This window comes from Pararhizobium polonicum, from assembly GCF_001687365.1.
Lineage (GTDB): Bacteria > Pseudomonadota > Alphaproteobacteria > Rhizobiales > Rhizobiaceae > Pararhizobium > Pararhizobium polonicum.
The window spans coordinates 168,191-221,245 of the sequence record NZ_LGLV01000015.1; the positions used below are offsets into that span (position 1 = coordinate 168,191).

General features: G+C 62.6%; 47 protein-coding genes and 1 pseudogene (1 of these 48 running past the window's edge). 30 read left to right on the forward strand and 18 right to left on the reverse strand.

Annotated elements, in window-relative coordinates:
• A protein-coding gene (locus ADU59_RS22845) for a glycosyltransferase family 2 protein (protein ID WP_068956862.1) crosses the window boundary here: on the forward strand, positions 1–297 show its final stretch. Its footprint begins 525 nt before the window's first position; the window shows 297 of its 822 coding nt (coding positions 526–822); its start codon lies beyond the left edge, outside the window; the stop codon is at positions 295–297.
• A 7-nt stretch (positions 298–304) separates the two neighbouring features.
• Positions 305–1,327, forward strand: a complete 1,023-nt coding sequence (locus tag ADU59_RS22850; protein WP_068956864.1) for a glycosyltransferase — start codon at positions 305–307, stop codon at positions 1,325–1,327.
• 194 nt (positions 1,328–1,521) lie between these two features.
• Here ADU59_RS22850 and ADU59_RS22855 read toward each other — a convergent pair whose 3' ends face one another.
• The 4 genes from ADU59_RS22855 to ADU59_RS22870 form a co-directional block, all read right to left on the reverse strand.
• Positions 1,522–2,592 (reverse strand): glycosyltransferase family 4 protein, encoded by a 1,071-nt coding sequence (locus ADU59_RS22855; RefSeq protein ID WP_068956866.1) that lies wholly within the window; start codon positions 2,590–2,592, stop codon positions 1,522–1,524.
• An 87-nt stretch (positions 2,593–2,679) separates the two neighbouring features.
• Positions 2,680–3,156 carry a transcription elongation factor GreA gene (gene greA, locus ADU59_RS22860; protein WP_037098620.1) on the reverse strand — a complete coding sequence of 159 codons (477 nt, stop codon included), beginning with the start codon at positions 3,154–3,156 and terminating at the stop codon, positions 2,680–2,682.
• Positions 3,157–3,490: 334 nt separating this feature from the next.
• Positions 3,491–4,471 (reverse strand): alpha/beta hydrolase family protein, encoded by a 981-nt coding sequence (locus tag ADU59_RS22865; RefSeq protein WP_068956867.1) that lies wholly within the window; start codon positions 4,469–4,471, stop codon positions 3,491–3,493.
• Between the two features lie 187 nt (positions 4,472–4,658).
• Positions 4,659–5,306 (reverse strand): TetR/AcrR family transcriptional regulator, encoded by a 648-nt coding sequence (locus ADU59_RS22870; RefSeq protein WP_068956869.1) that lies wholly within the window; start codon positions 5,304–5,306, stop codon positions 4,659–4,661.
• An 84-nt stretch (positions 5,307–5,390) separates the two neighbouring features.
• On the opposite strand from ADU59_RS22870, the gene ADU59_RS22875 reads away from it, so the two are divergent.
• Together ADU59_RS22875 and ADU59_RS22880 are read left to right on the forward strand one after the other, a co-directional pair.
• A complete protein-coding gene (locus tag ADU59_RS22875) occupies positions 5,391–6,011 on the forward strand; it encodes an NAD(P)H-dependent oxidoreductase (RefSeq protein ID WP_068956871.1) in 621 nt (206 codons plus the stop codon).
• 141 nt (positions 6,012–6,152) lie between these two features.
• Positions 6,153–7,568 carry an MFS transporter gene (locus ADU59_RS22880; RefSeq protein ID WP_068956982.1) on the forward strand — a complete coding sequence of 472 codons (1,416 nt, stop codon included), beginning with the start codon at positions 6,153–6,155 and terminating at the stop codon, positions 7,566–7,568.
• A gap of 173 nt (positions 7,569–7,741) precedes the next feature.
• Here the strand turns inward: ADU59_RS22880 and ADU59_RS22885 are convergent, their stop codons facing one another.
• A complete protein-coding gene (locus tag ADU59_RS22885) occupies positions 7,742–9,715 on the reverse strand; it encodes an acyltransferase family protein (protein ID WP_068956873.1) in 1,974 nt (657 codons plus the stop codon).
• 84 nt (positions 9,716–9,799) lie between these two features.
• On the reverse strand, positions 9,800–13,285 hold the full coding sequence (gene carB, locus ADU59_RS22890; protein ID WP_068956875.1) for a carbamoyl-phosphate synthase large subunit: 3,486 nt from the start codon (positions 13,283–13,285) through the stop codon (positions 9,800–9,802).
• 496 nt (positions 13,286–13,781) lie between these two features.
• On the opposite strand from carB, the gene ADU59_RS22895 reads away from it, so the two are divergent.
• Positions 13,782–14,855 (forward strand): sensor histidine kinase, encoded by a 1,074-nt coding sequence (locus tag ADU59_RS22895; RefSeq protein WP_068956878.1) that lies wholly within the window; start codon positions 13,782–13,784, stop codon positions 14,853–14,855.
• Positions 14,856–14,886: 31 nt separating this feature from the next.
• On the opposite strand, the gene ADU59_RS22900 is transcribed toward ADU59_RS22895, so the two are convergent.
• Together ADU59_RS22900 and ADU59_RS22905 are read right to left on the reverse strand one after the other, a co-directional pair.
• Entirely contained in the window at positions 14,887–15,345 is a 459-nt protein-coding gene (locus ADU59_RS22900; protein WP_068956880.1) for a pyridoxamine 5'-phosphate oxidase family protein, read from the reverse strand.
• A 115-nt stretch (positions 15,346–15,460) separates the two neighbouring features.
• Entirely contained in the window at positions 15,461–16,489 is a 1,029-nt protein-coding gene (locus ADU59_RS22905; protein WP_068956882.1) for a zinc-dependent alcohol dehydrogenase family protein, read from the reverse strand.
• 189 nt (positions 16,490–16,678) lie between these two features.
• Here ADU59_RS22905 and ypfJ point away from each other — a divergent pair, with 189 nt between their 5' ends.
• From ypfJ to ADU59_RS22920, 3 genes are all read left to right on the forward strand, one after another.
• Positions 16,679–17,611: a KPN_02809 family neutral zinc metallopeptidase gene (ypfJ, locus tag ADU59_RS22910; RefSeq protein ID WP_068956884.1), complete on the forward strand. Its 933-nt coding sequence runs from the start codon at positions 16,679–16,681 to the stop codon at positions 17,609–17,611.
• Positions 17,612–17,834: 223 nt separating this feature from the next.
• On the forward strand, positions 17,835–18,164 hold the full coding sequence (locus tag ADU59_RS22915) for a hypothetical protein (protein ID WP_068956886.1): 330 nt from the start codon (positions 17,835–17,837) through the stop codon (positions 18,162–18,164).
• Positions 18,165–18,228: 64 nt separating this feature from the next.
• Positions 18,229–18,570 carry a hypothetical protein gene (locus ADU59_RS22920; RefSeq protein WP_068956888.1) on the forward strand — a complete coding sequence of 114 codons (342 nt, stop codon included), beginning with the start codon at positions 18,229–18,231 and terminating at the stop codon, positions 18,568–18,570.
• A 233-nt stretch (positions 18,571–18,803) separates the two neighbouring features.
• Here ADU59_RS22920 and ADU59_RS22925 read toward each other — a convergent pair whose 3' ends face one another.
• Positions 18,804–19,799, reverse strand: a complete 996-nt coding sequence (locus ADU59_RS22925; protein WP_068956890.1) for an aldo/keto reductase — start codon at positions 19,797–19,799, stop codon at positions 18,804–18,806.
• A gap of 120 nt (positions 19,800–19,919) precedes the next feature.
• Here ADU59_RS22925 and ADU59_RS22930 point away from each other — a divergent pair, with 120 nt between their 5' ends.
• The 5 genes from ADU59_RS22930 (at position 19,920) to ADU59_RS22950 (ending at position 25,392) form a co-directional block, all read left to right on the forward strand.
• Positions 19,920–20,819: a LysR family transcriptional regulator gene (locus tag ADU59_RS22930; protein WP_068956892.1), complete on the forward strand. Its 900-nt coding sequence runs from the start codon at positions 19,920–19,922 to the stop codon at positions 20,817–20,819.
• Positions 20,820–20,973: 154 nt separating this feature from the next.
• Positions 20,974–22,230 (forward strand): TCR/Tet family MFS transporter, encoded by a 1,257-nt coding sequence (locus ADU59_RS22935; RefSeq protein WP_068956894.1) that lies wholly within the window; start codon positions 20,974–20,976, stop codon positions 22,228–22,230.
• Positions 22,231–22,402: 172 nt separating this feature from the next.
• Complete coding sequence (locus ADU59_RS22940; RefSeq protein WP_068956896.1) at positions 22,403–23,809, forward strand: MATE family efflux transporter; 1,407 nt, start codon at positions 22,403–22,405, stop codon at positions 23,807–23,809.
• A gap of 35 nt (positions 23,810–23,844) precedes the next feature.
• Positions 23,845–24,561, forward strand: coding sequence for a helix-turn-helix domain-containing protein (locus tag ADU59_RS22945; RefSeq protein ID WP_068956898.1), 717 nt, complete (start codon positions 23,845–23,847; stop codon positions 24,559–24,561).
• Between the two features lie 69 nt (positions 24,562–24,630).
• The gene (locus ADU59_RS22950; RefSeq protein WP_068956899.1) at positions 24,631–25,392 is read left to right on the forward strand and encodes a sulfite exporter TauE/SafE family protein; all 762 of its coding nucleotides are present in this window, start codon (positions 24,631–24,633) and stop codon (positions 25,390–25,392) included.
• Between the two features lie 59 nt (positions 25,393–25,451).
• Here the strand turns inward: ADU59_RS22950 and carA are convergent, their stop codons facing one another.
• Positions 25,452–26,657, reverse strand: coding sequence for a glutamine-hydrolyzing carbamoyl-phosphate synthase small subunit (gene carA, locus ADU59_RS22955; protein ID WP_068956901.1), 1,206 nt, complete (start codon positions 26,655–26,657; stop codon positions 25,452–25,454).
• Positions 26,658–26,940: 283 nt separating this feature from the next.
• Between carA and ADU59_RS22960 the strand changes: the two genes are divergently transcribed.
• Positions 26,941–27,399, forward strand: coding sequence for a GatB/YqeY domain-containing protein (locus ADU59_RS22960; protein WP_068956902.1), 459 nt, complete (start codon positions 26,941–26,943; stop codon positions 27,397–27,399).
• Here ADU59_RS22960 and ADU59_RS22965 read toward each other — a convergent pair.
• Positions 27,333–28,256, reverse strand: coding sequence for a hypothetical protein (locus ADU59_RS22965; protein ID WP_244506487.1), 924 nt, complete (start codon positions 28,254–28,256; stop codon positions 27,333–27,335). The genes ADU59_RS22960 and ADU59_RS22965 overlap by 67 nt on opposite strands.
• A gap of 223 nt (positions 28,257–28,479) precedes the next feature.
• Between ADU59_RS22965 and dnaG the strand changes: the two genes are divergently transcribed.
• The 5 genes from dnaG (at position 28,480) to recQ (ending at position 35,518) form a co-directional block, all read left to right on the forward strand.
• Positions 28,480–30,480, forward strand: coding sequence for a DNA primase (gene dnaG / locus ADU59_RS22970; protein WP_068956904.1), 2,001 nt, complete (start codon positions 28,480–28,482; stop codon positions 30,478–30,480).
• A gap of 130 nt (positions 30,481–30,610) precedes the next feature.
• On the forward strand, positions 30,611–31,246 hold the full coding sequence (locus tag ADU59_RS22975) for a LysE family translocator (RefSeq protein ID WP_068956906.1): 636 nt from the start codon (positions 30,611–30,613) through the stop codon (positions 31,244–31,246).
• Between the two features lie 136 nt (positions 31,247–31,382).
• Positions 31,383–32,978, forward strand: coding sequence for an EAL domain-containing protein (locus tag ADU59_RS22980; protein ID WP_068956984.1), 1,596 nt, complete (start codon positions 31,383–31,385; stop codon positions 32,976–32,978).
• A 313-nt stretch (positions 32,979–33,291) separates the two neighbouring features.
• Entirely contained in the window at positions 33,292–33,474 is a 183-nt protein-coding gene (locus ADU59_RS30735) for a hypothetical protein (protein ID WP_068956908.1), read from the forward strand.
• A gap of 187 nt (positions 33,475–33,661) precedes the next feature.
• On the forward strand, positions 33,662–35,518 hold the full coding sequence (gene recQ, locus ADU59_RS22990) for a DNA helicase RecQ (protein ID WP_068956910.1): 1,857 nt from the start codon (positions 33,662–33,664) through the stop codon (positions 35,516–35,518).
• 170 nt (positions 35,519–35,688) lie between these two features.
• Here the strand turns inward: recQ and ADU59_RS22995 are convergent, their stop codons facing one another.
• Entirely contained in the window at positions 35,689–36,459 is a 771-nt protein-coding gene (locus tag ADU59_RS22995; RefSeq protein WP_068956912.1) for an SDR family oxidoreductase, read from the reverse strand.
• A gap of 152 nt (positions 36,460–36,611) precedes the next feature.
• Between ADU59_RS22995 and ADU59_RS23000 the strand changes: the two genes are divergently transcribed.
• The 3 genes from ADU59_RS23000 to tdh all read left to right on the forward strand — a co-directional run bounded on the left by ADU59_RS23000 (position 36,612) and on the right by tdh (position 40,168).
• The gene (locus ADU59_RS23000) at positions 36,612–37,574 is read left to right on the forward strand and encodes a bile acid:sodium symporter family protein (RefSeq protein ID WP_068956914.1); all 963 of its coding nucleotides are present in this window, start codon (positions 36,612–36,614) and stop codon (positions 37,572–37,574) included.
• A 110-nt stretch (positions 37,575–37,684) separates the two neighbouring features.
• A complete protein-coding gene (locus ADU59_RS23005) occupies positions 37,685–38,872 on the forward strand; it encodes a glycine C-acetyltransferase (protein ID WP_068956916.1) in 1,188 nt (395 codons plus the stop codon).
• 261 nt (positions 38,873–39,133) lie between these two features.
• Positions 39,134–40,168 (forward strand): L-threonine 3-dehydrogenase, encoded by a 1,035-nt coding sequence (gene tdh, locus ADU59_RS23010; protein WP_068956918.1) that lies wholly within the window; start codon positions 39,134–39,136, stop codon positions 40,166–40,168.
• A 27-nt stretch (positions 40,169–40,195) separates the two neighbouring features.
• Here tdh and ADU59_RS23015 read toward each other — a convergent pair whose 3' ends face one another.
• Together ADU59_RS23015 and ADU59_RS23020 are read right to left on the reverse strand one after the other, a co-directional pair.
• Positions 40,196–40,762 carry an SH3 domain-containing protein gene (locus ADU59_RS23015; RefSeq protein WP_068956920.1) on the reverse strand — a complete coding sequence of 189 codons (567 nt, stop codon included), beginning with the start codon at positions 40,760–40,762 and terminating at the stop codon, positions 40,196–40,198.
• On the reverse strand, positions 40,759–41,253 hold the full coding sequence (locus ADU59_RS23020; protein ID WP_068956921.1) for an invasion associated locus B family protein: 495 nt from the start codon (positions 41,251–41,253) through the stop codon (positions 40,759–40,761). The genes ADU59_RS23015 and ADU59_RS23020 overlap by 4 nt, the downstream gene beginning before the upstream one ends.
• A 273-nt stretch (positions 41,254–41,526) precedes the next feature.
• Here ADU59_RS23020 and ADU59_RS23025 point away from each other — a divergent pair, with 273 nt between their 5' ends.
• From ADU59_RS23025 to ADU59_RS23040, 4 genes are all read left to right on the forward strand, one after another.
• Positions 41,527–42,225, forward strand: a complete 699-nt coding sequence (locus ADU59_RS23025) for a L,D-transpeptidase (RefSeq protein ID WP_244506489.1) — start codon at positions 41,527–41,529, stop codon at positions 42,223–42,225.
• A gap of 91 nt (positions 42,226–42,316) precedes the next feature.
• Complete coding sequence (locus ADU59_RS23030; protein ID WP_068956925.1) at positions 42,317–42,661, forward strand: GFA family protein; 345 nt, start codon at positions 42,317–42,319, stop codon at positions 42,659–42,661.
• A 466-nt stretch (positions 42,662–43,127) separates the two neighbouring features.
• Positions 43,128–45,179, forward strand: coding sequence for an RNA polymerase sigma factor RpoD (rpoD, locus tag ADU59_RS23035; protein WP_068956927.1), 2,052 nt, complete (start codon positions 43,128–43,130; stop codon positions 45,177–45,179).
• A gap of 265 nt (positions 45,180–45,444) precedes the next feature.
• Positions 45,445–46,644 carry a DUF930 domain-containing protein gene (locus ADU59_RS23040; RefSeq protein ID WP_158515759.1) on the forward strand — a complete coding sequence of 400 codons (1,200 nt, stop codon included), beginning with the start codon at positions 45,445–45,447 and terminating at the stop codon, positions 46,642–46,644.
• Positions 46,645–46,665: 21 nt separating this feature from the next.
• On the opposite strand, the gene ADU59_RS23045 is transcribed toward ADU59_RS23040, so the two are convergent.
• Positions 46,666–47,121 carry an SRPBCC family protein gene (locus ADU59_RS23045; RefSeq protein ID WP_068956931.1) on the reverse strand — a complete coding sequence of 152 codons (456 nt, stop codon included), beginning with the start codon at positions 47,119–47,121 and terminating at the stop codon, positions 46,666–46,668.
• 57 nt (positions 47,122–47,178) lie between these two features.
• On the opposite strand from ADU59_RS23045, the gene ADU59_RS23050 reads away from it, so the two are divergent.
• The 3 genes from ADU59_RS23050 (at position 47,179) to ADU59_RS23060 (ending at position 49,093) form a co-directional block, all read left to right on the forward strand.
• Positions 47,179–47,502, forward strand: a complete 324-nt coding sequence (locus ADU59_RS23050) for an ArsR/SmtB family transcription factor (protein WP_068956932.1) — start codon at positions 47,179–47,181, stop codon at positions 47,500–47,502.
• 141 nt (positions 47,503–47,643) lie between these two features.
• Positions 47,644–48,255, forward strand: a complete 612-nt coding sequence (locus tag ADU59_RS23055; protein WP_068956934.1) for a PadR family transcriptional regulator — start codon at positions 47,644–47,646, stop codon at positions 48,253–48,255.
• Positions 48,256–48,280: 25 nt separating this feature from the next.
• A complete protein-coding gene (locus tag ADU59_RS23060) occupies positions 48,281–49,093 on the forward strand; it encodes a siderophore-interacting protein (protein ID WP_068956936.1) in 813 nt (270 codons plus the stop codon).
• An 80-nt stretch (positions 49,094–49,173) separates the two neighbouring features.
• Here the strand turns inward: ADU59_RS23060 and mqo are convergent, their stop codons facing one another.
• Complete coding sequence (mqo, locus tag ADU59_RS23065) at positions 49,174–50,889, reverse strand: malate dehydrogenase (quinone) (protein ID WP_068956938.1); 1,716 nt, start codon at positions 50,887–50,889, stop codon at positions 49,174–49,176.
• A 199-nt stretch (positions 50,890–51,088) separates the two neighbouring features.
• On the opposite strand from mqo, the gene ADU59_RS23070 reads away from it, so the two are divergent.
• On the forward strand, positions 51,089–51,481 hold the full coding sequence (locus tag ADU59_RS23070; protein WP_068956940.1) for a GFA family protein: 393 nt from the start codon (positions 51,089–51,091) through the stop codon (positions 51,479–51,481).
• Between the two features lie 40 nt (positions 51,482–51,521).
• Here the strand turns inward: ADU59_RS23070 and ADU59_RS23075 are convergent.
• Both ADU59_RS23075 and ADU59_RS23080 read right to left on the reverse strand, forming a co-directional pair.
• A pseudogene (locus tag ADU59_RS23075) lies at positions 51,522–52,091 on the reverse strand (aminoglycoside phosphotransferase family protein); the annotation flags it as partial.
• Between the two features lie 259 nt (positions 52,092–52,350).
• On the reverse strand, positions 52,351–52,635 hold the full coding sequence (locus tag ADU59_RS23080) for a GIY-YIG nuclease family protein (protein ID WP_068956942.1): 285 nt from the start codon (positions 52,633–52,635) through the stop codon (positions 52,351–52,353).
• Positions 52,636–53,055: the final 420 nt, after the last annotated feature.

A 53,055-nucleotide genomic window follows, 5' to 3' on the forward strand; every position in this document is an offset into this window, starting at 1 on the left:
CCGCTGATCATCGACGAACAAATCCTCAAGGAAAACAAGTATTCGACCCTGAAGGCCGATCAACAGTTTGCGGCCGGCAAACCGCCGCGTCCCTGGAAGATGCTGTTCAGTCCGCCGCTTTATTTTTTCCGGCTCTATTTTCGCAATGGCCTGTGGCGCTGCGGCTTTCCCGGCTTCATCGAGGCTGCGACCGGCGGCGTCTACGCCTTCCTGACGGCGGCCAAGATCTATCAGCGGCACGCGCTGCAGCGGAAGCCGAATTTCGACGACATGGAACGCGATCGCCGCGGCAAATGAGGACGTCATGAAGGTCATGCACTATCACTTCGGCAAGGATGGCGGCGCCGAACGCTTCTTTGTCCATCTCGTCAACGCGCTGGGGCGGCGCGGCGTCGAGCAGACCGCCGTCATCCGTCCGGATCGTCTCTGGCGCAAGGACATCGAGCCGCATGCCCGGCTGATCGAAAGCAATTTTCGCAATCTTTCGCCGGATCGTATCCTACTGCCCTTGAAGGTCATGCAGATGGCGCGAACGGAAAAGCCGGATGCGCTGTTTTCCTGGGCGACGCGGGCAAGCCGGCTGATGCCGAACTACAAGGGCTGCATCAAGATTTCGCGGCTTGGCGATTACCCGACCAATCTCAGCTATTTCAAGAACACCGACGTGCTGGTCTGCAACACGCCGGGGATCGGCGAGCATGTGCGCAAGATCGGCTGGACGCGCGGCGTCGAGATCATCTCCAATTTCACCAATACCGAACGCGTCACACCCGCCGACCGGAAGAGCCTCGACACGCCGGCGGATGCGCCCGTCGTCATGTCGATGGGACGTTTCGTACCGCGCAAGGGCTTTGCGCTGCTGACCGAAGCCGTTGCAAAGCTGCCCGGCGTCTATCTCTGGCTTGCCGGCGACGGCGAGGAAATGGAGAACGTCCGCAAGCTGGCCGCCGATCTCGGCGTTACCGATCGCGTCCGCTTTCTCGGCTGGCAGAAAGATACGCGTCCTTACGTGGCGGCCGCCGACATCTTCGTCATGCCGTCGAGCCACGAGCCGCTTGGTAATGTCATCCTCGAAGCCTGGGCGCAGCAAAAGCCGGTCGTTTCCAGCCGCTCCGAAGGCCCGACCTGGTTCATGCGCGACGGTGAAAACGGATTGCTGGTGGATATCGGCGATACGGATGGTTTCAGCAGGGCGATCGAGCGGCTGATCAACGACAAGCAACTGGCGGATCGCGTCGCGCTGGGTGGCCACGAAACCCTGATGGGGCAATTTTCGGAGGATGCCGTGGCCAACGCCTATATCGAGTTGTTCAAGCGCAAGCCGTAGATTTTGTCGGCCTTTCCGTTGGGCAGATCGCGGATATTGCCCTCCGCCAACCCCTCACCCTAGCCCTCTCCCCGCAAGCGGGGAGAGGGAATTTGTCCGGAGTTCGCCGCTTGTTCCTTCTCCCCGTCATAACGGGGAGAAGGTGCCCAATAGGGCGGATGAGGGGGCGCTGGCGACAGATGTATAGTCGGCGATCAGGCGGAAATCGCCTCAGACAGCAGCGTCTCGTAGACGGCGCCGATACTCGACGCTTCGCCTTGAATGCTGAAGCTGGCCATGGCGCGCGCCAGACCGCGTTCGCCGGCCAGTTCCGTTCGCTCAGGATCGTCCATGAACAGGGAGGCGGCATCCGTCATGGCGGCCAGTTCGTTGGCGGGAATCAGAATGCCGGTCTCGTCCTGCCCCGTCACCAGCAGTTCGGAGAAGGCGCCGACATCGGTCGCCACCACCGGCACCTGTGTCGCCATCGCCTCGAGCGGGGTGAGGCCAAAGCCCTCCCAGCGCTGCGGCGCGATGAACAGGTCGAGTGCCCGGTACCAGTCGGGAATGTTGGTGTGTTCGCCGACGAACAGGATACGGTCGGCGAGGCCCGCCTGCTTGACCTTGTCCTTCAGCTCGTTTTCGAACGGAACATGGGCCGGCGTCGCGCGGCCGGCGACGATGGCGATCCAGTCCGGCCGTTGTGGCAGAAGGCTGATCATGCTGTCGACGAAGAGGTCGGTGCCCTTCTGGTGGCGCACGCGGCCGAAGCAGCCGGCGATCTGCCTGTCCGCCGGCAGGCCAAGTGCCGCCTTGGCGGCAGCCTTGTCTGTGGCCGGAAAGAAGCGCTGCGTATCGATCCCGTGCATGATCGTCGTGCTCGGCACCTCCAGATAGGCGGCCGTGCGGTTGCTGGTGGCGATCACTGCGTCCATCCGCCGGACAAGGAATTTGGTCCAGCCGGAATGCTTGCGCTGCGAGGCGGAGGTGAAGACGATCTTCAGTTTCATGCGCAGGATGTCGCGCAGAAAAATCGCCGGCAGCATCTCGATGTTGCGCCGCGCATGCCAGACACGAAGGCCACGGTTTTTCGGGCGGCTCCAGAGCTGCAGAAGTGCCGAATAACCGATATGGGGCAGGGTGTCGGGCAGGCCGGGGCCGAGGGTGGCCACCTTCTGGCCGAGCGCGCGCTGCACCGGAACAAGCTGGATGATGGTGGAGGTGACGCCGGAGAGGCGGCGCTTGAAATTCGGCGCGATGATCTCGACGTCGCTGATATCGTCCACGCTTGGCAATCCTTCTCGTCGTCTAACAGAAAAAGCCCGGAGGCAGCTTTGCGCGCCGTCCGGGCTTTTTAATGCACATGCCGGGGATCAGCCCCAGTTGATCGCGAGGATCTCGTAGGCCTTCGAGCCGCCGGGAGCGACGACTTCGATCGAATCGCCGACTTCCTTGCCGATCAGCGCGCGGGCGATCGGCGAGGAGATGGAGATGCGGCCTTGCTTCACGTCGGCTTCCTGGTCGCCGACGATCTGGTAGGTCTTGTTTTCTTCGGTGTCCTCGTCGATCAGCTTGACGGTGGCGCCGAACTTGATCTTCGAGCCCGACATCTTCGACAGGTCGATGACTTCGGCGCGGGCGACATAGTCCTCGACCTCGCCGATACGACCCTCGTTGTGGCTCTGGGCTTCCTTGGCCGCGTGATATTCCGCATTTTCAGAGAGATCGCCATGGGCGCGTGCTTCGGAAATTGCTTCGATGATCCGCGGGCGTTCTTCCTGCTGGCGCCAGCGCAGTTCTTCCTGCAGCTTGGCAAATCCGCTCTGAGTCATCGGTACTTTTTCGACCATTTCACTGTCCTTCATAGTCCATGCTTGGCCCGCTTCAGGCAGGCTTAGCACAAAAGAAAACGGTCACCGGAGCGTTAACCCCGGAACCGTGAGAAACATTTGAACGACGCTTATAGCAGAAAGCGGAGTGCAAAAGCCAGATTATTCGGAGACGGGTGCAAGCCGGGGGAAGCCCGTCCCCGGCCAAAACCAGCGGAAATTGTATCCGGGGAGGTCTGCGGCGTCTCGCGGCAGCGTTGAGGCCACAAGGCCGGAGAAATCAGTCGATGATCGGCGGTTCGGGATCGGCGCGGGCCATGTATCGACGGTTGATACGTCATGGGTTTCGGGTCAGTCAATTCGTGACCCGATTGGATTGTGGAGGCATTGCCTGCAATGTCTGCAGAATTGCATTTGTCTCCGTCCCGTTGGCGCACAGTCCGGTAGCAGCCTCACCGAAGTCGACAAGGCTGTGATATTTGGGAGCGAGCGCCTTTTTGAGCGCCAGCATCCATGCCGCGTGCCCTCGCGATTTCAACCCATCGAAATAGAGCTTCTGGGTCGAAAAGGGGATATTCGTTTCCCGCGGATCAGCCAGCACAAATATCCGGCGATCGGGTTGCTCGGGTATTTTATCCAGTGCATCGTAGGGATCGAAAAATACCTCCGTTTTCAATCGCTTGGAGAATCCGCGCCGCTTCAATCGTTCCCGATATGCGGCAGCGGCTGAGGACAGAACTGCACATTGAAGATCGTCGCGCCGGGCAAGAAACTCGGCAGCGAGCGTGCCGCCTCCGCTGTGTCCTCCCAATGCCCAGCGACCGATATGGTAGCGGGCTTTCAGAGCGTCGATCTGAGCAGCCATCAGCTTGGCCTCCAGAGGTGTATGCCTGATGTCATAATGCTTGCCGGCGCTGCCATAGCTGCCCGGTCGGGCGATGAAAATCCAAGGGACACCATAGCGGTCGGACAGGGACTTTGACTGTGCGATCATTGAGGCGACGCCGAGCCCCTTTTGATGGCCGACACTTTTCGGACCACCCATGACATCCCCCGGCATCCACGCGGCGACCACGCGGTTCTCGCCTTCTTGGTTGAGCCCGGCTGCATAGTATCTGAGGCAATATCCTTTGCCCTCGACTGTCACCCAAACGGCTGTCTGGCGAGCCTCCATTTCCTTGCACACTGAAAGGCTTATTTGAATTCCGGTGATGACCTCGGCCGGATCGAACATTTCATTGTCTGGCTTTGATTGCGCCATGGCTATGGCCGGCCAAAATGCGAGAGCCATTTTCATGAGACATATCTTTTGCAATCCACGAAAGATATCGAGCATCGTCACATCCCCGGATACACGATTGTTATCGTGGCCGGATTGTTAGGGCCGGAATTGGGCAGCAAGACAGTTAAAGTTTTACGAGTGGGATTCATGTTTAAGAAAGCATGAATCTCGCGTCTGTCCTGACCGCCCGTTCGGCGCCTCGACACGGGGCTCCCGTGAAACAGACATCACCCGTGGCGATCTAAACGCCGATTGCATGGAGCGTGCTGTCGCGTGTGCTTCTGCCAACCATCGCGACAATCGTTTCAAAGAGCTCGTCCTGCGCCTGCGCGGCGGTGATATCCCCGGTCGTGGCGGCATGGGACAGGGCCTCTGCCGCGCCGAGCATGGCCCAGAGACCGGCCGGTGGGAGGGGGGCGGCGCCGGAAAATGGCGTCAGTGCAACCCGGCATTTCTCGATGAAGACTGCCTCGTAGGCACGCTTGATCCTTGCAAGTTCGGGTGAACCTGCCAGTGCGGCGATGATGCCGGGGATTTCCCGTCCCTGGAGAAGCACGCACTCGATGTAGGACGACGCAATGACCAAGGCTCTGCCCTTCAAGCTCGGCTCGCTCGCCTGAAGCGCGGCGTCCATCAGCATGGTCTGGCGCGCGTCGAATTCCTGATAGAGCGCCGCCAGCAGTCCCGGGCGCGTGGTGAAATGGTCGTAGACGACGGGTTTGGTGATGCCCGCCTGCTCGGCAAGGTGTCCGAGCGTCAAGGCCTCCGTTCCGTCTTCCCGGATCACCCGCCATGCGACGTCCAGAAGCTGGCGGTGCCGCTCTTCGCGCGACAGCCGGCGGCGCGGTTGCGCAGGGGAAGCCTGTTTTTTCGTCTCGGTGCTTGACATTCGTTATATACCAAAAGTAACTTACTAAAAGTATACAAGCTGCGGCCTTCGTCCGCAATGCGTCCATCAGCAGGAGTTTTTCCCATGCATGCGCTCATCGTTGTCGCCCATCCGGATCCCAAATCACTCAGCCATAGCGTCGCCGCGCATGTTGCCGATGGCGTCTCGCTGTCCGGCGCCGGTCATTCCGTTGAGATCGCCGACCTTGCGGCGGAAGGTTTCGATCCGAGATTCACCATGGCCGATCTGGCTCTCCATCGCCGGGAGGTGCCGGCTTCTGCCGATGTTGCCGCCGAGCAGGCGAGGATTGACCGCGCCGATGCCTTGGTGCTGGTTTTCCCCGTCTACTGGTGGTCCATGCCGGGGCTTCTCAAGGGATGGATCGACCGTGTCTTTTCCAATGGCTGGGCTTACGAGGAGGGCCCGGATATCAAGCCGGTGAAGAGGCTTCGCCACCTGCGGGTTCATCTCGTCGGTATCGGCGGCGCCAATGCGCAAACCTATGCGCGGCATGGCTATTCCAGCGCCATGAAGACCCAGATCGATCACGGAATATTCGACTATTGCGGCGCATGTGTCGCGACCTCCACGTTGCTGCTTCCATCCGAAACGCTGGATGCACAGTTCCATCTGGATGCGGCGGTGGCTATCGGCCGCAATCTTTTCGATGCACCCGGGGGATGCAAGGCAAGCGAGGCCGCATGAACCGGCATGTCTCGAACCGTTAAAAATATGAAATCGTAAAATAGTGCTTTACCTCAACCGCGCTTGAGGTTGTAACAGTCTCGCTTCCTCATTGGAGACGGAAGCATGACGATTGAAAATACCCCCTCTATGGACGAGACAATGACCGGCGGCGCGGAGCGGTCAGCCGGTTGGGGCGAATTGCTGCAGCCGCGTTACCTTGCCTCGATAATCACGCTTTGCCTTGGCGTTGCCCTGTTCGCCTTCAATGAGTTCTTCATCTCCACGGCCCTGCCGACGGCGGTGGAAGAGCTCGGTGGCGCCGCCCTCCTGTCCTGGGCCTTCACCCTTTATCTCGTCTTCGCGATTATCGGCGGTCTGGTGGCGGCCAATCTGAAACAGCGATTCGGCGCCAGGAATACGCTTCTCGCGGCCGCTACGGTGTTCGTCGCGGGCACCGTGCTGGCAACCTGCGCCACCGATATGATGCAGGTGCTGGGCGGGCGTCTGCTGCAGGGGGCGGGCGAGGGCATTGTCGCCGCGCTTTGCTATGCGCTGATCCCCGAGCTTTTCCCCTCCCGCCTGGTTCCGAAAGTTTTCGGTGCCGAAGCGATCGTCTGGGCCATGGCCGCCTTTTCCGGGCCGCTGGTTGCCGGCGGACTGACGGAGCATTTTTCCTGGCGTGCTGCTTTCTTCGTCAGCATTCCCGCTGCGGCCATCTTCATCGCCCTTGTGCTCGCCATCGTTCCGCGCGGCGTTTCCGGCTCAGGGCAGGTGTCGCCCATCCCCTTTGCCCGGCTGGCCGCGGCCGGGGCCGGGATCCTGATGATTTCCCTGTCGGGTATCGCCGGCGGAGCAGCGTTCATGGCCTCGTTGCTGGCGGGGGCTGCCGTGGTGCTTGTCGCGGTCGTCTGCCTCGACCGGCGTTCAGCCAATCCGGTCTTGCCCGGGGCTGCTTTCACCGTCCGCAAGGCACTGGGAACGGGGCTTTGGGTGATCCTGCTGATGCCGCTGGCGCAGGCGGCGGGATCGGTCTTCCTCGTCTATAGCCTGCAGCATCTCTGGAGGCTCGGGCCGACCGCGGCAGGGGCGCTCAGCGCGGTCATGGCGATCTCCTGGAGTCTGAGCGCCATCGGCGTTGCCACCCTGCGGTCGCTGGCATTGCGCAACCGGATCATGCTGATGGGCCCGGTTCTGCTCCTGGCGGGGCTTGCGGCCGTGATGATCGCAATCGCAACCGGCACGCTCTGGCTCGTGCTGCCCGGGCAGGTGATGATCGGCGCCGGCTTCGGCATCTCCTGGGGTACGCTCAGCCAGTTGATGATGGATGTGTCCACCGATGCGGAGCGCGACCGGACATCGGCCATGCTGCCGACCCTGCAATCGGCCGGCTATGCCATCGGTGCCGCCGTCTTCGGCCTTGTCGCCAATATCATGGGGTTCGGCGCGGCCGCGTCCGAGGCGACGATGCGCAATGCAATGCTGCTGGTGTTTGCAACCGGATGCGCGGTCGCCGCCACTGCGGTGCTGTTCGCCCTGAGAACGGCCCGTCTTGCCCGTACCGAGGCCAAATTCTAAGTTTTCCGGATGACGGATGGGACGCGCTCACGGACGCCCCATCTGCTGACGCCGGTGCAGTTGCGCAATTCGGTCCAGCAACTTCGAAAGGTTACCGCTGGCGCCCGGCCTTCTAATCGTGGGCGATGCGCAATCGACGGGGTCGAACGGATAGGGACCGGGATATTGATCTTCTATTTTAAGATTGCGTCTCTGAGAAGCGGTTCGATCAGCGCTATTCCGGCAGGGCTCAAATGGTCGTCATCGATATAGAGCGCCTTTCCCCCGGTGCTCGTCCGGCACTGCTTTTCGTCGCATAGCAGTGTATGCGGATAAAGGACCTTTACCCCATCGATGGCACCGAGGCTTGCAAGAAACGATAGGACATCCTTTTGACGGGCGTCGAATATTGGCCGCTCAATCGGAAAGCGGTCATCCTCGCCGCGCATCAGCGCCTTCGTCATCTCCAGGGGAACGTTGAAGCCAGCTTCGGGAACGGGGGCGATGATGACCACACGGCGCCCGGTTGCCCTGATGGTTTCGACCGTTTGTTTCAGCATGGCCTGGAAGACCTTGCGGTTCGTGCCGGGATCGCCATCACCCAGGGAATTCAGGTGTTCCTGCGGTTCGTTCGCTGTCGGATGTCCCGTGTCGTAGACCGCCCAGCGTGCGTGCAGGATCACGGTGGTGATCGCATTCGGCCCGAGCAGCGTCGCCATGCGGGAAAAGCGCTCGACGCAGTCGTTGAAAAAGGGGACCGACAGACGTTCCAGATCGAGAAGAGGCGGGCAACCGCCGCGCGTCAGCAGGTGGCCTGCCATGCCGTTGGCCGACGCGATTGCCGCAAGCCCGCCGGCAAGGGCTTCAGAGTGGGAATCGCCCATCAGCAGGAACGTTTCCGGCGTATTCGGTTTGCCGATCGTGCAATCCATTCTTTCCGCGTTATCGGGCAGCGCCTGGGTGGTGTTGACGCAGATATTTGCCAGATTGACGCGCACCGGATTCGCGGCGACGAAATCTGTGGCTGCGGGCGGCAGGCGCCCCGGTAGCCCGTCGCCGTGCCTGATGATCTTGGTGACCAGAAGGCAGGCGAGAATGGCGGCCACTCCGAGCGCAATGACATGTGTCGCCGGCAGCCGCGCACCGCGCCGGCGCGCCGGCTGCTCGAGCAACGCATAGGACAGCACCGAGACGAGCGTCGCTGCCGCAAGGAGAGCGATCCTTTCCACAGGCCCGATGGCTGCGCCGTACCGGAAGATCGCGAAAGCGAGGAACGGCCAGTGCCAGAGATAGAGGGAATAGGATATCTTCCCGAAAAAGACGAATGGAGCCGTCGAAAGAACGTGGCCGGTCATCGTGCGTCCGGCTGTGTTGGCATGGATCACGAGCGCCGTTCCCAAACAGGGAACGAATGCGGCAAGGCCTGGAAAATCGGTGGCATCGGTATAGACGGCAGCACTGATGAGGATGAGCGCCAGTCCGGTCAGGCTCTCCACTTCCGCAAGACGGGAATTTTTCAGCGGCGGAACGAGCCCCAGAGCCAGCGCCGCCCCGGTCATCAGTTCGAACGCACGGGAAGGCAACATATAGAACGACAGCGGGGGATTATGGAAAAGCGAAACGGATGAAAACGCCAGAGATGCAAAAAAGAGCAGCAGGAAACCGGTCAGACGCGCACGCGGGAAGCGCAGGACGGCAAGCAGAAGAAAGGGTGCGACGATATAGAACTGTTCCTCCACACCGAGCGACCATGTATGCAGCAACGGCTGCGTGATCGCATCCGGTGCGAAATAATCGGCTTCCCTGTAAAAATAGATGTTCGAATAGGAGCCAATCGCCGCCATGGTGGCGCCAGCCAGCCGCCTGTAGTCCACGGGCGGAAACCAGAGCCATCCGCCGACCAGGCACACCACCAGCATGGCGAGGAGCGCGGGAAAAATGCGCAGCACCCGGCGCTTGTAGAACGAGAGAAGCGAAAACGTCCCTTGCGCGCCTTCCTCCAGGATGATGGAGGAAATGAGAAACCCCGAAAGCACGAAGAACACATCGACGCCGACAAACCCTCCGCCGAGAAAGCCGAGGTTCGCGTGATAGATCATGACGCTCAAGACGGCGATTGCACGCAGGCCATCGATCTCGGGTCTGTATGCCAGTTTGCCTAACGCCATCGTGTCCGACCGCAATCTACATAAACTCCGCCAGGGCGGACTGTGGGTCTGCGCGCCGGATCACCGATCCCATCGCCGATTGGCTCAGAAATAGCTCTGCAACGTCCGGACCTCAAGGCTTCCGGCCTTCAGCGCCTTGATCGCCCGGGCGGCGGCTTCCGCACCCGCCATCGTCGTATAATACGGCACCTTCTGCATCAGCGTCGCGCGGCGCAGCGATTTCGAGTCCGAGATCGCCTTGGAGCTGTCGGTCGTGTTGATGACCAGATGGACCTGGCGGTTGCGGATGGCGTCCTCGATATGCGGACGGCCTTCCTGGACCTTGTTGATCTTGGTGGCGGTGATGCCGTTTTCGCCGAGGAAGCGGGCGGTGCCGCCGGTTGCCAGTACCTTGAAGCCGATCTCGGTCAAGTGGCGGATGGCGGGCAGGACGCGTTCCTTGTCCTCGTCACGCACCGACACGAACACCGTGCCTTCACGCGGCAGGTCGACGCCGGCGCCGAGCTGGGCCTTGGCGAAGGCCAGCGCAAAATCGGTGTCGAGGCCGATGACTTCGCCGGTCGAGCGCATTTCCGGGCCGAGCAGGATGTCGACGCCGGGGAAGCGGGCGAACGGGAAGACGGCTTCCTTGACGGCGATGTGGTTCAGCTTGCGCGGATCCGGCTTCTTGCCATAGGCGGCAATGGCGTCGTCGAGCTTTTCGCCGGCCATGATGCGGGCGGCGATCTTGGCGATCGGCGCGCCGATGGTTTTCGCCACGAAGGGCACGGTCCGGGAGGCGCGCGGGTTGACTTCCAGCACGTAGATCGTGCCGTCCTTGATGGCGTACTGGACGTTCATCAGGCCGCCGACGTTCAGCGCCTTGGCCATCGCCTTGGTCTGGCGCTCCAGTTCGTCGACGATCTCGTCGGACAGCGAGTAGACCGGCAACGAGCAGGCCGAGTCACCCGAGTGAATGCCGGCTTCCTCGATATGCTCCATGATGCCCGAGACGAACACCGTCTCGCCATCGGACAGCGCGTCGACGTCGACTTCGACGGCGTTGGTCAGGTAGCTGTCGAACAGAAGCGGGTTTTTGCCGAGCAGCGTGTTGATCTGGCCGGTCTTGTCGTTGGGGTAGCGCTGCTTGATGTCTTCGGGAACGAGGCCCGGAACGGTGTCGAGCAGATAGGTCTGCAGCATCGATTCCGAATGGATGATCTGCATGGCGCGGCCACCCAGAACATAGGACGGGCGCACGACCAGCGGGAAGCCGATTTCGGATGCGACGAGGCGGGCCTGTTCGACCGAATAGGCAATGCCGTTGTTCGGCTGGTTGAGGTCGAGCTTCATCAAAAGCTTCTGGAACCGGTCGCGGTCTTCAGCCAGATCGATCATGTCGGGAGCCGTGCCGAGGATCGGAATGCCGTTCTTTTCCAGCGCTTCGGCCAGCTTCAGCGGCGTCTGGCCGCCGAACTGGACGATGACGCCGTGCAGCACACCGTTTTCCTGTTCGGCGCGGAGAATCTCGATCACGTCTTCGGCGGTCAGCGGCTCGAAATAGAGGCGGTCGGAGGTGTCGTAGTCGGTCGAGACCGTTTCCGGGTTGCAGTTCACCATGATCGCTTCATAGCCGGCATCCTTCAGTGCGAAGGCGGCGTGGCAGCAGCAATAGTCGAACTCGATGCCCTGGCCGATGCGGTTGGGACCGCCGCCGAGGATGACGACCTTCTTCTTGTCGGAAATCTGCGCTTCCGAGCGGGCGGCTCCATCGAACGGTGTCTCGTAGGTCGAGTACATATAGGCGGTCGGCGAGGCGAATTCGGCAGCACAGGTGTCGATGCGCTTGTAGACGGGGCGCACGTTCAGACGGTTGCGCAGTTCGGCCACTTCCTTCGGTCGGCTCTTGGAGAGCGTCGCCAGGCGTGCGTCGGAAAAGCCCATGGCCTTCAGCATGCGCAGGTTTTCGGCGTCATCCGGCAGGCCGTGCTCGCGCACGCGCGCTTCCATGTCGACGATCGCCTTGAACTGGGCGATGAACCACGGATCAATCTTCGAGCCGTCGTGCACGTCGGCTTCCGACATGCCCATGCGCAGCGCCTGGGCGACCATGCGCAGGCGGTCCGGCGTCGGCGTGCCGATGGCGGCACGGATGGCGTTGTGGTTGTCGCCGGTTTCTTCAAGACCGGGGATCTCGATCTCGTCGAGGCCGGTGAGGCCGGTTTCGAGGCCGCGCAGCGCCTTTTGCAGCGATTCGGCAAATGTGCGGCCGATGGCCATGACTTCGCCGACCGACTTCATCGCGGTCGTCAGTGTCGTGCCGGCGCCCGGGAATTTTTCAAAGGCAAACCGCGGGATCTTGGTGACGACATAGTCGATCGAGGGTTCGAACGAAGCAGGCGTCGCACCGCCGGTGATGTCGTTGTCGAGTTCGTCCAGCGTGTAGCCGACGGCGAGCTTGGCGGCGATCTTGGCGATCGGGAAGCCGGTGGCCTTGGAGGCCAGCGCCGACGAGCGCGAGACGCGCGGGTTCATCTCGATGACGACGAGGCGGCCGTTTTCCGGGTTGACGGCGAACTGCACGTTGGAGCCGCCGGTCTCGACGCCGATCTCGCGCAGAACCGCGATCGAGGCGTTGCGCATGATCTGGTATTCTTTGTCGGTCAGCGTCAGGGCAGGGGCAACCGTGATCGAATCGCCGGTGTGCACGCCCATCGGGTCGATGTTCTCGATCGAGCAGATGATGATGCAGTTGTCCGCCGTATCGCGGACCACTTCCATCTCGTATTCCTTCCAGCCGAGCACCGATTCCTCGATCAGCACTTCGGTCGTCGGCGAGGCGTCGAGGCCGGAACCGATGATTTCGAAGAATTCCGAGCGGTTATAGGCAATACCGCCGCCGGTGCCGCCCATGGTGAAGGACGGGCGGATGATCGCAGGCAAGCCAATGGTATCGAGCGCCTGCGCGCCGATCGCCATGGCGTGGCTCATGTAGCGCTGCTTGCGGTCGGTCTCGCCGAGGTTCCAGGTGTTTTCCAGATCGTCCAGCGCGGTGTCGAGTTCGGCACCCGAGAGAGAGGCCTTCAGCTTGTCGCGCTCGGCGACATGCAGCTTGCGGTCGATATCCTTGATCTCGGTGGCGTTGGCCAGCAGCGACTTGGGCGTCTCCAGCCCGATGCGCGACATGGCTTCGCGAAACAGCGCCCGGTCTTCAGCCATGTCGATGGCCTCGGGCTTGGCGCCGATCATCTCGACATTGTAGCGGTCGAGCACGCCCATTCTTTTCAAGGAGAGAGCCGTGTTGAGCGCCGTCTGACCGCCCATGGTGGGCAAAAGCGCATCCGGGCGTTCCTTGGCAATGATCTTGGCGACCACTTCAGGCGTGATCGGCTCGACATAGGTCGCGTCCGCCATGTCGGGATCGGTCATGATGGTCGCCGGGTTGGAGTTGACCAGGATGACCCGGTACCCCTCTTCCTTCAGCGCCTTGCACGCTTGTGTGCCGGAATAGTCGAACTCGCAGGCCTGGCCGATGACAATCGGTCCCGCACCGATGATGAGGATCGATTTAATGTCTTGGCGCTTTGGCATGGTCTCTATCCGCTTTTTCAGCTTGCGCGAAAAACCGGCCAGGGTGGGATATCACCGGCCGGGGCGCGCATGCTTGATCTTTTCAGGCTAGAAGCGGCTTATAGGGAAATGTGAGGGGGAGCGGAACCCCGAAAATGCAGGTTTCGACAGGAAAAGTGAAGACGGAAGCCTGTCGTGTTGCCGGTCATTTAGCCTTCACCTATTTGGTGCGGAGGGCTGACTGCTGTGTTCACACATGTCGAATATCCCTACCGCCTCTACCGCATTGACGGGAATGGCGAAAACGGGCTGGACTGGGTGCCCGTGTCGCTGAGATCCCGCTGGTGGCCGCGATTACCGTTTCACTGTGGCAAAACATCAGTGCTGTCCGGAGCGTGAATTTTGCGGTGGCCCCAGATGGAGGGGGACGGGGACGACGATAGGGTGTAGGGTTTGCCCGGGTACGGGCTCCCTCGCTTGAAGAGGCAGCCGGCAAGTCCGGAACGGGCACGACCACATGATCAATTTTGAGAATCTCGAAGACGCGCGAATGCTTGCGCAGGCAATCGTCAATACGATCCACGATCCGCTTCTCGTTCTCGACAAGCGCTTCCACGTGCTGGCCGCCAGCCGCTCCTTTTATGAGACATTCAAGGTGAATGCCGAGGATACGTATGGCCAACTGCTCTATACGCTTGGCGATGGCCAATGGGACATACCGGCGCTGCGCCTGCTGCTGGAAACGATCATTCCGGCGCAGACCGCCATGAACGGTTTCGAGGTCGAGTATGACTTTCCCGGTCTCGGCCAGAGAATCATGCTGCTGAACGCGCGGCAGGTGGTCTATGGCGAGGGTTCCGGTACGACGATCCTGCTCGCCTTCACCGATATCAGCGCCCGCCGCGCGATCGAGCGCGAGAAGGACCTCCTGCATGAACGGACCGAGGAACTGCTGCGCCAGAAGGGCGTCCTGCTTCAGGAGATGCAGCATCGTGTCGCCAACAGCCTGCAGATCATTGCCAGCATCCTGTTGCTGAAGGCTCGCGCGGTGACATCGGAGGAGACGCGCCGCGATCTGCAGGATGCGCATCAACGGGTGATGTCGGTTGCCGAGGTTCAGCGCCATCTTCACGTGACCGGCGGTATCGACCAGATCGAGGTCGGCTCCTATCTGTCGACGCTGTGCAGCAGCCTGGGCTCTTCGATGACGGGCGAGAGCCAGCCGATTGAGATCAAGGTGTCGGCTGAAATCGGCCGGATCGGTTCGGACCAGGCTGTCAGCCTCGGCCTCATCGTCACCGAACTGGTCATCAACGCCATCAAATATGCTTTTCCTGCCCTCAATCCCGAAGCATCCATCGTCGTGTCCTACGACGTGAACGGCAGCAACTGGAAGCTCGTCGTTTCCGACAACGGCGTCGGAAAAGAGACCGTGCCGGACGCCAAGTCCGGCGGCGGACTGGGGACCGCCATCGTGCAGGCGCTGGTCAAGCAGCTTGACGCACAGATAGAAACGGTATCGGACGCAACCGGAACGGCCGTGTCGATCACGCATGCAACCTTCAGCGCGCGGTTGCCTGAAGCGGCTTAACGGTTCCGGTCATCTTCTGAACATGGTCGTCTTACGTATCGGCGACGGATGACTGCCGGCCGGTCACGCTGTCGATGTGGATGGTGAAAAAGACCGGTGCCATCGCCTTTTCACCGGTAGCGGCCGCGCCGGGCTTCAGGGCTCCCGGCTCCCACCAGCTTGCCCGTTTTTCCAGGAGGGACCAGGCGTGAAGCCGTTCATCGTGCCATTGCGCGTCGTCCGGAAATTCTTCATATCGGCCCTCGACGACGACGCTTTGCCAGTCCTCGTTGTCCTTGATCTCGCCGACCTGGACGCAGACGTTCGGGTTGGTCCTCAACCAGTCGATTTTCTGCCCCGGCATCGAAAAGCTGTAGAGGCTGGGAGATTCAAAAACATACTGGATCGGCACCACATAGGGCCGGTTGTCCCTGGCGCAGGCCAGGTGGGCGATATGGCCTCGCGACAGGACGTCGGCGCAGTTCTCGCTGCTCATGTCTTTCACGATCATCGGATAGATTCCTTCCGGACATCGATTGCCCATCGACCATCATAGCACGCTTCGTGGCCCGGTTTCTTTAAATCGGGTGCCGGAAGACGGACGGCCGCAGGCTGAAGGCCGGATTTTACCGCGATGCTGCGACCACCAGCACCTTTACCTCTCCCGCCGCAGGCGGATTGCGGATCACCTCCGGCGCCTCCTCCAGCGTGATTGTTCGCGAGATCAGCTTCTCGACGTTGATCACGCCGGATGCCACCAGATCGGCCGCGCGGCGGTGGGTGAAGGGGTTGATGAAGGAGCCGAGCACGCGCAGCTCCCGGAAGAGAATATCGAACGGCTCGATGCGGACCGTCTCGCCCTGTGCCATGACACCGAGGATGACAACGGTGCCGCCGGCCTTGGCAAGCCGGGGTGCCTGTTCGACCGTTTCGGCAACGCCGGCACATTCGATCACCACATCGACACCGCCCGGAACGAGCCCGTCAGGCCCCGTGATCCGCGCGATGATATCGCTGGCGGAGGGATCGACGCTGGCCGTGGCGCCCAGTTCTTCTGCCAGCGTCCGCTTGGCTTGCTGCCTTGTGGAGAGAATGACGGTGGTGGCACCCGCCAGCCGTGCCAGCTGCACCGTCAAAAGCCCGATGACGCCGCCGCCGAGCACGACGACGGAGGAGCCGGCCTTGATCTGTGCCATGTCGATGCCGTGCAGGCAGCAGGCCAGCGGCTCGCAGAAGGCCCCGTGGTTCGGGTCGAGGCTGAGTGGAATCTCGAAGGCCTGCTTCTGCGGGACGATGACATAATCGGCGAAACCGCCGTCGCGGCTGATGCCGATGGCCTTCAGGTTGCGGCAGAGATTGGCGCGGCCCGCCTGGCATTGCGGGCATTGGCCGCAGGAAATGTTGGGATCGCCGGTGATCCGCGCGCCGAGCTTGAAGCCTTTGACGCCGCTGCCGATCGCCTCGACGATGCCGGAGAATTCGTGGCCGAGGGTGACCGGCGGCGTCGAGGGAAACTCGCCGTGCAGGAGATGGCGGTCGGTGCCGCAGATGCCGCAGGCCTCGACGCGGACCAGAAGATCGTCCGGCCCCGGAACGGGTTTTTCAACCTCGCGCACGAAAAGATTGCCGATCGATTCCAGACGCATGGCCTTCATGTCACCGTTCCTCCCAAAACAAGTACGGTCATAGTGGCATGCGCGATGGCCGGCTGCCAACGGCCGATCCGCTCTTTTTGGGGGTGAAAAACTTTGTTGTTTTGACCTTGTACAAAATCGCAACTGGCGCGTTATATGGTCTGGAAACGATGAGACGGCCGCCAGAGGCCGGGACGGGGAGATTGCAGTATGGAATGGAAGGGTCGCCGCCAGTCGGGCAATATCGAGGACGAACGCGGAGCCGGTCCGGTCCAGGGCGGCATGGGCGGCAATCCGTTCGGGCGCGGCGGCGGCTTCCGCCTTCCGACAGGCGGCGGTGGCCGTGGCGGTGGCATGAGCATCGGCACGATCATCTTCCTTGTCGTCATCTATTTCGTGCTCAAGATGATGGGCATCGACATGCTGCAGATCATGGACGGCGGCCAGGTCAGTTCGCCGGGTGTCGAGCAGAGCCAGACGCGGTCACCGCAGGGCTCGGCGCAGGAGGAAGAAACCAAGGCCTTCGTTGCCACGGTGCTGGCCGAAACCGAAGACACCTGGAACGGCATCTTCCAGGCGAGCGGCCAGACCTATGTCGAACCGAAACTCGTCCTCTTCCGTGACGGCATCAATTCCGCCTGCGGCATGGCATCCTCGGCCAGCGGCCCATTCTATTGCCCGGGCGACCAGAAGGTCTATCTCGACATGGCCTTCTTCGACGAACTGGCGCAGCGCTTCGATGCGGCCGGCGATTTCGCCGAGGCCTACGTGATCGCCCACGAGGTCGGCCATCACGTGCAGAACCTGCTCGGTATCCTGCCGAAGGTGAACGCCCAGCGCCAGCGCATGAGCGAGGCCGATTCCAACCAGATGTCGGTGCGCGTCGAACTGCAGGCGGATTGCTTCGCCGGTATCTGGGGCAAGTATACCCAGCAGAAGGGTCTGCTGGATCAGGGCGATCTCGAAGAGGCGCTGAATGCCGCCACCCAGATCGGCGACGACACGCTGCAGAAGCGCACCCAGGGTTACGTGGTTCCCGAGAGCTTCAACCACGGCACGTCGGCGCAGCGCTCGACCTGGTTCAAGCGCGGCTTCGACAGCGGCAAGCTGTCCGCCTGCGATACGTTCAACGGCAATATCTGACCGGCCGCCGGCGCACCTCGTTCCGGTGCGCCGGCTGTTTTCTCCTCGTGGCAGGCCCATGATGGCCCGTATGCGCGAAAAATTGTCCACCGTCGCAAGGCGGCGGATCGCAAAAGCAACGCGGCAACCTATATCTCTCCTGAATGCGGCGGCACGCCGGCGTAAGGCCGGCTGAACGCTGGACGGCAGTGCCGAACGTTGAACGGCAGTGAAGGAGAATAGCATGCGGAAATTTATCGCCCTCGCGGCAATCGCGCTGGCCCTGTCGGCGGCGGCCCCCGCGAGCGCCACCGAGACGCTCGGCACCATTCTTTTCGGCAGGCCTTCGGAGCCGGGCATTGCCGTGATCATCCTGCGGCCCAGCCATCACGATGACGATCAGGTGCCGGTGATCTACCGCCATCCGTCGGCGGCCACGCTGGCGCGCGCGCAAGACGAAATCGCCACCAATCCGGTCATCAGGGCCTCTCTGGAGCGCCGGAATATCCGGCCGTACAACGTGCTGGCCATTCAGACCGCCCTTAACGGCGGCAAGATCATTTATGTGAAGTGACCGTCGCGTCGAGGACGATGCAGCGCAAGGACCTGAAACCGCTGATCTTGTGAGGAGAAAGACCGTGAAGAAAGCCGCCACCTTTGTTCTGGCCGCCGCCCTTCTATCCGCCGTTGGCGCCGGTTCGTTTGCACAAACCGCCCATGCCCAGAGGGCGCATTCGACCCGGCAGGCGAGCACCAGCGTTACCGTCATCATCATCCGGGATTATATCGGCCCGGACGATTTCCAGCAGGTGCCGATGACCTATCGCAATCCGTCGGCGCAGACCTATGCGCGCGGGCAGGAGGAGATACGCTCCAATGCCGATATCCGGGCGATCCTGCAAAGACGCGGCATTCCATTCCGCAATGTCACGGGTGTCCAGACCGCCTTCAACGGCGGCAAGATCGTCTATGTGCGGTGATCGCGTGGGCGCTCCGTCGTAGTCCACAAACGTCTCGGCAGTCTCCCTCTTCTCCCCATCGGGGAGAACGTGCCCGGAGGGCGGATGAGGGGGCGGCTGGCTCAGAATATGCGGCGACACCCCTCATCGTCTCGCTTTGCTCGACACGTCTCCCCGTTGGGGAGAAGAGGGAGAGCGGCGCCAATACTGCGCAATCCATATGCGATAGCCCCTCAACGGGGGGGAAGTCGACTTCACTTCTCGCTGTCCATATGCGCCAGCATCGCCTCGGGATAACGGCCGCCGGCAGCCGCATTCTTCGGCACCGCCGCTTCGATGGCGGTGAGATCGGCGGCGGACAATTGCACGCCCTGCGACCCCAGCGCTTCACTCAGCCGCTCGACCGTGCGGGCGCCGATAACCGGCACGATGTCGCTGCCTTGCGCCGTCACCCAGGCGATGGCGATCTGTGCGACCGAGACGCCTTTGGCATCGGCGATCACCCGCAGCGCCTCGACGAGCGCGAGATTGCGGTCGACATTCTCGCCCTGGAAGCGCGGGCTGTGGGCGCGGAAATCGCCCTTGCTCTGGCCGTCGCCCTTCTGCCAATGGCCGCTGATCAGGCCGCGCGACAGCACGCCGTAAGCGGTGATGCCAATGCCGATATCGCGGCAGGCGGGCAGGATCGCATCCTCGATACCGCGCGAAATCAGCGAATATTCGATCTGCAGGTCGACGATCGGGTGCACGGCAGCGGCGCGGCGAATGGTGTCTGCGCCGACTTCGGACAATCCGATATGACGGACATAACCGGCCTGGATCATGTCGGCGATGGCGCCGACCGTATCCTCGATCGGCACGTTCGGATCGAGCCGGGCAGGGCGGTAGATGTCGATATAATCGACGCCGAGCCGTTGCAGTGTATAGGCGACGAAATTCTTCAGCGCCGCCGGGCGGTTGTCCATGCCGTTGAAGCCACCGCTAACGTCGCGCAACGCGCCGGTCTTGACGCTGATGACAGCCTTGTCGCGGGCGATACCCTTCAGCGCTTCGCCGATCAGCATCTCGTTATGGCCCATGCCGTAGAAATCGCCGGTGTCGATGAGGTTGATGCCGGCATCGAGCGCCGCATGGATGGTGGCGATCCCGTCCGCCCGGCCGGAAGGACCGTACATGCCGGACATGCCCATGCAGCCGAGACCGAGCGTCGAGACCGATGGGCCGGTCTGGCCGAGCTGAACATATTTCATGGCGTTTCTCCTGTTGTCGCCGCTGCAACTGCGGTGTCGTGTTCCGGATGAGGTTTTACCGCGAAAGGCTTTGTGCGATAATCCGTCTCAAGGCGCACAAGCTGTTTGGAAAACCATACAATGACCGATCTGCCGCTGGCCGACCTCGATGCCTTTACCGCTGTGGCGCGCGAGCGCAATTTTCGCGCCGCCGCCCGCAAGCGCGGCGTCTCGGCATCGTCGCTGAGCGAAGCCCTGCGGCGGCTCGAGCAACGTCTGGGCGTGCGCCTACTCAACCGCACCACCCGCAGCGTCACCCTGACGGAGGCGGGCGAACAGCTGATGGAGCGGCTGTCGCCGGCGCTCGGTGAGGTTGCCCTGGCGCTCGACCGGATCGGCAGCTTTCGCGACACCGCCACCGGAACCCTGCGCCTGAATGTCGCCACCGTCGTTGCCCGCGCCGTCCTGCCGGATCTCATCGCCGATTTCCTCAAGGCCTATCCCGGCATCACGCTGGAGGTCAGCGCCGACGACAGTTTCATCGACGTGCTGGCCGCCGGCTTCGATGCGGGCGTGCGCTACGATGAACGGCTGGAAAAGGACATGATCGCGGTGCCGATCGGCCCGCGCCGCCAGCGGTTCGTCACCGCCGCATCGCCCGCCTATCTGCTGGCCCATGGCGAGCCCCGTCACCCGCGCGACATCCTCGATCACGCCTGCATCCGTCACCGTTTTGCCAGTGGCACCATGCATTCGTGGGAGTTCGAGCGCGGCGACGAGGTTGTCCGGATTTCGCCGAAGGCCCGCATCATCGCCAATACGCTGGAGCTGGAAATCAGCGCCGCGATCGCCGGGCTCGGCATCATCGCCACCTTCGAGGAGTTCCTGGCGCCTGCGATCGCCCGTGGCGAACTGGTGCCCATCCTTGAGGACTGGATGCCGGACTTTCCCGGCCCCTATCTCTATTATGCCAGCCGCAAGCACATGCCGCCGCCGCTGCGGGCCTTCGTCGATTTTCTGAAGAGCCGGCCGAGACAATAGCCTCTCCCCCACATCAATGTTCCCGAAGCAATCATCACGAACATTGAAATGTTCACGTATTGTTTCGATCTGAAAACTTCGATACAGACGATTTGCCGGTTCCTGTTCGCGTTCTGTATCCGTCCGCGGCCGGATGCCAAGAGAGGTTTGTTCGATGATTGATCCCAAATCAGCGCGGCGCGGACTGTCCCTCGTCTTTGTCATCCTGTTCCTCGATATCATGGGCATCGCCATCATCGTGCCGGTGCTGCCGGCCTATCTGCGGGAACTGACGGGCGATACGATCAGCGCGGCGGCGGTCGATGGCGGCTGGCTGCTTCTGGTCTATTCGGCCATGCAGTTCGTCTTTGCGCCGCTGATCGGCAACCTGTCGGACCGCTTCGGCCGCCGGCCGATCCTGCTGGCCTCGGTGCTGACCTTCGCGCTCGACAACCTGATCTGCGCACTGGCGGCAACCTACTGGATGCTGTTCGTTGGCCGGGTGCTGGCCGGCATCAGCGGCGCCAGCTTCTCGACCGCCGCCGCCTATATCGCTGATGTCAGCGACGATACCAACCGCGCCAAGAATTTCGGGCTGATCGGCATCGCCTTCGGCACGGGCTTTGCGCTCGGGCCCGTGCTTGGCGGGCTTTTGGGCGAGTTCGGCCCGCGCATTCCCTTCTATGGCGCTGCCGCCTTGTCCTTCCTCAATTTCGTGGTCGCCTGGTTCCTGCTGCCGGAAACGCTGGAAAGCCACAACCGCCGCCGCTTCGAATGGAAGCGTGCCAATCCGCTCGGCGCGCTGAAGCAGATGCGAAATTATCCCGGCATCGGCTGGGTGCTTCTGGTGTTCTTCCTGTTCTGGCAGGCACATGCCGTCTATCCGGCCGTCTGGTCCTTCGTCTCCTCCTACCGCTATGGCTGGAGCGAGGGGCAGATTGGCCTGTCGCTCGGCATCTTCGGTGTCTGCGGCGCGCTGGTCATGGCTTTCGTGCTGCCGCGCGCGATCCCGCGTCTGGGCGAATGGAAGGCCGGTGCCGTCGGCCTGATCTTCACCGGGCTTGGCCTTGCCGGTTATGCCTTCGCCTTCCAGGGCTGGATGGTCTATGCCGTCATCCTCGTCACCTGCCTGGAAGCACTCGCCGATCCGCCGTTGCGCAGCATTGCGTCTGCCAAGGTGCCGCCATCGGCGCAAGGGGAGCTGCAAGGCGCGCTGTCGAGCATTTCCAGCTTCACGACGATCCTCGGGCCGCTGATGTTCGCGCAGATCTTCAGCACCTTCACCGCGCCGCAGGCCACCGTCACCTTCGCCGGTGCCCCCTATCTGCTTGCCGCCGTCTTCGTGGCCGCCGCCGTGGTGATCTATTTTCTGAAGGTGCGGCCCACACCCGCGACGGCGCAAGACGGCAATGATCTGGCGCAGGCGGCGTGAGGCGATTTCGGGCGCTAACGCCCGAAAAACGATCAACTTTTGTGATGTTTAGATGAAAAAATAAGCGATTTTACCTTTGCTGCTGGTGCTTTATGGCCGGTTGTTCTATTTCCGTCTCTTCCGTCGTGCGGCCCATTCCGGCTGCGACGAAGCCAAAGGCTAGACTTTCATCATGCTGACTTCGACCCCAGATCAGGCGGCCGGCCGCACCGATAATTCCTGGTGGGCGCATTATCGCGCCAGCATCGTGCTGGGTGTGCCCTTCGTCGGCGCCCAGCTGGCGCAGTTTGCCATCCATGCCACCGACGTGCTGATGGTCGGCCGGCTCGGGACGTCCGAGCTGGCGGCGATGGTGCTGGCGGCGCAGATGTTCTTTACCCTCTTCATCTTCGGTTCCGGCTTTGCCAATGCCGTCGTGCCGATCGTGGCGCAGGCGCAGGGACGGGGAGACCGTGTCGCCGTTCGCCGCGCCGTGCGCATGGGCATGTGGGCGGTACTTGGCTATGGCGTGCTGACGATGCCTGTTCTCTGGGAGGCGGAAACCGTGCTGCGGATGCTGGGCCAGCAGCCCGATGTGGCAGCCCTTGCCGGCAGCTATCTGCGCGTCGCGCTCTGGTGCATGTTCCCGGCCCTGCTGTTCATGGTGTTGCGCGGTTTCCTGAGCTCGCTGGAGCGCGCCGGTATCATCCTCTATGTGACGATCATCGTGCTGCTCAGCAATGCGGCGCTGTGCTACGTCTTCATCTACGGGCATTTCGGCGCGCCTGCGCTTGGTATCGTCGGCGCCGCCATTTCGGCGCTGGTGGTCAACACGCTGAGCTTCGTGCTGCTCTATGCCTATATCCAATACCAGCCGCAGACCCGCTCCTACGAGATCTTCGTACGCTTCTGGCGGCCCGACTGGCCGGTGCTGAAGGAGGTCGTCAAGCTCGGCCTGCCGATCGCCGTCACCATCCTGGCCGAGGTCAGCCTGTTCACCGTCGCCTCGCTGTTGATGGGCATGATCGGCACCGTCGAGCTTGCCGCGCATGGCATCGCGCTGCAGTTCGCCTCCATCGCCTTCATGGTGCCGCTCGGGCTGGCGCAGGTCGCCACCGTGCGCATCGGCCTTGCCCATGGCAGGCGGGATGCGGAAGGGATCAAGCGGGCGGCGATCGCCGTTCTTGTCATCGGCTGCGGCTTCGCCCTGATCGGCAGCGCGGTCTTTGCGCTGTTCTCGCACGAGCTTGCCGCGATGTATCTCGATACGCGCCGGCCGGATGCGGCGCAGGTGCTTGCCTATGCCGGCCCGCTGATCGTCATTGCCGGCGCGTTCCAGCTGGTCGATGGCGTCCAGGCGCTGGCCGCCGGCATGCTGCGCGGCCTGAAGGACACCACCGTGCCGATGGTTCTGGCGCTGGTGTCCTACTGGGCGATCGGCTTCGTCGCCGCCTATCTGCTCGCCTTCCATGCGGGGCTCGGCGGTATCGGCGTCTGGTACGGCTTTGTGATCGGCCTGGCCGCCGCCAGCATCTCGCTGACATGGCGGTTCTTCCGCTTTCTGTCGCAGGAGAGGAAGCTGTTGGCCTTGCCGGTCTGAGGCAAGCGAAGCCAGCCTGCGAAGGAGGGGATTGGATGCACGCCGCAGTGCCGGGCCGTTGGTCCTATCGTCGCGACCGCGATCGCCCGGATGTCGAATATGGCGTCTGGGAGGGAACCGTCGCGCCCGACGTCGCCGTGCATTTTCACCCGCAAAACCAGCTGACGGTCGTGTTGTCCGGCGGGCGCACGTTCCAGGCCGGACATCGGGTTTTCACGGTTTCGGCCGGGCAATGCCTCCATATCCCGGCCGGTTTGCCGCATAAGAGCCTGCCCGTTGCCCACCCCGGCACCCGCTGCCTCAACATCTATCTCGATCTGCAGGGGCTCGGCGGAGAGCCGATGGTTGTCGCCGTGCCGGACATTGCGGCGGATGCGCAGGCCGCGCTATCCGCGCTGCCCCGGATCGTCGGCCATCTGCTTCGTTCGGCAGGCCGTGCGGGCGGACGCAGTCAGGCCACCGGAATGGGTGTTGCGCTCCTGTCCGGCCGCGAGCCGCTCGGTGCGATTGCTGCCCGCAACCGGTTGAGCCGCGAAGGTTTCAGCCGGCAGTTCACCCGCAAGACCGGTATTCCGCCCAGCGGCTATCGCCTTGTCAGTCGCCTCAACGAAGCCCGCCTGCGCCTGCGCGGCGACATATCGATCGCAGATCTGGCGGCCGATCTCGGGTTTTCGGATCAAAGCCATTTTGGCCGCCATTTCCGCCGTGTCTTCGGTATCAGCCCCGATGCCTACCGCAAGGGCATGCGATAGGCCGCATTTCCGTCCGGGCCGGTCACAAACGTTCCAGACAACTTTGCCGCCGGGCGTTATCTGTTCCGGATGGACACAGGCATCATTCTTCTTCTCTTTGCGGCGGGCGTGGTCGGCGGCATCGTCAATGCCATTGCCGGCGGCGCCACGCTGATCACCTTTCCGGTGATGCTGATGGCCGGGCTGCCGCCGGTGGCGGCCAATGCCTCGAACGCGGTTGCCATTTCGCCCGGCCATCTGCTCGCCGCGATCGCCGACCGCGAAAAGATCCCGCCGCTCGACCGCGCACTTTGCCTGTCCATCGCGGTGTCCATTGCCGGCGGGATGATCGGCGCGCTTCTGCTGCTGGCGCTGCCCGACCGGCTTTTCGTCCTGCCGGTTCCAGCCCTGATTGGCTTTGCCACCCTATTGTTTGCCTTTGCGCCGCATCTGCAGAGATGGACGGCCCGGCGGAGAATGGACAGCCGGCCATCGTCCGTTGCCGGTGCCTGCGTTCTTGGCGGCGCGTCGATCTACGGCGGCTTTTTCGGCGCGGGGCTAGGGATCATCCTTTCGGCAATCCTGTCCATCGCCGATCCCGGCGATATCCGCCGGGTCAAGGTCTTGAAGAACCTGCTGGCCACCGGCGTCAGTCTGGCCGCGATTACGATTTTCATCGTTCAGGGCAGGGTGTACTGGCCGCAAACGGCCGTGATGCTGTTCGGCGCTCTGGCCGGCGGCTATATCGGCGGCTTTCTGGTTCGCATTCTTCCGGCCCGAGCCGTCCGCATCGCGGTCATCGTCGCCGGAACCGTGATGACGGTCGTCTATGCGCGGCGCTACTGGTTCTAGCCCAAACGGAAAAGGCCCGCATCGAGCGGGCCTTTCGCAATCCATTTATTGTCGGGAAATCAGCGCTCTGCGAGTGCCGGTTCGCCCTTCTTCTCGCGCACCAGGTTGATGAAGCGGCGGAAGAGGTAGTGGCTGTCCTGCGGGCCCGGCGAGGCTTCCGGATGGTGCTGCACGGAGAACACCGGCTTGCCGGTGAGGCGCAGGCCGCAATTGGTGCCGTCGAACAGGGAAACGTGAGTCTCTTCAACGCCTTCCGGCAGGGAGTTCGAAGCCACCGCGAAGCCGTGGTTCATCGAGACGATCTCGACCTTGCCGGTCGTATGATCCTTCACCGGATGATTGGCGCCGTGGTGGCCCTGATGCATCTTCTCGGTGGTGGCGCCGAGCGCCAGGCCCAGCATCTGGTGGCCGAGGCAGATGCCGAACAGCGGGATATCGCTCTTGATCAGTTCCTGGATAACCGGAACCGCATATTCGCCGGTCGCAGCCGGATCGCCCGGGCCGTTCGACAGGAAGATGCCGTCCGGCTTCTGCGCCAGAACCTCTTCGGCCGATGTCGTTGCCGGCATCACGGTGACCTTGCAGCCGAGGCCGGCGAACAGGCGCAGGATGTTGCGCTTGATGCCATAGTCGAGCGCCACGACATGGTACGTCGTGTCGGCGTCCGCCAGTTGGTCATAGCCTTCGTTCCACACCCAGGGCTTTTCGCTCCAGCGCGAGGTCTGGCCGGAGGAGGCGACCTTGGCAAGGTCGAGGCCTTCGAGCCCGCTCCAGGCTTTCGCTTCCGCCTTCAGCGTCTCGATGTCGAAGACGCCGTTCGGGTCGTGGGCGATCACGGCGTTCGGGGCGCCGTTTTCGCGGATCCAGGCCGTCAGCGCCCGGGTGTCGATGCCGCAGAGGCCGATGATGCCGCGTGCCTTCAGCCAGGCGTCGAGATGTTTTGCCGCGCGGTAGCTGGAGGGGGCGGTGATGTCGGCCTTGAAGATGACGCCGACTGCGCCGTGGCGGGCTGCCGGCGTCAGGTCCTCGATATCCTCGTCATTGGCGCCGATATTGCCGATATGCGGGAAGGTGAAGGTGACGATCTGGCCGAGATAGGACGGGTCGGTCATGATCTCTTCGTAGCCGGTGAGCGCGGTGTTGAACACCACTTCGGCCTGTACCTTGCCGGTGGCGCCGATGCCCTTGCCTTCGATGACGGTGCCATCGGCCAGAACGAGCAGGGCGGTTGGTTTTGCGGTGGTCCAGGGAGCGGTCGCGGTCATTGTCTTCATCCCGTTCAGGCGGCGCTTGGCGGACGTTCGGGGGAACGTCGGCCGGGGCCGTTTTGGTTCGCAGGCGTGAAGAGGCGGGCGATGGACGCGCGCTGTCAGGCCTGGTCACGATGTTTGTGCAGGTGACGGTCAATAACTGTGGTTTCCGGCAACGTCAATCTTGAAGGCACGCTGAACAGGCTTTTCCTTCAGCTTTTACCGTGGAAAGACGCAATTCGTTTGCTCCCGGTTGTCCGGCTGGTTTATGGAACGTCATCAAACAGGAGTAAGGACAATGATGCGCGATCAACTCGCTGCCGCCCTCAAGGATGCGATGAAATCGAAGGATGCGGCGCGGCTTTCCACCGTCCGTCTGGTTCAGGCCGAGATCAAGACCCGCGATATCGCCAATCGTGGCGCCGGCAAGGGCGAGGCCAGCGATGACGAAATTCTGCAGATCCTGGCAAAGATGGTCAAGCAGCGCGAAGAATCGGCGAAGATCTACGAAGACAACGCCCGTCCGGAGCTTGCCACCAAGGAACGCGCCGAGATCGTCGTCGTGCAGGGCTTCATGCCGAAGCAGCTGTCGGAAGCGGACGTCCGGGCCAATGTCGCGTCAGCCATCGCCGAGGTCGGCGCGAGCGGTCCGAAGGACATGGGCAAGGTCATGGCGGTGCTGAAAGAGCGCTATGCCGGCCAGATGGATTTTTCCAAGGCGTCGGCCGTGCTCAAGGAATTGCTGACGGCTGCCTGACCCGATAATGCCGGCGCGGTCTCCTGATGGAAGGCCGCGTCGATGATGGCGAATTTCTCGGCCTGATAGGTCCAGTATTCCTGCACGAAGCCTTGTGACAGCCAGAGCGTGTTTGTGCCGGAGACTGTCTCGAAACCGAGGCTGCCCATGGCGGCGGCCCTGGTGATCAGGCGCTTGAGGTGGGTCTTGGAAATCCGGTAGCACCGGCAGATCTCGGCCGATGAGATTGGCCCGATCCGGGTGCGTGGCGCGGCCGGGTCGAAATCCTTTATCAGCGCGATAAAACAATCCATCACCACTCCACCGGAATTGGCCCAGGTAAACAGATTGAAGGTCTCGCCGGGGTTGCGCACCGCGTGATTTTCCAGAATTCCCTGCGCGATGGCGGGCTGCAGGCTTGCAAACAGTGTCTGGTTTTCTGCAAGCGTGACGGCCCTTTTGCCGTCGTCCAGCATGTCGAGAATGGCAAGATGCGTGTAGAGCCATTTGACGACGGACTGCACCGCCACATCCGTCGGCTCCAGTGGCCGCATGCGGTGGTCCGGCGGATTGTCGCTGTAGCGGGCGAAGCGGTAGGCGAGCATTTCCTGAACGAAGGTGCCGGCGGTGTTGCGGCTGGCAATGCCGTATTCCACGGCGTTCACAACAAAACGTTCGGCATAGAGGCCCTTGCTCGGACCAGCCTGGCGGTAATGCAGCGACAAGCCCAGTTGCGCCATCAGCCAGCGCTGCTGGGAAGCAAAGATCGAGCTCAATCGCGGATTTTCCACAAACTGCGCCGTCATCTGCCGCGCATTCTCCTGCATGGCGGCAAAAAAGACGGTGTTGGACGCAAGATCGCTTGCAACGAGGGGCATCGGGCGGTTTCCGGAGCTTGGGCAGCGATTCATTGCCTGTTCTTCCTCCGGCATCAACGGCCCATTTTGGGCATATGCCATATCGAGCCAAGGGAAGAGCTGTTGCTGCCCGGCCCTTTGCCGTCGCAGCGTCTCGTCAACCTGTGAATTGCGGGTATGATGCGTCCCCTCTGTAGCGCGGCCAGCGTTTGCCGCCTATATGGAAGCCAGCCCAGAGGTATTCATGCGATTTTCCAACTCCTTCCTTGACGAGATCCGCGACCGCGTTCCCATTTCGGACGTGATCGGCAAACGCGTCACCTGGGACCGCAAGAAAACCAATGCTTCGCGCGGCGACTACTGGGCCTGCTGCCCGTTCCATGGCGAAAAATCCCCGAGCTTTCACTGCGAGGACCGCAAGGGCCGCTATCACTGCTTCGGCTGCGGTGTCTCTGGCGATCATTTCCGCTTTCTCACCGATCTCGATGGCATGAATTTTCCCGAGGCCGTGCAGCAGGTTGCCGATCTCGCCGGCGTCGCCATGCCGCAGCCCGATGTTGAGGCGGAAAAGCGCGACCGCCAGCGCATCGGCCTGCAGGATGTCATGGAGGTGGCGACCCAGTTCTTTGAGGCCCAGTTGCAGACGGCGAACGGCGCCAAGGCGCGCGCCTACCTGCGCGACCGGGGCCTGACCGGGCGCACCATCGAGACCTTCCGGCTTGGCTATGCGCCGGAAAGCCGCAATGCGCTGAAGGAATATCTGGCTGGCAAGGGCGTGCCGAAGGACCAGATCGAGGCCTGCGGCCTTGTCGTCCACGGCCCGGATATTCCCGTCTCCTACGATCGTTTCCGTGACCGCATCATGTTCCCGATCCTGTCGTCGCGCGAAAAGGTCATCGCCTTTGGCGGCCGCGCCATGTCGCCGGATGCGCCGGCGAAATATCTCAATTCCAACGAGACCGAGCTCTTCCACAAGGGCAACGTGCTCTACAATTTCGCCCGCGCGCGCCGCGCCATGTCGGGCGCCGACGGGGCGGGGACGATCATCGCCGTCGAAGGCTATATGGACGTCATCGCGCTGCATCAGGCCGGCATCGAGAATGCGGTGGCGCCGCTCGGCACCGCGCTGACCGAAAACCAGATGGCGCTGCTGTGGAAACTCACCCAGCAGCCGGTCCTCTGCTTCGACGGCGACGGCGCCGGCATCCGCGCTGCCAACCGCGCCGTCGATCTGGCGCTGCCGCATCTGAAGCCCGGTTTCTCGGTCCGCTTCGCCATGCTGCCGGATGGCAAGGACCCCGACGATCTGGTGCGAAACGAAGGCCGCGCGCCGTTCGACAAGGTGATGGCGCAGGCCCGCTCGCTGTCGGAAATGGTCTGGCTGCGCGAGGCGCAGGCCGGCTCTTTCGATACGCCGGAGAGCCGCGCCCAGCTGGAAGCGACGCTGAAGCAGGTCGTCTCGGTGATATCAGACGAAAACGTCCGCCGCCACTACGGTCAGGATGTTCGCGACCGGCTGAACCAGTTCTTTCAAGGCGCGTCGCGCCGTGAGAACGGCCAGCGCGGCGGCTTCGACCGCAACCCTCGCCAGGGCGGTGGCAGCCGGAATGGGGGCCAGGGCCGCGGCGGCCAGCAGGGCGCCCGCATGTCCGAGCGTTCGGGCATTTCCGATCGTCTGGCCCGCTCGTCGCTGGTCAGTGGCCATCAGGCCCTGCCGCCCTTGCGCGAAAGCGTCTTGGCGCTCACCATCGTCAACCATCCGCAATTGCTGTTTGAGGAATATGACGAGATTTCCGCGATCGATTACGACAATCGCGATCTGCAGCGTTTCTGGTCGTCGGTGCTGAATGCCGCTGCCGCCAAGGGGCCGCGCCTGTCGCGCGAAATCCTCGTCGAGCAGCTGGAGGCCGAAGGCTTCGGCGACCTGCTGAAATCGCTGGACCAGCAGATCCGCTTCGCCCGGCTGTGGACCGCAACGACGGCGGCAGCCCCCGAGGATGCCCGCGAAGGTTATCTTCAGGCGCTCGCCCTCCACCAGCGCACCAAGGCGCTGCTGTGGCAGCGCCGCGAACTCGAAAGCGAGCTCGCCTATGCAACGGAAGAAGGCGACGACGACACCGTCAGCCAGATTCTCCGCAACCTGCAGGAAGTCCAGCTGGAAGTGGCGCGGCTGGAAAACCAGGAGGCGATCATCGATGGCTTCGGAGTGCTGTCGGGACGGGTGAAGGGGCCGGCGGGCAAATAGGGTTTCGCCGGATTTTTCATGATTGGCTGAGGCGAAGGAGCCTCTTGCCATCGCGCCCGGCAATTGCAAGATTATGGTCTTCTTCGGCTGCTCTGCGCCTGCGGGCCGCCGATCTGCGGGAGGGGGAACCATGACTGAAATCACCTTGCTGGCTTTTGCACTCGTTTCGTTCATCGGTATCGCCACACCCGGCCCGACCGTGCTTCTGGCGCTGACCAACGGTTCGCGTTTCGGCGTCCGCCGCGCGCTGATCGGCATGGTTGGCGCTGTGCTGTCCGATTTCGTGCTGATCGGCGCCGTGGCGCTCGGTCTCGGCGCACTTCTGGCGGCATCCGAATTCTGGTTCTCGGTCGTCAAATGGATCGGTGCCGGTTACCTCGCCTTCCTCGGCATCATGCTGCTGCGCTCCAAGGGCACGCTGAGCGAAACGCTGCACGGCACGGCGGAAAACGGCTCGGGTTCGGCCCGCGCGATCTTTCTGAAAAGCTTTCTGGTCGCCGTCACCAACCCCAAGGGTTACCTGTTCTTCTCGGCCTTCCTGCCGCAGTTCATCGTGCTGACACAGCCGCAGGTGCCGCAATATGCCATTCTCGCGCTGGTCTTCGCCACGATCGATTTCTGCGTCATGTTCGGCTATGCGGCGCTCGGCTCGCAGGCGGTCAAGGTGCTGAAAAAATCCGGCGCACTGTGGCTCGACCGCATCTGCGGCGGCGCGCTTCTGGCTCTGGCCGGCTCGCTGGCCTTTTACCGGCGCGCGAGCGTTTGATGGCCTGACGGTGACGGCGGCGGACGTGCGAAAGTCCGATTGCCGCCGACTGGCTACAATGCTGCAAAAAGCTGACAGAAAATCTTAATGCAACCTTGGCATGACTAGGCCGCTGTTCATCGCGGGGGTTGTGACAATGGATCGGCGGCGTTCCCGCATTATCGCGGTGGCTGTTTTTCTGGGTTTTCTCGGCACGGCGATCCCGCTTGCCGCGATGGCCTATATGTCCTGGGTCATCGCCGTTGAGAGCGAAGAGGACCGTCTGGAGCTGTTTTCCCGGCTGACGGTGTCGCGGGCTGAAAACACCTTGCGCGATGCCAAGGGCGCGCTCGATGCGATTGCCGCCACGCCCTTTGTTGCCTGTTCCGATGCCCATATCGCCCGCATGCGGGCGCTGACCGTCGATACCACCTCCGTCGAGGAGATGGGCTATTTCGAGAATGGCCTGCTCACATGCACCTCCTGGGGCCGGACGGCCGGCGATATCGGCCGCTCGCATGTCGATTATGTCACGCCGGATGGCCTGGAGGTGACGATCCGTATCCAGCCCGCCGTCAGCGGCGGCAAGCCGATGATGGGGCTGCATTCCGGCGCGCACAATGTTCTCATCGCGCCTGCGCGGCTTGTCGATGTTCTCGTCGATGACGGCATGTCCATCGCCCTGACCAACGGGCAGGGCGCGCTCCTCAATGCGTTGAACGCGCCGGATCCGGCGCTTGTCGGCTCGCTTGCCGCCGCGCCGCGCCGGGGCATGACGGCGAGCGACCTGTTTGCCACAGCGCGCGGCGACGGCCTGATTGCCATTGCCACCGAACCCCGGTCGATGCTTGCCGGCCATATGAAACGGGAGCTGATGCTGCTGTTGCCGGTCGGCGCGTTCATCGCGGCCTTCATCGTCGCCGTCGTCATCTGGCTGTCGCGCAAGCGGCTCTCGCCGCTGGCGGAGCTTGAGATCGCCGTGCGCAACCGCGAATTCATCGTCCACTACCAGCCGATCGTCGCGCTGAAGACCGGCATCTGCATCGGTGCCGAAGCGCTGGTGCGCTGGCGGCGGCCGGACGGTTCTCTGGTCCGGCCCGATCTTTTCATCCCGCTTGCCGAGGAGAGCGGCCTGATCATGCCGATCACCGATCAGGTCATCGAGGCGGTGATCCGCGATCTGAACGGCATTCTCGTTCAGGACCGTACCCTGCATATCGCCGTCAACCTCTGCGCCGCCGATATCAAGTCCGGCCGCATTCTCGACGTTCTCGAAGCCAAACTTGCCCGGACCGGTATCCGGACCGAGCAGATCTGGCTGGAGGCGACCGAGCGCGGCTTCATGGATATCGACGCGGCGCGCATCACGCTGGAGAAAGCCCGCGAACGCGGCCATTCCGTCGCCATCGACGATTTCGGCACCGGCTATTCCAGCCTGCAATATCTGCAGGGCCTGCCGATGGACGCGCTGAAGATCGACAAGTCCTTCATCGATACGATCGGCAAGGACACCGCCACCAGCTCCGTCACCCCGCATATCATCGGCATGGCAAAGACGCTCAAACTCTACACCGTCGCCGAAGGCATCGAGGCGGAGGAGCAGGCAGAGTACCTGAAAGCCCACGGCGTCGATTTCGGCCAGGGCTGGCTTTTTTCCAAGGCACTGCCCGCGGACGCCTTCATCGCCTATCACCGGCGGACGAAGGAGAAATTCGGCGCGGCGCCGGAGGTCATTCAGGCGGCGGCGGGGTGAGGGGGGCGGTTGTTGGCCCCCGGAGGAGGCGTGTTGGCGAGGGAAATAACCGCAATTGGATAAAATTGCCCAGACCAGGTGCGTAATTGCTTGATCGCTTTCGTGGTATTTCTTTGTGCAACCGAGGGGGCAGCTTCAAAAATGGATTGTAACCAATCATCCGAAACTCCTGACCGAGCTTCCAGATGCCGATTTCCTTGAATTGGCTGGTTATCTCCAAAGGATTGGAGAGGAAGATGTCGAGAACGGCCTCCTGTCATCCGTTGCACAACGCACAGCCCTCGGGCGAAGTTTATCAGGGAGACAAAGAGTCATGATTGACTGGCATGATGTGATCTTATGCTTCTTCGCCGCGGCCGTGGCATCCGGCGGATTACTGCTCAGTCGCTTTGTCTACCCGCTTCGGTTTGCTTTTCTTCTTCCCAATTGGCGATCCGCTTACATTGCGTCGTCAATCCTTTTTGTCGTCATGTTCGCCTCTCTTCTGTTGCGTTGATTGGACGGTATGTGCTGCGCACCACGGGTGATTGTCATCGGCTTATCCGCGGCGGATGTTCGTCAAGCGCAATCACCCGAATGATGCAAAGGGGACAGCAGCACGGACACTGCGATAAGTGGCGGCACGCCCTCGCCCCCATCACCCCACCTGTGCCATAGTCCGCTCTCCCCACGAGAGCGATTCCATGCCGCAGACCCACACCCGTATCGATCCCCTGTTTGAAGCCGAAGGTGCCAGAAATCCGCTGGCCATTCTGAAAACCGTCTACGGTTATCCGGCCTTTCGCGGCAAGCAGGCTGATGTGGTCGAGCGGGTCGTTTCGGGCGGCGATGCCGTGGTGCTGTTTCCGACGGGAGCCGGAAAGTCGCTGTGCTTCCAGATCCCCGCGCTCTGCCGCGATGGCGTCGGCATCGTCGTCTCGCCGCTGATTGCGTTGATGCGTGATCAGGTCGAGGCGCTGAAGCAGCTGGGCGTCAGGGCTGCGGCGCTGAACTCCTCGTTGACGCGCGAAGAATTCATCGATGTCCGCCGGGCGATTGCGGGCGGCGATCTCGATCTTCTCTATGTGACGCCCGAGCGCATCGTTACGCCGGCCTTCAAGGAGATGATCGGCAACGCGAAGATCTCGCTGTTTGCCATCGACGAGGCGCATTGCGTCTCCCAATGGGGCCATGATTTCCGGCCGGAATACCGCGAACTCGGGCAGCTTGCCGAGCATTATCCCGGCGTGCCGCGCATGGCGCTGACGGCCACGGCCGATCCGCATACCCGCGAAGACATCATCGACAAGCTGGGCCTGCGCGGCGCTGAGGTCTTCACCACCTCGTTCGATCGGCCCAACATCGCCTATGAAATCGTCGAGCGCGACCAGCCGCGCCAGCAGCTGTTGCGCTTCCTGTCGCGCCACAAGGGTTCCAGCGGCATCGTCTATTGCCTGTCGCGCGCCAAGGTCGAGGACACCGCCGAATGGCTGAACGGGCAGGGGGTGCGTGCACTCGCCTATCACGCAGGAATGGACCGCGCGGTGCGCGATGCCAATCAGGATGCGTTCCTGAAGGAAGAAGACCTCTGCCTGGTCGCCACCGTCGCCTTCGGCATGGGCATCGACAAGCCGAACGTGCGCTATGTCGCCCATCTCGATCTGCCGGGCTCGGTCGAGGCCTATTATCAGGAAACGGGCCGCGCCGGGCGAGACGGCCTGCCGTCCGATGTCTGGATGGCCTATGGCATGGCCGACGTCATCCAGCGCGGCCGGATGATCGATGGCGGCACATCGGGCGATGATATCAAGCGGGTGGAGCGCGCCAAGCTCAATGCGCTGCTGGCCATCTGCGAAACGCCCGGCTGCCGCAGGCAGGCGATCCTTGCCCATTTCGGCGAGGCGCATCCCGGCCGCTGCGAAAGCTGCGATACCTGCCTCAAACCGGTCGAGACCTGGGACGGCACCGATGCCGCCATCAAGGCGCTGGCTGCGATCTACCGCACCGGCGAACGTTTTGGCACCGGTCACCTGATCGATGTGCTTCTGGGCAATGAGAACGACAAGACCGAACGCTTCGGCCATAGCAAGATGCCGGTGTTCGGTGCCGGCAAGGATATTCCGTCAAAGACCTGGCAGTCGGTCTACCGCCAGCTTCTCGCTGCCGGGCTGATCAGCGTCGACCATGAAGCCTTTGGCGCGCTGAAGCTGGAGCCGGATGCCCGCGCCGTATTCAAGCGCGAACGCGAGGTCCGCTTCCGCAAGGACCGCCCAGCCACAGGCAAGGGCAAGAGCGCCCGCCAATCCGCTGCCTCCGGCGCCAAATCCGCGCTATCCGGTTCGGATGCCGAACTGTTCGAGGCCCTGCGCCGCGCCCGCTCGGGTATCGCCAAGGAACTCGGCGTGCCGCCCTATGTCGTCTTCCCGGATACGACGCTGATCGCCTTTGCCACCGAGCGCCCGCACAGCAGCGACGCCCTGCTCGGCATCTCCGGCGTCGGCCAATCGAAGCTGGAGCGCTATGGCGATGCGTTTCTGGAGGTTATTCGCGGGTTCGAGTAGGCTGGTGTTTCGCAACCGGGCGGCGTTCTTCCTCTTCTCCCCAGCGGGGAGAAGGTGGCCCGCAGGGCCGGATGAGGGGGCGGCTGGCTCCGAAATCGCCGACGCACCCCCTCATCGCCTCGCGTACGCTCGGCACTTCTCCCCGCTGGGGAGAAGAGGGAGAACGCCGCCTACATCCTGACCGTCATGCCCCCATCTACCGTCAGCACATGGCCGTTGACGAACGACGCTGCGTCGCTTGCCAGAAACAGTGCGGCGCCGGCGATCTCGTCGGGCCGGGCCCAGCGCTGGACCGGGATGCGCTGGCGCACGAAGGGCATCAGCTCCTCGTTGGCGGCCATTGCCGCGTTGGTCTCGGTGGCAAACCAGCCCGGTGCGATGGCGTTGCTGGTGATGCCGTGAGGCCCGAATTCGACGGCCATCGAGCGCATCAGCCCGGTCAGGCCCTGCTTGGCAGCGGGGTAGATGCCGTCGCCCGGCATCGCCACCTGGCCGTTGATCGAGGTGATGGCAATCAGCCGTCCGTGTTCGCGGCGCTTCATGATCGCGGCGGCGTCGCGTGACAGGGTGAGGGCGGCGATGAGGTCGGTGCGGATGAGGTCGAGAACGGCGTCGTCGTCGAACTCGGCCAGCGGCCGCCGGTCGCGGGCGCCGACATTGTTGACGAGGATATCGAGCCGCCCGTGCCTGTTCTCGATGCCGGACAGTGCAGCGCGCTGCGCCTCGCGCTCGGCGATGTCGAAGGGCGCCGCTTCCGCGCTGCCGCCTGCCGCCGTGATCTTGCCGACGGCATCCTCCAGCGTCGCCACCGTGCGCCCGCTGACGACGACATGGGCGCCAGCGTCGGCCAGCGCCCCGGCGATCTCCAGCCCCAATCCGCGCCCGCCGCCGGTCACCAGCGCCACCCGGCCTTTCAGGGAAAATCTGTCGAATATGCTCATGGCGACCTCATCGCATGGAAAACAGTGTCCATCGACACCAAAATAATGGACTCAGTCAACTAGTTTTTTGCTGCACTGCCGGTCGGTTGTTGCCTTGACACTCCGCGTCCTGCGGTTAAACCGGCCGCACATATCGATTAGGAGAGGTTATTTTGAAGGCTGTTGCATCATTTTCGGCGTTTGTCGGCAGGACATTCGCCATCTGGGTCATTCTGTTTGCGGTTCTGGGTTTCTTTTTCCCCGATACCTTCAAGCAGATCGCTCCCTATATCGTCACGCTTCTTGCCATCATCATGTTCGGCATGGGCCTGACCATCTCGCCAGCCGATTTCCGTGAGGTGGTGCGCCGGCCGTTCGATGTTGCCATCGGCGTTCTCGCACAGTTCATCATCATGCCGCTGCTTGCCGTGCTTTTGACGATGATCATTCCCATGCCGCCGGAAGTCGCCGCCGGCGTCATCCTGGTCGGCTGCTGCCCCGGCGGCACCTCGTCGAATGTGATGACCTATCTTTCCAAGGGCGATGTGGCGCTTTCGGTTGCCTGCACCAGTGTCACGACGCTGGCTGCGCCGCTCGTGACGCCGTTTCTCGTCTGGCTGTTTGCCAGCCAGTATCTCCCGGTCGATGGCTGGGCGATGTTCCTCAGCATCGTCAAGGTCGTGCTCGTGCCGCTGGCGCTGGGCTTTGCCCTGCAGAAACTGCTTCCCGGCCTCGTCAAGACAGCGATTCCGGCCCTGCCGCTCGTCAGCGTTGCGGGCATCGTGCTGATCGTCTCGGCCGTTGTCGGCGCCAGCAAGCCGGCGATCGCCCAGTCCGGCCTGATGATCTTTGCCGTCGTCGTGCTGCACAATGGCCTCGGTTATCTGCTGGGATATTTTGCCGCCAAGGCAAGCGGGCTGTCGCTTGCCAAGCGCAAGGCAATCGCCATCGAAGTCGGCATGCAGAACAGCGGTCTTGGCGCTGCTCTGGCCAACGCCTATTTCTCGCCGGTGGCGGCCGTTCCCAGTGCCATCTTCAGCGTCTGGCACAATATTTCCGGCGCGCTGCTCGCCAACTATTTTTCCCGCCACGTCGAAGACGACGAGCAGGCGGGAAAACCGGCCGTCGTGAACTGATGGGAAAAGCAGGGCGGGAGGGTTTTGCTCTCTCGCCCTGTCGCTATCTTCACTGCCGGAATATGATAGGTTTTGATGACAACCGGTAATCAGCCTGGAAAGCGGCCTTCATGACGTCAGCCTTCATCAAACACCTGTCATCCGAACTCGAAGGGCTGAAGTCTTCCGGCCTCTACAAGACCGAGCGGGTGATCGTCTCCAAGCAGGCCGGCGAGATCGAGGTCGCCTCTGGCGCCAAGGTGCTGAATTTCTGCGCCAACAACTATCTCGGCCTTGCCGACAATGCGGAACTGGCCGAGGCCGGCAAACGGGCGCTCGACCGCTATGGCTACGGCATGGCCTCCGTCCGCTTCATCTGCGGCACGCAGGAAGAACACAAGCAGCTGGAAGCCCGCATCTCGTCCTTCCTCGGTCTGGAGGACACCATCCTCTATTCTTCCTGCTTCGATGCCAATGGCGGGCTGTTCGAGACGCTGTTGAATGAAGAAGACGCGATCATCTCCGATGCGCTCAACCACGCCTCGATCATCGACGGCGTGCGGCTCTCCAAGGCCAAGCGTTTCCGCTATGCCAACAACGACATGGCCGCTCTTGAAGAGGAATTGAAGAAGGCGGAGGGCGCGCGCTTCAAGCTGATCGCCACCGATGGCGTCTTTTCCATGGACGGCATCATTGCCAATCTGCAAGGGGTGTGCGATCTCGCCGAAAAATACGGCGCCATGGTGATGGTCGATGACAGCCATGCCGTCGGTTTCGTCGGCAAACATGGCCGCGGTTCGGCGGAGTATTGCGGCGTCGAGGGCCGGGTGGACATCATCACCGGCACGCTCGGCAAGGCGCTCGGGGGGGCGTCCGGCGGTTACACCTCGGCCAAGGCGGAGGTGGTCGACTGGCTGCGCCAGCGCTCGCGCCCCTATCTGTTTTCCAACACGCTGGCCCCGGTTATCGCCGCCGCCTCGCTGAAGGTGTTCGACCTGATCGACAGTGGCGACGCCCTGCGTTCGCGCCTTGAAGCCAACGCCAATTTGTTCCGCACCGAAATGAGCAAGCTTGGTTTCACGCTGGCCGGCGAGGGCCACCCGATCATCCCGGTGATGCTCGGCGATGCGTCGCTCGCCCAGGCTTTTGCGGCAAAAATGTTGGAAAAAGGCGTCTACGTCGTCGGCTTCGCCTTCCCGGTCGTGCCCAAGGGGCAGGCGCGTATCAGGACGCAGATGTCGGCGGCGCATAGCGAGGCGGATGTGAGGCGGGCGATCGCGGTGTTTGAGGAGGTCGGGCGGGAGCTGGGGGTGATTTGAGACGGTGGTGTTGGCGTTTACCCCTCACCAAGTGCGCCCAAGCGTTCGACTTCGTCTCACGCGGGCTTACTATCCTCTCCCGCAAGGGGAGAGGGAGGGTGCCACGATCACCATCCCTCACATGGGGAAAGATGGTGCAGCGGGTTTTTCCTCTCCCCTTGCGGGAGAGGATACGAAGGCCGGGTGAACGTCAGTGAACCCTTGGCCGAAGTTGGTGAGGGGTGTAACCGCCACGGCGGACGCCCAATGAGGACATAAGCAATGACCAACATGATGAAAGCCCTCGTCAAATCCAGACCCGAAGTCGGCCTGTGGATGGAACATGTGTCGGTGCCCGAACCCGGCCCCAACGACGTGCTGATCAAGGTCAGGAAATCCGCCATCTGCGGGACCGACGTGCATATCTGGAACTGGGACCAGTGGGCGCAGAAGACCATCCCGGTGCCGATGGTGGTCGGCCATGAGTTCGTCGGCGTCATCGCCGAGATCGGTTCGGCGGTGACCAAGTATCATGTCGGCGAGCGGGTTTCGGGCGAGGGGCATATCGTCTGCGGCAAGTGCCGCAATTGCCGGGCCGGCCGAGGGCATCTGTGCCGCAACACGCTTGGCGTCGGCGTCCATCGGCCCGGTTCCTTCGGCGAATATGTCTGCATTCCGGAATACAATGTCGTCGCCATCCCCGACGAGGTGCCGGACGAGATCGCCGCCATCTTCGATCCGTTCGGCAATGCCGTGCACACGGCTTTGTCCTTCGATGTCGTCGGCGAGGATGTGCTGGTGACGGGGGCCGGCCCGATCGGCATCATGGGCGCGCTGGTCGCCAAGCGCTCAGGCGCCCGCAAGGTTGTCATCACCGATATCAATCCGGTGCGGCTGGCGCTGGCGGAAAAGATGGGCATCGATACCGTCGTCGATGCCTCCAAGGAAAACCTCTCGGATGTGATGAAGCGCATCGGCATGACCGAGGGCTTCGATGTCGGGCTGGAAATGTCGGGGGCGGCACCGGCTTTCCGCGACATGATCGACAAGATGAACAATGGCGGCAAGATCGCCATTCTCGGCATCGCGCCGACCGGCTTCGAGATCGACTGGAACAAGGTGATCTTCAAGATGCTCAATCTCAAGGGCATCTACGGCCGCGAGATGTTCGAGACCTGGTACAAGATGATCGCCTTCGTGCAGGGCGGGCTGGATCTGTCGCCGATCATCACCCACCGCATCGGCATCGACGATTTCCGCGAGGGCTTCGAGGCGATGCGCTCGGGCAACTCCGGCAAGGTGGTGATGGACTGGTAGACAGGGAGCGGCCTTGCGCCGGCGCGTCTATTCCACCACTTCCTGCGGATAGACGCCCCACAGGTTTGCCTGCGCCACATGGCCGCTGGTTCGCAGGTTGCGCACCGTGGCGTGGCACCATGCGCCGCCGCAGCTGCCGATCGTCAGCAGGACACCGGGCTGCATGCGCGCCGTGACCGCCGCGTCCTGCGAGGGGCGGCTTCGCAGCTCTGCGCCGTCCTTGCGCCACGGCGCGACGATGGCGGTGCGCCGGCCCGAGAGCAGCGCCGTGTGCATCCAGCCGGTCGTCCCGTCGTGATCGCGCACCAGCCGCCAGTTGCCCCATTCCTCGAGCAGTTCCAGCGGCAGGCCGGCGGCCATGTAGACAAACCGCACGGCATGATCGGTGGAGGGGCCGACGCGCATCCGCGCCGCATCGCCCTTGAGCGACACGAAGCGCGGCAGTTTCAGGCCCGTCACCCGCCCGGTATCGCGCCCAGTCGTCCCCTTGCTTCCGTCCGGCGCACCATTCGCGGGCGCTGCCGTGGAGGGCTGTGCCATCGACGTCAAGGCGGCAAGGCACAGCGTTGCGAGAGAAGGGGCTGCCGCCCTCATCGGCACGCCTTTGCCTGTTGCAGCGCCGCCGTCACGCCGTTCAGCGAAAAGGCATAGTGCGTGGCCGTGCCACGGCTGGAGGTGGCCTCCAGGGTGAGCGTGCTTCCGGCCTTCATGGCGGCGACGAAGGCGTTGTCGCGGTTTTCCCGGCTGACCCAGGCGACATTGCCGCGTGGCGTCATCTGGAACGCCTCGCTGCCGACCGTCGCCGTCACCTGCGATCCCGTCTTCAGGTCGTAGCCCAGCTGGGCCTGCGGCATATAGGCGTCGCCGCCCTTCGGCGCGACCAGCAGGAAGTTGCGCCCGTGGTTGACATCCGCCGGGTGCATCGTGCGCGGGACGGTCAGCGCGTAGCAGGCCGTCTTGCCGTTGTCGGTATAGGAATAGACCCCCCAATGGCCAAACGTCTTGACCATGACCGGCTGGGCCTGGGCTGGCAGGATGGTGCTGGCGAACACCAGGGCGGCGAGGATCTGTCGGTTGATGGACATCGTGTCTCCGTCGTTCGAGGGGGAAAAGCCTGCCGGGCAGGCGGCAACTGTGCCTATTTGAACCGGCCGAAGGTTATCAGAAGGTAAATATTCGCCCTGCGGAGCCCGCCTGCCATGGTTCCGCGGGGCCCGGGTACGGCTGCAGGCAACGGCGCAACCGGGCGTCGGGTCCTGCCATCACATGGTGTTCACATTTGCGTTAGGCGTCTTCCCACGCGTGCTTGCGCATGCGAAGGCGGGGGCCGTCGATGAGCAGATGAGGTATCCCGATTGATTGATTCGAATGTGTCCCGCCGCGCCTTCCTTCAGGCGGGCGGCGCCTTTGCTGCGCTCGGCGTTGCCGGCTGCAGCACCACGGCGCAGCCCGTCGTCGCGCCGCCGGTTGAAGCCGAACCCGTCGCGCTTTCCAGCGCCGGCAGCGAAATGTATGCCGCGCGGCCCGACGAACTCTTCCCGCTTCCGGCGGTGCCGTATCAGAAGATCCCGGCGCAGTTTCGCCGTCAGTGGGTCGACAATCCGACCGGCGAACGGCCCGGCACGCTGGTCGTCGATACCGCCAATCATTTCCTTTATCTGACCTACGAGGACGGCAAGGCGATGCGCTACGGCGTCGGTCTTGGCCGCGCCGGGTTCGAGTGGTCGGGGCGGGGCGTCATCCAGTACAAGCGCCAGTGGCCGCGCTGGACACCGCCGGACGAGATGGTCGCACGCCGGCCCGATCTGGAGCCCTACAGCATCGCCAATGGCGGCATGGACCCGGGCCTGAACAATCCGCTCGGTGCCCGTGCGCTCTACATCTTCAAGGACGGCGTCGACACGATCTACCGCATCCACGGTTCACCGGAATGGTGGACGATCGGCAAGTCGGTATCGTCGGGCTGCGTGCGCATGGTCAATCAGGATGTGATCGATCTCTACAACCGGGTGCCGAACCGGACCACGATCTCGGTCGTCGGCGCGTCCATGGCCTAGCGGCGCTCGGCCGCATGCGGTCTTCCCAAAACAGGTCTTGAAATCGCTTTCCGGTGTATCATCTTGCGATGAGCAGAAAGGGGAGCGTTTCATGATCCATCCGGGAAGTTGCCATTGCGGCGCGATCGCCTTCGAGGTCGAGGCCGACATTCATCAGGCGATCGATTGCAATTGTTCGATGTGCCGCCGGCGCGGCGGTCTGCTGACCTTCGTGGCGCGCGACAAGCTGACGCTGCGGACGCCGGCTTCGGCGCTGTCGACCTATGAATTCAACAAGCATGCCATCCAGCATCATTTCTGTGCCGTCTGCGGCATTGCGCCCTATGGCGAAGGGGCAGGCAAGGATGGGCCGATGGCGGCCGTCAATGTCCGCTGCCTGCCGGATGTCGATCTGGAGGCCTTGACGATCACCAAGGTCGATGGCAGGCAATTTTGAAGTGGCGCGGGGCGGGCATGGGCGACGGCTGGGTGGCGCCGGCACGCGCAGTTTCCGTCCGCCCTTGTCTTTCAGCGAACACTTCCTACATTTCGGACATGGAACTGAATCCGTGAAAGCGTACAGCTTGATTCAGCCTTTTTTGCCGATTTGAACGGTTTTTCGCCGGAAGTGCTTGACGGGACCGAAAATTGTGGGAATCACCATTTCTGATACAGAAGGTGAAATGGGTACGGCGGATACGGCCATCACGCACATGATGTCCAGATGGCCCTGCTGTCGCAGTCGGCCGGTGGAACCGCGATGACTATCGTGGTTAATCAGGAATTAAATATCATCCCTTTACGTCAGGGGTAATGATTCGCGGTGGGAGCGGTTGACGCGCCCATGGCCTTTCAGGGGATTGACCCGAAGAAGGTTTGCACCGCTCACACGTTGAATGCTGTCCAGGAAAGCGACGATATAAATGGCAACCAAAGTCAAAGAGAACGAAGAAGCAGAAGCCGAACGCGAAGGCGCACCCGACGGCCCGCTTCTCGATCTCTCGGATGACGCGGTCAAGAAGATGATCAAGGCCGCCAAGAAGCGCGGCTATGTGACCATGGACGAGCTGAACTCCGTCCTGCCTTCCGAAGAAGTGACCTCCGAGCAGATCGAGGACACGATGGCAATGCTGTCCGACATGGGCATCAATGTCGTCGAGGACGAGGAAGCCGACGAGGGCCCGGCGGCAGCCGAGGAAGAAGACAGCGATTCCGACGGCGAGAGCGAAGGCGGCGAGCTTGCGCCTTCCGGCGGCACGGCGCTTGCCACTGCCAAGAAGAAAGAGCCGACCGACCGCACCGACGATCCGGTGCGCATGTACCTGCGCGAAATGGGCTCGGTGGAGCTTCTGTCGCGCGAGGGCGAAATCGCCATTGCCAAGCGCATCGAGGCCGGCCGCGAGACGATGATCGCGGGCCTCTGTGAGAGCCCGTTGACGTTCCAGGCCATCATCATCTGGCGCGACGAACTCAACGAAGGCAACACGCTTTTGCGCGAGATCATCGATCTCGAAACCACCTATTCCGGCCCGGAAGCCAAGGCTGCACCGCAGTTCCAGAGCCCGGAGAAGATCGAAGCCGACCGCAAGGCGGCCGAGGAAAAGGAAAAGAACCGCAAGCCGCGCGCCGGCGATGACGACGTGACCAATGTCGGCGGCGAAGGCCAGCCGATGGAGGAAGAGGAAGAGGACGACGACGAATCGAACCTCTCGCTTGCTGCCATGGAAGCGGAACTGCGTCCGCAGGTCATGGAAACGCTCGACATCATCGCCGAGACCTACAAGAAGCTGCGCAAGCTGCAGGACCAGCAGGTCGAAGCCCGCCTTCAGGCGACCGGCACGCTGTCGCCGGCCCAGGAGCGCCGCTACAAGGAGCTCAAGGACGAGCTGATCACGGCCGTGAAGTCGCTGTCGCTCAACCAGAACCGCGTCGACAGCCTTGTCGAGCAGCTTTACGACATCTCCAAGCGTCTGATGCAGAACGAGGGCCGCCTGCTGCGTCTGGCCGAATCCTACGGCGTCAAGCGGGACTCGTTCCTGGAGCAGTATTCCGGCGCCGAACTCGATCCGAACTGGATGAAGTCGATCGCCAATCTGGCCGCCAAGGGCTGGAAGGAATTCGCCAAGAACGAAAACACGATGATCCGCAACATTCGCGCCGAGATCCAGAATCTCGCCACGGAAACCGGCATCTCGATCTTCGAATTCCGCCGCATCGTCTCGATGGTTCAGAAGGGCGAGCGCGAAGCCCGCATCGCCAAGAAGGAAATGGTCGAAGCCAACCTGCGCCTCGTCATCTCGATCGCCAAGAAATACACCAACCGCGGCCTGCAGTTCCTCGATTTGATTCAGGAAGGCAACATCGGCCTGATGAAGGCGGTCGACAAGTTCGAATACCGCCGCGGCTACAAGTTCTCGACCTACGCGACCTGGTGGATCCGGCAGGCGATTACCCGCTCGATCGCCGACCAGGCCCGCACGATCCGTATTCCGGTGCACATGATCGAGACGATCAACAAGATCGTTCGTACATCGCGTCAGATGCTGCACGAGATCGGCCGCGAGCCGACGCCGGAAGAACTGGCCGAAAAGCTGGCCATGCCGCTCGAAAAGGTCCGCAAGGTCCTGAAGATCGCCAAGGAGCCGATCTCGCTGGAAACGCCTGTCGGCGATGAAGAAGACAGCCATCTTGGCGACTTCATCGAGGACAAGAACGCGCTTCTGCCGATCGACGCCGCCATCCAGGCGAACCTGCGCGAAACGACGACCCGTGTTCTGGCGTCGCTGACGCCGCGCGAAGAGCGCGTGTTGCGCATGCGCTTCGGCATCGGCATGAACACCGACCACACGCTCGAAGAAGTCGGCCAGCAGTTCTCGGTTACCCGCGAACGTATCCGCCAGATCGAAGCCAAGGCCCTGCGCAAGCTCAAGCACCCGAGCCGCTCGCGCAAGCTGCGCAGCTTCCTCGACAGCTAAGCGGCGATCACCGCAGATTGAACCGTGGGAACCCGGTCAGTGAAACGCTGGCCGGGTTTTTCGTTGGACGCCGGTTGCATCTTGTCGAGCGGGGGGCGATGTAGTCGCTTGGCTGGGAGCAGAGCGATGGCCGGATGGATCGCTAGGAACGCGGCCAGCCGCATGCTATTGAAACGCGAGCCGGCCAGCGATGCTGGCGGCGTTTCGTCTTTTCTCCATCCCGCCGGTCACGCTCCGGTCAGTATCCGGCCGTATTTACCGACACATGCAGCAGACACTGAAAAAATGGCGGGGAACATTTGGCGCGGGGCTTGTCGCGTCGCTCACCCTGCATGTCGTGTTTGCCGTGATGCTGCTCTTCCGCCTGCCGCTCGATCCGCCGCAGCCGGAGAAGGAGGAGACGGTGCAGGTCGAGATGGTGCCCGAGCCCGAGAAGAAACCCGAACCGGAAAAGAAACCTGAAGCGGAGAAAAAGCCCGAGGCCGAAAAGGAACCGGAGCAGAAACCCGAGCCTGAGAAAAAGCCCGAACCTGAGAAAAAATCGGAGCAGCAGCCGGCGGCGGCGGACGCAAAGCCGGAGGTGAAGCCAGAGGAAAAACCGGCACCGGCGGCTGAGGAAAAGCCGGCGCCGAAGGCCGAGGAAAAGCCCGAGGCCCAGGCCGAGCAGCAGCCGGCCGACAAGCCGGTCGAGGCGCAGAAGAGTGAGCCGCAGGCTTTCGAATCAGCGTCGAAAGAGGGGGGTAGTGAGGCCGGCGGCGACAGGCCGTCGGAACCGTTGCCGAACCCTACGATCGAGCCGCGTGACGACCGGGCCACGCCACCGGCCGAAAGCAAGCTGACGGACAAAGCCGAGGAGACGATCCAAAAGCCGGACGCCAAGCCTGACGAGACGCCAGAAGCGGCAAAGCCGCCCGAGGTCAACCTTCCCGAAACGGCGACGGCCAGCGCGGTGCTCAACGAAGGGGAGGCGCTGATCGAGACGGTGCCGATCCCGCAGGCAAAGCCGAAGGACGTCAGGCCCGCGGATCCGCAACAGGTCGCGTCGGCCGACAATCCGCTGGCCGACGCGCGGCCGCAACGGCCGCCATCGGAGCTGACGCAGGCACGCGAGCTCTATTCTGCCGGTGCTCTTTCCGATCCGCGTGTCCGCCAGGCGCTCGGCAAGCTGCCCAGGGACCGGCGGATCGTGCAGATGTGCATGGTCGAGGCGCTGGAGCAGATCCGCCGCGCCCGCCCGGAGACCTTGCCGCAAGGCCTGTTTTTCGATCCGCGCAACCGCTCACCGATTTCGGGCCAGGTGCTGAATGCGACCGGCGCTGCCTATCGCAGCGGGCGGGCGTGGTACGACATCGATTTCCGATGCACGGTCAACAAGGAGACCGATGCCATCACCGCCTTCGGCTTCGATGTCGGCGGCGCCATTCCCCAGAATCAGTGGAAGGCGCGGCGGTTTCCGGTCGATTGAGCCGTAGCGCCTCGCGGCCTGCTATTTGTAGAACCCTTCGCGCAGGTTGATGCCATGCTCCAGCCAGGCCTTCATGGCACAGAGCGCCCCGGTCCAGCCTTCGCAATTGCCGAAGGCGCCTTTCAGGCCGCCGGGTGTCTGGTTCCAGCCTTCCTCCGAAATCGTCACCAGCGTCCGGTCGCTGTCGACGGGGGCGAAGGTCATGGTTACGGTGGTGTCGTAACCGGCTGCTCCCGAGCCCTCGTGCGCTGCCCATTGCAGCACGATCTTCTCGTTCTTGATGACGTCGATCACCTTGACCGGAAAGGCGCCGGGAAAATCGTGGAAATCCCAGCTGACGGTGGCGCCGGTCTCCAGCCGACCCTTGGCGCCGCCGGTGGTGAAATAGCGTGACAGTTGCGCCGGGTTGACCACCGCTTCGAAAACGTCTGCGACCGGTTTGGCGATCCGGCCTGCGACCCTGAATTTCAGTTCCATGATCCATCCTCCTGTTTTCCGCTTGTTCTGACGCCTATTATGTTATAAAAACATAACATGTCAATCGATGATAAAAATGATCGAATCTTCAAGGCCTTGGCGGCGTCGAGCCGCCGCGCCATGCTCGATATGCTGAAGGATCGGCCGCAGACGACCGGGGAACTCTGCGCCCGGTTTCCGGCGCTCGACCGCTGCACGGTGATGCAGCATCTGAAGGTGCTGGAGGCGGCCGACCTCGTCATCGTCACCCGCGAGGGTCGTGAGCGCTGGAACCATCTCAATCCGCTGCCGATCAAAGAGATTCACGACCGCTGGATCGGTCCCTATGCCGCAACGGCGGTGGATCTGCTCGGGCGGCTGAAGGGCGATCTCGAAGGGTAGGGCGCTTATCTCGCCGCCTCTCTGCCTGTCAGCATCCATCGGCGGGAAGCGGCCAATCCAAAACCGTGGCGACCATCTTGCTGTATCGAAAATTATATCGTAAGATATGTCTAGCGTTACATCTTACGAAAGGAAATTTGCATGCGCGATTCCCATCGCCATGGCGGACCGCACGGGCATCATGGACATGGCCGGCACGGCGGTCCCGGTCGTTTCGAGGGCGGCTTTGCCTCGCCGGGCGGTTTTCGCGCCGGGCGCAAACTGTCGTCTGCCGATCTGCAGCTGCTGATCCTGGCGCTGCTGGCCCGCCAGCCGGCCCATGGCTACGAACTCATCCGCACCATCGAGGATGTGTCCGGCGGTTTCTACGTGCCGAGCCCCGGCATGATCTATCCGGCGCTGACCTATCTTGCCGAGATCGGCCATGCGACGGCGGAGCTCGACGGCAACAAGAAGCTGTTCCGCATCACCGATACCGGCCGCGCGGCGCTGGAGGCTGACCGGGCAGGAGCCGACCGTATTCTCGACGACTTCGCCCGCATCGGCGCCAAGATGGATGCCGTGCGCGATGTCATCGAGGGGCGGGGACCGGCCTCGGGCGAAGACCCGGAAGCCCACGGTCACCACGCGCTGGAGATTGCCCGCCAGGCCATCAAGGCCTCGCTCTTCAACAAGCGGGGCTGTTCGCCGCAAGAGGCGACACGGCTGGCGGATATTTTGCGCCGCGCTGTCGAAGAGATCAATCGCGGTTGACCGCACCCATATTGAAGGATTTCCCATGACCGAAAGACACGCCGTCGCGCGCGTCCGCCACGAGTTGCGCCGCCGTCTTCTGACCGTGAAGACCGCCGAGCGCCTGACGCCGCAGATGGTCCGCGTCACGCTGACCGGCGCGGATCTGGCCGGCTTCGTCAGTGCCGGCTATGACGATCACGTCAAGCTGTGCCTGCCTCTGGCCGGGCAGGATGCCCCGGTCTGGCCCGCAGGCCCGGATGCGCCGGCTCTGCCTGACGGCACCGTTGCCTCGCCGATGCGCGATTTCACCCCGCGCCGCCATGATGCCGAGGGTAGCGAGCTGGTGCTCGATTTCGCCATCCACGAAGCCGGCCCTGCCACCGAGTGGGCGTCGGCTGCCGCACCGGGCACGACGCTCGGCGTCGCAGGCCCGCGCGGTTCCTTCGTCGTCACCGACGATTTCGACTGGTATCTGCTGATCGGCGACGAAACGGCGCTGCCCGCCATCGGCCGCAGGCTCGAGGAGCTGCGCGCGGACGTGCCGGTGATCGTCATCGCCACCGTGGCGGGTGCGCAGGAAGAGCAAAGTTTCGAAACCGCGACCGCACTCGAAACCCGCTGGATCCACCGCCCGCTCGCGAGCGCCAGCGATCCCGCCCCCTTGCTCGATGCTGTGGCCGCACTCACCCTGCCGGAAGGCGAGGGCTATATCTGGATCGCCGGCGAAAACGACACGGTCAAGCTGCTGCGCAAACACCTCGTCGAGGAGCGCGGCCACAACCGCACCTGGATCAAGGCCGCCGGCTATTGGCGCAAGGGCAGCGCCGGGTTCCATGAGAACCATAACGAGGGCTAAACGCCCCCCGCTGACAGGCAGGCTGTCCACGGCCACGGTTTTGGTGTCAGGCGGCCTGACCGCCTGATATCCCGATCAGGCTACAGCGCCATATCCGGAACGCGGCGAACCTCGCCGGTCGGGGTGGCGGCGCCGGGTTTGGCCAGGGCGGATGTATCGATGGCGGGTGGCGCGATGGCCAGCTGCAGCCGTTCGGCCGTCTTGGCCCATTCCTGCGCCAGTGCCTGCGGGTCTTCGTTGAGCTTGGTGCCGTAGCTCGGCACGATCGTGCGGATCTTTGCCTGCCATTCCGGCGTCGCCAGCCGCTCGGCAAACACCTTCTGAAGCACGTCGAGCATGATGGGGGCCGCGGTGGATGCGCCCGGCGAAGCGCCGAGCAGGGCTGCGACGCTGCCATCCTGCGAGGCGACGATTTCGGTTCCGAGCTTCAGGACGCCGCCCTTTTCCTCGTCGCGCTTGATGATCTGCACGCGCTGGCCGGCCTGCCACAAACGCCAGTCTTCCGCCTTGGCATGCGGGAAATATTCCTGCAGCGCCGCCAGACGGTCTTCGTCCGACATCAGCAATTGCCCGGCCAGGTATTCGACCAGGTCGAACTCGTCCAGCCCCACGCGGATCATCGGCCAGATGTTGTCCAGCGTCACCGAGGCCGGCAGGTCGAAGTAGGAGCCGTCCTTCAGGAACTTGGTGGAGAAGGTGGCGAACGGTCCGAACAGCACGACACGCTTGCCGTCGAGCATGCGCGTATCGAGATGCGGCACGGACATCGGCGGCGCACCGGTCGAGGCCTGACCATAGGCCTTTGCCAGATGCTGGCTGACGATATCGGGATTGTCGCAGACGAGGAACGAGCCGCCCACCGGGAAGCCGCCATAATCGTTCCCTTCGGGAATGCCCGACATCTGCAGCAGGGGCAGGGCGCCGCCGCCGGCGCCAAGGAAGAGGAACTTCGCGTTGATCACGCCCTTGTCCGAGCCGTCCTTGGTATCGACATAGCTGACGCGCCAGGTGCCGTCCTCGTTGCGCTGGATATCGCGCACCTCGCTGGCGGTGGTCAGCGTGAATGTCGGCTGGCTCTTGAGATGGGCGACATACTGGTGGGTGATCTCGCCGAAATTGACGTCGGTCCCCAGCGGCGACCAGGTGGCTGCGATATTCTGCGAACGGTCGCGCCCTTCCATCATCAGCGGAACCCATTTGGCGATCTCGTCGTGATCGGTCGAGAACTGCATGCCGGAGAACAGCGCGCTGGCCTTCAGCGCTTCGTGGCGCTTCTGCAGGAACTGGGTATTGGCGTCTCCCCAGACAAAGCTCATATGCGGCGTGGAATTGATGAACGAGCGCGGATCCTTGAGAACGCCCCTGTCGAGCTGATGGCTGAGGAACTGCCGCGTGATCTGGAAGGATTCGTTGATCTCGACCGCCTTGGTGATGTGGACGGTGCCGTTCTCGTCCTGCGGCGTGTAGTTGAGCTCGGCCAGGGCGGAGTGGCCGGTGCCGGCATTGTTCCAGCCGTTGGAGCTCTCCATCGCGACATCGTCCAGCCGCTCGATCATTTCGATGGTCCAGGACGGTTCCAGCTCTGTGAGCAGAACGCCAAGCGTCGCGCTCATGATGCCGCCTCCGACGAGCAGCACGTCGACCGTCTTTTCGACGGGAACCGCCCAGCTCGGCAGCGTGGAAAGGCTGAGCGCCACCACGCCTCCGGCCGTGGAGCCAAGAAGCTGGCGCCGGCTTATCGCGAAATTGTGCGTGTGTTTGGTGTCTGTGGGGGTGCGATTGTCATGAGTGGGCATCTCAAACCTCAAATTGCCTGGCTCCCGATCCTCCCGAGGTGCGCTATAAGCGAAACCCCATACAGTGACAAGGCCAATATGTCGCATGGTAGCGTCTGGCAATTCGAACGTAAAGCGGGGTTGTCCGCATCGACGAATTGCAACTCCAGGGCTGTTCGTCGTACACATTGCGCCAGCTTGATGTCAAAGGAGACGCAGCATGGACCGATTCACCGGCGGCTGCCTGTGCGGCAATGTCCGGATCGTGGCGTCGGGACGCCCGTACCGGGTCGGCCTGTGTCATTGTCTCGACTGCCGCAAGCATCATGGAGCCCTGTTTCATGCTTCGGCGATCTTCCCCGCGGATGCGGTGACGGTCGATGGCGAAACACGCGACTATGCCGGCCGGTTTTTCTGCCCCCGCTGCGGTTCCCCGGTCTTCGCGCGCACCGGGGACGAAATCGAAGTGAACCTGGGCTCGCTGGATGCCCCCGATCAGTTGACGCCAACCTACGAGCTCTGGACCATCCGTCGCGAAGGCTGGCTGCCGCCGTTTCCGCTCACGAGACGCTACGACCGCGATCGTGACGCCACCGACCGCTTCGAGGCGTAGGCCGCACAAACAGTGCGGAGGTGCGCGTTACGACACATTGCTAGTATGACGTCTGTCGCACCTGCTTGATCGCGGCCGCGATAGCTAGATCGCGTTGCTCCTCTTCTCCATCCGCGTTCCAAGCTGCGGAAAGGCACCCATAAGCGTACGCCTGGTCGAGCAGGCGACGCGGATCGACGTCCAGCGCACGAGAGAATGCGTCCGCCATCTGTGCAATGCGTCTAGGATCGAGACAAAGGTCGTCTCTGTCAGCCGGATCGTAGAACATATTGGCGGCGCCAAAGCCCACTTCACCGACCAGACCGACGGGATCTATCACCAGCCAGCCGCGACTGGAGAACATGATGTTTTCATGATGCAGATCGCCATGTAGCCCACGCAGTTCCGAGGCATTGCTCATCATTTGATCGGCTATAATCGCCGCGTGGACGTAGTCAGTTTGACAACCTGCGTTTTGATCATCGCGCGCCCGCTGAAACAAAGCTGCAAAGCGATCCCGGATCGGGAGAAGGGCAGAAGGCAGGGGTTCCTCAGATGCGGCATACAGCTTCGCCATTAGTTCCGCTGCAATTTCGGTCGCCTGGTAGTCGCCGTGCTCGGCAACGATGTGAGGTCAAATCGCAGGTCCAATCGCAGGTGGCAGGCGAGGCGTTTGGGATCCGGTCGTGCGGGGCCAAAATCCTTGCCGGATGATGCTTGGGGATGGATCCTCGGGTCAAGCCCGAGGATGACGACCTTTGGGGGGAGCAGAGTTGTCGGACACCCAGAAACGCGAAGTGTCTTGTTTTAAAACCGCGCAATCCCCCTCCGTCATCCGCATCCCTCTCCTCCGTCATCCTCGGGCTTGCCCCGAGGATCCACACCCAAGCCTACCAAAGCTCATGATACAAATCCCGCCAGTCCGGATTCATCGCCTCGATCAATTCGATCTTCCACTGCCGATACCACCGCTTGAGCGATTTCTCGCGCTGGATCGCCGTGCCGATCGATCCATGCTCCTCGTACCAGACGAGTTGCGTGCAGCCATATTTTGACGTGAAGCCGGGCGTTACGCCTTCGCGGTGCTCGTAGATGCGGCGTTCGAGATCGGCGGTCACGCCGATGTACAGCGTTCCTCGCTTGTGATTGGTGACGATGTAGACATAGCCCGCCATAGCCGGATGATGCTTACGAGTGGATCCTCGGGTCAAGCCCGAGGATGACGACCTCTGGGATTTGGCTCAGTCAACGAGCAACTTGAAGACCAGAAGCGCTTTGTTTTCCGCGATACGTCCCTCCCTCTCCGTCATCCTCGGGCTTGACCCGAGGATCCACTCCCAAGCATCACCAGCGCACGGCAGCCCAAAAAAAATCATCCCCGTTCATCCCCGCCCTTTCGTTCCATGCCATCATGACCTTGTTCCGCCGAGGATACACCGGATTGCGTTGCCGGCGAGGCGGGGCCGGTGCCCGGACGATTTGGCGAAACGCGCGTCAGATCCCCGGGGCTGCGTGAAAGGCGGTTCTCCTCCGGTTCGTGAAAGCGGGCCGGGCGTGCCGGGTAGCCACACCACGGGCGGTTCACCCCGCCGGAC

Bases quoted from the DNA above. Each gene is read 5' to 3' on its own strand.
- ADU59_RS22850 (WP_068956864.1), top strand. From the start codon at position 305: ATGAAGGTCATGCACTATCACTTCGGCAAGGATGGCGGCGCCGAACGC.
- greA (WP_037098620.1), bottom strand. From the start codon at position 3,156: ATGGTCGAAAAAGTACCGATGACTCAGAGCGGATTTGCCAAGCTGCAG.
- ADU59_RS22865 (WP_068956867.1), bottom strand. From the start codon at position 4,471: ATGCTCGATATCTTTCGTGGATTGCAAAAGATATGTCTCATGAAAATG.
- ADU59_RS22870 (WP_068956869.1), bottom strand. From the start codon at position 5,306: ATGTCAAGCACCGAGACGAAAAAACAGGCTTCCCCTGCGCAACCGCGC.
- ADU59_RS22875 (WP_068956871.1), top strand. From the start codon at position 5,391: ATGCATGCGCTCATCGTTGTCGCCCATCCGGATCCCAAATCACTCAGC.
- ADU59_RS22880 (WP_068956982.1), top strand. From the start codon at position 6,153: ATGACCGGCGGCGCGGAGCGGTCAGCCGGTTGGGGCGAATTGCTGCAG.
- ADU59_RS22885 (WP_068956873.1), bottom strand. From the start codon at position 9,715: ATGGCGTTAGGCAAACTGGCATACAGACCCGAGATCGATGGCCTGCGT.
- carB (WP_068956875.1), bottom strand. From the start codon at position 13,285: ATGCCAAAGCGCCAAGACATTAAATCGATCCTCATCATCGGTGCGGGA.
- ADU59_RS22895 (WP_068956878.1), top strand. From the start codon at position 13,782: ATGATCAATTTTGAGAATCTCGAAGACGCGCGAATGCTTGCGCAGGCA.
- ADU59_RS22900 (WP_068956880.1), bottom strand. From the start codon at position 15,345: ATGATCGTGAAAGACATGAGCAGCGAGAACTGCGCCGACGTCCTGTCG.
- ADU59_RS22905 (WP_068956882.1), bottom strand. From the start codon at position 16,489: ATGAAGGCCATGCGTCTGGAATCGATCGGCAATCTTTTCGTGCGCGAG.
- ypfJ (WP_068956884.1), top strand. From the start codon at position 16,679: ATGGAATGGAAGGGTCGCCGCCAGTCGGGCAATATCGAGGACGAACGC.
- ADU59_RS22915 (WP_068956886.1), top strand. From the start codon at position 17,835: ATGCGGAAATTTATCGCCCTCGCGGCAATCGCGCTGGCCCTGTCGGCG.
- ADU59_RS22925 (WP_068956890.1), bottom strand. From the start codon at position 19,799: ATGAAATATGTTCAGCTCGGCCAGACCGGCCCATCGGTCTCGACGCTC.
- ADU59_RS22930 (WP_068956892.1), top strand. From the start codon at position 19,920: ATGACCGATCTGCCGCTGGCCGACCTCGATGCCTTTACCGCTGTGGCG.
- ADU59_RS22935 (WP_068956894.1), top strand. From the start codon at position 20,974: ATGATTGATCCCAAATCAGCGCGGCGCGGACTGTCCCTCGTCTTTGTC.
- ADU59_RS22940 (WP_068956896.1), top strand. From the start codon at position 22,403: ATGCTGACTTCGACCCCAGATCAGGCGGCCGGCCGCACCGATAATTCC.
- ADU59_RS22945 (WP_068956898.1), top strand. From the start codon at position 23,845: ATGCACGCCGCAGTGCCGGGCCGTTGGTCCTATCGTCGCGACCGCGAT.
- ADU59_RS22950 (WP_068956899.1), top strand. From the start codon at position 24,631: ATGGACACAGGCATCATTCTTCTTCTCTTTGCGGCGGGCGTGGTCGGC.
- carA (WP_068956901.1), bottom strand. From the start codon at position 26,657: ATGACCGCGACCGCTCCCTGGACCACCGCAAAACCAACCGCCCTGCTC.
- ADU59_RS22960 (WP_068956902.1), top strand. From the start codon at position 26,941: ATGATGCGCGATCAACTCGCTGCCGCCCTCAAGGATGCGATGAAATCG.
- ADU59_RS22965 (WP_244506487.1), bottom strand. From the start codon at position 28,256: ATGCCCCTCGTTGCAAGCGATCTTGCGTCCAACACCGTCTTTTTTGCC.
- dnaG (WP_068956904.1), top strand. From the start codon at position 28,480: ATGCGATTTTCCAACTCCTTCCTTGACGAGATCCGCGACCGCGTTCCC.
- ADU59_RS22975 (WP_068956906.1), top strand. From the start codon at position 30,611: ATGACTGAAATCACCTTGCTGGCTTTTGCACTCGTTTCGTTCATCGGT.
- ADU59_RS22980 (WP_068956984.1), top strand. From the start codon at position 31,383: ATGGATCGGCGGCGTTCCCGCATTATCGCGGTGGCTGTTTTTCTGGGT.
- ADU59_RS30735 (WP_068956908.1), top strand. From the start codon at position 33,292: ATGATTGACTGGCATGATGTGATCTTATGCTTCTTCGCCGCGGCCGTG.
- recQ (WP_068956910.1), top strand. From the start codon at position 33,662: ATGCCGCAGACCCACACCCGTATCGATCCCCTGTTTGAAGCCGAAGGT.
- ADU59_RS22995 (WP_068956912.1), bottom strand. From the start codon at position 36,459: ATGAGCATATTCGACAGATTTTCCCTGAAAGGCCGGGTGGCGCTGGTG.
- ADU59_RS23005 (WP_068956916.1), top strand. From the start codon at position 37,685: ATGACGTCAGCCTTCATCAAACACCTGTCATCCGAACTCGAAGGGCTG.
- tdh (WP_068956918.1), top strand. From the start codon at position 39,134: ATGACCAACATGATGAAAGCCCTCGTCAAATCCAGACCCGAAGTCGGC.
- ADU59_RS23015 (WP_068956920.1), bottom strand. From the start codon at position 40,762: ATGAGGGCGGCAGCCCCTTCTCTCGCAACGCTGTGCCTTGCCGCCTTG.
- ADU59_RS23020 (WP_068956921.1), bottom strand. From the start codon at position 41,253: ATGTCCATCAACCGACAGATCCTCGCCGCCCTGGTGTTCGCCAGCACC.
- ADU59_RS23030 (WP_068956925.1), top strand. From the start codon at position 42,317: ATGATCCATCCGGGAAGTTGCCATTGCGGCGCGATCGCCTTCGAGGTC.
- rpoD (WP_068956927.1), top strand. From the start codon at position 43,128: ATGGCAACCAAAGTCAAAGAGAACGAAGAAGCAGAAGCCGAACGCGAA.
- ADU59_RS23040 (WP_158515759.1), top strand. From the start codon at position 45,445: ATGCAGCAGACACTGAAAAAATGGCGGGGAACATTTGGCGCGGGGCTT.
- ADU59_RS23045 (WP_068956931.1), bottom strand. From the start codon at position 47,121: ATGGAACTGAAATTCAGGGTCGCAGGCCGGATCGCCAAACCGGTCGCA.
- ADU59_RS23050 (WP_068956932.1), top strand. From the start codon at position 47,179: ATGTCAATCGATGATAAAAATGATCGAATCTTCAAGGCCTTGGCGGCG.
- ADU59_RS23055 (WP_068956934.1), top strand. From the start codon at position 47,644: ATGCGCGATTCCCATCGCCATGGCGGACCGCACGGGCATCATGGACAT.
- ADU59_RS23060 (WP_068956936.1), top strand. From the start codon at position 48,281: ATGACCGAAAGACACGCCGTCGCGCGCGTCCGCCACGAGTTGCGCCGC.
- mqo (WP_068956938.1), bottom strand. From the start codon at position 50,889: ATGCCCACTCATGACAATCGCACCCCCACAGACACCAAACACACGCAC.
- ADU59_RS23070 (WP_068956940.1), top strand. From the start codon at position 51,089: ATGGACCGATTCACCGGCGGCTGCCTGTGCGGCAATGTCCGGATCGTG.
- ADU59_RS23080 (WP_068956942.1), bottom strand. From the start codon at position 52,635: ATGGCGGGCTATGTCTACATCGTCACCAATCACAAGCGAGGAACGCTG.